The 41241-nt window shown below is 69.3% G+C and carries 42 protein-coding genes and 8 pseudogenes; 26 read left to right on the top strand and 24 right to left on the bottom strand.

Annotation, left to right across the window (positions count from 1 at the left end; genetic code table 11):
• Window positions 1–18: 18 nt before the first annotated feature.
• Window positions 19–774 (bottom strand): aminoglycoside phosphotransferase family protein, encoded by a 756-nt coding sequence (locus ABD346_RS37165; protein ID WP_344380737.1) that lies wholly within the window; start codon window positions 772–774, stop codon window positions 19–21.
• 54 nt (window positions 775–828) lie between these two features.
• Window positions 829–1491 (bottom strand): class I SAM-dependent methyltransferase, encoded by a 663-nt coding sequence (locus ABD346_RS37160; RefSeq protein ID WP_344380736.1) that lies wholly within the window; start codon window positions 1489–1491, stop codon window positions 829–831.
• Between the two features lie 237 nt (window positions 1492–1728).
• On the opposite strand from ABD346_RS37160, the gene ABD346_RS37155 reads away from it, so the two are divergent.
• On the top strand, window positions 1729–1977 hold the full coding sequence (locus tag ABD346_RS37155) for a hypothetical protein (protein WP_344380735.1): 249 nt from the start codon (window positions 1729–1731) through the stop codon (window positions 1975–1977).
• A gap of 150 nt (window positions 1978–2127) precedes the next feature.
• Here the strand turns inward: ABD346_RS37155 and ABD346_RS37150 are convergent, their stop codons facing one another.
• The 7 genes from ABD346_RS37150 to ABD346_RS37120 form a co-directional block, all read right to left on the bottom strand.
• Window positions 2128–3354 (bottom strand): beta-ketoacyl-[acyl-carrier-protein] synthase family protein, encoded by a 1227-nt coding sequence (locus ABD346_RS37150; protein WP_344380734.1) that lies wholly within the window; start codon window positions 3352–3354, stop codon window positions 2128–2130.
• Window positions 3354–3614 (bottom strand): acyl carrier protein, encoded by a 261-nt coding sequence (locus tag ABD346_RS37145; RefSeq protein WP_344380733.1) that lies wholly within the window; start codon window positions 3612–3614, stop codon window positions 3354–3356. The genes ABD346_RS37150 and ABD346_RS37145 overlap by 1 nt, the downstream gene beginning before the upstream one ends.
• 430 nt (window positions 3615–4044) lie before the next feature.
• Entirely contained in the window at window positions 4045–5106 is a 1062-nt protein-coding gene (locus ABD346_RS37140; RefSeq protein WP_344380732.1) for a beta-ketoacyl-ACP synthase III, read from the bottom strand.
• A 26-nt stretch (window positions 5107–5132) separates the two neighbouring features.
• A complete protein-coding gene (locus ABD346_RS37135) occupies window positions 5133–5981 on the bottom strand; it encodes an SDR family NAD(P)-dependent oxidoreductase (protein WP_344380731.1) in 849 nt (282 codons plus the stop codon).
• The gene (locus ABD346_RS37130; RefSeq protein ID WP_344380730.1) at window positions 5978–7057 is read right to left on the bottom strand and encodes a 3-oxoacyl-ACP synthase III family protein; all 1080 of its coding nucleotides are present in this window, start codon (window positions 7055–7057) and stop codon (window positions 5978–5980) included. The genes ABD346_RS37135 and ABD346_RS37130 overlap by 4 nt, the downstream gene beginning before the upstream one ends.
• A complete protein-coding gene (locus ABD346_RS37125) occupies window positions 7054–8907 on the bottom strand; it encodes an acyl-CoA dehydrogenase family protein (protein WP_344380729.1) in 1854 nt (617 codons plus the stop codon). Before ABD346_RS37125 ends, ABD346_RS37130 begins: the two co-directional genes overlap by 4 nt.
• A gap of 43 nt (window positions 8908–8950) precedes the next feature.
• Window positions 8951–9937 (bottom strand): acyltransferase domain-containing protein, encoded by a 987-nt coding sequence (locus ABD346_RS37120; RefSeq protein WP_344380728.1) that lies wholly within the window; start codon window positions 9935–9937, stop codon window positions 8951–8953.
• A 463-nt stretch (window positions 9938–10400) separates the two neighbouring features.
• On the opposite strand from ABD346_RS37120, the gene ABD346_RS37115 reads away from it, so the two are divergent.
• The 3 genes and pseudogenes from ABD346_RS37115 to ABD346_RS37105 all read left to right on the top strand — a co-directional run.
• Window positions 10401–11807 carry an NsdA family TPR-like regulatory protein gene (locus tag ABD346_RS37115; protein ID WP_344380727.1) on the top strand — a complete coding sequence of 469 codons (1407 nt, stop codon included), beginning with the start codon at window positions 10401–10403 and terminating at the stop codon, window positions 11805–11807.
• 71 nt (window positions 11808–11878) lie between these two features.
• Window positions 11879–12991: a 4-hydroxy-3-methylbut-2-enyl diphosphate reductase gene (locus ABD346_RS37110; RefSeq protein WP_344380726.1), complete on the top strand. Its 1113-nt coding sequence runs from the start codon at window positions 11879–11881 to the stop codon at window positions 12989–12991.
• A 112-nt stretch (window positions 12992–13103) separates the two neighbouring features.
• Window positions 13104–13549, top strand: a pseudogene (locus ABD346_RS37105) (transposase family protein); the annotation flags it as partial.
• On the opposite strand, the pseudogene ABD346_RS37100 reads toward ABD346_RS37105, so the two are convergent.
• Window positions 13529–13963: pseudogene (locus ABD346_RS37100) on the bottom strand (transposase family protein); the annotation flags it as partial. The pseudogenes ABD346_RS37105 and ABD346_RS37100 sit on opposite strands and share 21 nt — an antisense overlap.
• Window positions 13964–14499: 536 nt before the next feature.
• Window positions 14500–15759: an MFS transporter gene (locus ABD346_RS37095; RefSeq protein ID WP_344380725.1), complete on the bottom strand. Its 1260-nt coding sequence runs from the start codon at window positions 15757–15759 to the stop codon at window positions 14500–14502.
• Between the two features lie 109 nt (window positions 15760–15868).
• Between ABD346_RS37095 and ABD346_RS37090 the strand changes: the two genes are divergently transcribed.
• The gene (locus ABD346_RS37090; RefSeq protein ID WP_344380724.1) at window positions 15869–16342 is read left to right on the top strand and encodes a winged helix-turn-helix transcriptional regulator; all 474 of its coding nucleotides are present in this window, start codon (window positions 15869–15871) and stop codon (window positions 16340–16342) included.
• Between the two features lie 32 nt (window positions 16343–16374).
• Here ABD346_RS37090 and ABD346_RS37085 read toward each other — a convergent pair whose 3' ends face one another.
• Window positions 16375–16698, bottom strand: coding sequence for a hypothetical protein (locus tag ABD346_RS37085; RefSeq protein WP_344380723.1), 324 nt, complete (start codon window positions 16696–16698; stop codon window positions 16375–16377).
• Window positions 16699–16769: 71 nt separating this feature from the next.
• Window positions 16770–17616: pseudogene (locus tag ABD346_RS37080) on the bottom strand (transposase); the annotation flags it as partial.
• Window positions 17617–17724: 108 nt separating this feature from the next.
• Between ABD346_RS37080 and ABD346_RS37075 the strand changes: the two are divergent.
• Together ABD346_RS37075 and ABD346_RS37070 are read left to right on the top strand one after the other, a co-directional pair.
• On the top strand, window positions 17725–17898 hold the full coding sequence (locus ABD346_RS37075; RefSeq protein ID WP_344380722.1) for a hypothetical protein: 174 nt from the start codon (window positions 17725–17727) through the stop codon (window positions 17896–17898).
• A 134-nt stretch (window positions 17899–18032) separates the two neighbouring features.
• Window positions 18033–18635: a hypothetical protein gene (locus ABD346_RS37070; RefSeq protein ID WP_344380721.1), complete on the top strand. Its 603-nt coding sequence runs from the start codon at window positions 18033–18035 to the stop codon at window positions 18633–18635.
• 176 nt (window positions 18636–18811) lie between these two features.
• Here ABD346_RS37070 and ABD346_RS37065 read toward each other — a convergent pair whose 3' ends face one another.
• The 4 genes from ABD346_RS37065 to ABD346_RS37050 form a co-directional block, all read right to left on the bottom strand.
• Window positions 18812–19279 (bottom strand): hypothetical protein, encoded by a 468-nt coding sequence (locus tag ABD346_RS37065; protein ID WP_344380720.1) that lies wholly within the window; start codon window positions 19277–19279, stop codon window positions 18812–18814.
• 575 nt (window positions 19280–19854) lie between these two features.
• Window positions 19855–20196, bottom strand: coding sequence for a hypothetical protein (locus tag ABD346_RS37060; protein ID WP_344380719.1), 342 nt, complete (start codon window positions 20194–20196; stop codon window positions 19855–19857).
• A 91-nt stretch (window positions 20197–20287) separates the two neighbouring features.
• A complete protein-coding gene (locus tag ABD346_RS37055; RefSeq protein ID WP_344380718.1) occupies window positions 20288–20719 on the bottom strand; it encodes a hypothetical protein in 432 nt (143 codons plus the stop codon).
• A 450-nt stretch (window positions 20720–21169) separates the two neighbouring features.
• A complete protein-coding gene (locus tag ABD346_RS37050) occupies window positions 21170–21973 on the bottom strand; it encodes a radical SAM family protein (RefSeq protein WP_344380717.1) in 804 nt (267 codons plus the stop codon).
• A gap of 56 nt (window positions 21974–22029) precedes the next feature.
• Here ABD346_RS37050 and ABD346_RS37045 point away from each other — a divergent pair, with 56 nt between their 5' ends.
• A complete protein-coding gene (locus ABD346_RS37045; RefSeq protein WP_344380716.1) occupies window positions 22030–22209 on the top strand; it encodes a hypothetical protein in 180 nt (59 codons plus the stop codon).
• 162 nt (window positions 22210–22371) lie between these two features.
• The gene (locus tag ABD346_RS37040; RefSeq protein WP_344380715.1) at window positions 22372–23100 is read left to right on the top strand and encodes an SDR family oxidoreductase; all 729 of its coding nucleotides are present in this window, start codon (window positions 22372–22374) and stop codon (window positions 23098–23100) included.
• A 265-nt stretch (window positions 23101–23365) separates the two neighbouring features.
• Here the strand turns inward: ABD346_RS37040 and ABD346_RS37035 are convergent, their stop codons facing one another.
• Together ABD346_RS37035 and ABD346_RS37030 are read right to left on the bottom strand one after the other, a co-directional pair.
• The gene (locus ABD346_RS37035) at window positions 23366–24610 is read right to left on the bottom strand and encodes a HEAT repeat domain-containing protein (RefSeq protein ID WP_344380714.1); all 1245 of its coding nucleotides are present in this window, start codon (window positions 24608–24610) and stop codon (window positions 23366–23368) included.
• A 536-nt stretch (window positions 24611–25146) separates the two neighbouring features.
• Window positions 25147–25806 (bottom strand): hypothetical protein, encoded by a 660-nt coding sequence (locus tag ABD346_RS37030; RefSeq protein WP_344380713.1) that lies wholly within the window; start codon window positions 25804–25806, stop codon window positions 25147–25149.
• Between the two features lie 393 nt (window positions 25807–26199).
• On the opposite strand from ABD346_RS37030, the gene ABD346_RS37025 reads away from it, so the two are divergent.
• Together ABD346_RS37025 and ABD346_RS37020 are read left to right on the top strand one after the other, a co-directional pair.
• On the top strand, window positions 26200–26862 hold the full coding sequence (locus ABD346_RS37025; RefSeq protein WP_344380712.1) for an esterase/lipase family protein: 663 nt from the start codon (window positions 26200–26202) through the stop codon (window positions 26860–26862).
• A 17-nt stretch (window positions 26863–26879) separates the two neighbouring features.
• Window positions 26880–27035, top strand: coding sequence for a hypothetical protein (locus ABD346_RS37020; RefSeq protein WP_344380711.1), 156 nt, complete (start codon window positions 26880–26882; stop codon window positions 27033–27035).
• Between the two features lie 268 nt (window positions 27036–27303).
• On the opposite strand, the gene ABD346_RS37015 is transcribed toward ABD346_RS37020, so the two are convergent.
• A complete protein-coding gene (locus tag ABD346_RS37015) occupies window positions 27304–27489 on the bottom strand; it encodes a hypothetical protein (RefSeq protein ID WP_344380710.1) in 186 nt (61 codons plus the stop codon).
• Window positions 27490–28818: 1329 nt separating this feature from the next.
• Here ABD346_RS37015 and ABD346_RS37010 point away from each other — a divergent pair.
• Window positions 28819–30534, top strand: coding sequence for a peptidase S8 (locus ABD346_RS37010; RefSeq protein WP_344380709.1), 1716 nt, complete (start codon window positions 28819–28821; stop codon window positions 30532–30534).
• A gap of 217 nt (window positions 30535–30751) precedes the next feature.
• Window positions 30752–31000 carry a hypothetical protein gene (locus ABD346_RS37005; RefSeq protein WP_344380708.1) on the top strand — a complete coding sequence of 83 codons (249 nt, stop codon included), beginning with the start codon at window positions 30752–30754 and terminating at the stop codon, window positions 30998–31000.
• 127 nt (window positions 31001–31127) lie between these two features.
• On the opposite strand, the gene ABD346_RS37000 is transcribed toward ABD346_RS37005, so the two are convergent.
• The gene (locus ABD346_RS37000; RefSeq protein ID WP_344380707.1) at window positions 31128–31322 is read right to left on the bottom strand and encodes a hypothetical protein; all 195 of its coding nucleotides are present in this window, start codon (window positions 31320–31322) and stop codon (window positions 31128–31130) included.
• Here ABD346_RS37000 and ABD346_RS38740 point away from each other — a divergent pair.
• A pseudogene (locus ABD346_RS38740) lies at window positions 31261–31791 on the top strand (hypothetical protein); the annotation flags it as partial. The gene ABD346_RS37000 and the pseudogene ABD346_RS38740 overlap by 62 nt on opposite strands.
• Here the strand turns inward: ABD346_RS38740 and ABD346_RS36995 are convergent.
• Window positions 31764–31892 (bottom strand): hypothetical protein, encoded by a 129-nt coding sequence (locus tag ABD346_RS36995; protein ID WP_344380706.1) that lies wholly within the window; start codon window positions 31890–31892, stop codon window positions 31764–31766. The pseudogene ABD346_RS38740 and the gene ABD346_RS36995 overlap by 28 nt on opposite strands.
• Before the next feature lie 23 nt (window positions 31893–31915).
• Between ABD346_RS36995 and ABD346_RS36990 the strand changes: the two genes are divergently transcribed.
• The 4 genes and pseudogenes from ABD346_RS36990 to ABD346_RS36975 all read left to right on the top strand — a co-directional run.
• Window positions 31916–32071: a hypothetical protein gene (locus tag ABD346_RS36990; RefSeq protein WP_344380705.1), complete on the top strand. Its 156-nt coding sequence runs from the start codon at window positions 31916–31918 to the stop codon at window positions 32069–32071.
• Between the two features lie 49 nt (window positions 32072–32120).
• Complete coding sequence (locus ABD346_RS36985) at window positions 32121–32285, top strand: hypothetical protein (RefSeq protein WP_344380704.1); 165 nt, start codon at window positions 32121–32123, stop codon at window positions 32283–32285.
• A gap of 465 nt (window positions 32286–32750) precedes the next feature.
• Window positions 32751–33308 carry a hypothetical protein gene (locus ABD346_RS36980; protein ID WP_344380703.1) on the top strand — a complete coding sequence of 186 codons (558 nt, stop codon included), beginning with the start codon at window positions 32751–32753 and terminating at the stop codon, window positions 33306–33308.
• 325 nt (window positions 33309–33633) lie between these two features.
• Window positions 33634–34044: pseudogene (locus tag ABD346_RS36975) on the top strand (transposase family protein); the annotation flags it as partial.
• Window positions 34045–34118: 74 nt separating this feature from the next.
• Here ABD346_RS36975 and ABD346_RS36970 read toward each other — a convergent pair.
• Window positions 34119–34694 (bottom strand): TetR/AcrR family transcriptional regulator, encoded by a 576-nt coding sequence (locus ABD346_RS36970; RefSeq protein WP_344380702.1) that lies wholly within the window; start codon window positions 34692–34694, stop codon window positions 34119–34121.
• Window positions 34695–34935: 241 nt separating this feature from the next.
• Between ABD346_RS36970 and ABD346_RS36965 the strand changes: the two genes are divergently transcribed.
• The 8 genes and pseudogenes from ABD346_RS36965 (at window position 34936) to ABD346_RS36935 (ending at window position 41014) form a co-directional block, all read left to right on the top strand.
• Window positions 34936–35535 (top strand): (2Fe-2S)-binding protein, encoded by a 600-nt coding sequence (locus ABD346_RS36965; protein WP_344380701.1) that lies wholly within the window; start codon window positions 34936–34938, stop codon window positions 35533–35535.
• Complete coding sequence (locus ABD346_RS36960; RefSeq protein WP_344380700.1) at window positions 35532–36524, top strand: FAD binding domain-containing protein; 993 nt, start codon at window positions 35532–35534, stop codon at window positions 36522–36524. The genes ABD346_RS36965 and ABD346_RS36960 overlap by 4 nt, the downstream gene beginning before the upstream one ends.
• Window positions 36521–38659, top strand: coding sequence for a xanthine dehydrogenase family protein molybdopterin-binding subunit (locus ABD346_RS36955; protein ID WP_344380699.1), 2139 nt, complete (start codon window positions 36521–36523; stop codon window positions 38657–38659). Before ABD346_RS36960 ends, ABD346_RS36955 begins: the two co-directional genes overlap by 4 nt.
• Window positions 38652–39788, top strand: a complete 1137-nt coding sequence (locus ABD346_RS36950; protein ID WP_344380698.1) for an XdhC family protein — start codon at window positions 38652–38654, stop codon at window positions 39786–39788. Before ABD346_RS36955 ends, ABD346_RS36950 begins: the two co-directional genes overlap by 8 nt.
• Before the next feature lie 121 nt (window positions 39789–39909).
• A pseudogene (locus ABD346_RS36945) lies at window positions 39910–40089 on the top strand (FAD-dependent monooxygenase); the annotation flags it as partial.
• A pseudogene (locus ABD346_RS38735) lies at window positions 40055–40213 on the top strand (IS21 family transposase); the annotation flags it as partial. The pseudogenes ABD346_RS36945 and ABD346_RS38735, both read left to right, overlap by 35 nt.
• Window positions 40210–40563 (top strand): annotated as a pseudogene (locus ABD346_RS36940) (transposase family protein); the annotation flags it as partial. The pseudogenes ABD346_RS38735 and ABD346_RS36940, both read left to right, overlap by 4 nt.
• Window positions 40564–40669: 106 nt before the next feature.
• Window positions 40670–41014 carry a VOC family protein gene (locus ABD346_RS36935; protein ID WP_344380697.1) on the top strand — a complete coding sequence of 115 codons (345 nt, stop codon included), beginning with the start codon at window positions 40670–40672 and terminating at the stop codon, window positions 41012–41014.
• Here ABD346_RS36935 and ABD346_RS36930 read toward each other — a convergent pair.
• A partial coding sequence (locus ABD346_RS36930) for a hypothetical protein (RefSeq protein WP_344380696.1) occupies window positions 40933–41241 on the bottom strand: 309 nt, incomplete at its 5' end. The genes ABD346_RS36935 and ABD346_RS36930 overlap by 82 nt on opposite strands.

Raw genomic sequence — 41241 nt, 5'->3', positions numbered from 1 at the left:
CATAGCCTCAAAACGAGATCACCGAGTGGCCGTCGATACACCACTCCAGTGGACGTGACCGCGTGAGGCGGCGCCCGCGGGAAGGAGCACCCATGCGGCCGCGAGGTCCCACGCCGGGTCGCCGGCGAACAGGGCTCCGAAGTCGACGATGCCTGCAAGCGTTCCGTCCGAGACGATGACGTTCGCTGGATGGAGGTCGCCGTGCACCCACAGCGGCGCGCCCTCCCACTCGGGCGCCTTGACGGCGTCGTCCCAGACGGCTCGGACGTCGTCGGCGAGGTCGGCGGGGACGACGGCGTGGAAGAAGTGGTCGAAGCCGTCCGTGCAGTTCCTGGGATGGGCACCGAAGTCTGTAGCGATCGGCGCCTCGGCGGGTGCCTCCACGTGGAGGGCTCTGAGGAAGCCCGCCAGCGTGTCGGTCGCGTGGTCGGCGCGGCTGATGGAGGTGTGGTCCAGCGGCTCGCCGGGGACCCACGTCATGACGGTCCAGTGCTTGGGGAAGCGCTCGGACGGTTCGCCGAACCGCACCGGGGTCGGCACCGGGAGCGGCAGGCGCGGGGCCAGCACTGGCAGCCACCGCCGCTCCTTGAGCTGGAGCTCCGGGGTGGGGTCCATGCGCTGCATGCGCACAGCCAACTCGTCCCCGAGGCGCCACATTTGGTTGCCCCAGCCGCCCGCCACTTCGCGGATGGCCAGTCCTGCAAGGTCCGGATGCTGCTCCTGCAGAAGGTCACGGACCAGGTCTGCGGTGATCTCGATCTCGGAGTCGGTCATGCGAAGCCACCCTAGCGGCGCAGGGTTCTGGCTTCGCTCGTGATCCGCGACGGGCTAGCTGCCTGAGCCGGTGGCCGACGGGGGTACCTCGACGACGAAGAAGAGGAAGTTGGGGTTGGCCGACAGATGCTGGAAACCGTCCGGGAACAGTTCGCGGGCGGCCGGGTCGGGCTGCGGCTCGCTGAGAACGGAAAGTCGGAAGCCGGCGGTGGTGAAGGCGTCGGTCATCGCGTGCAACGGCCTACGCCACAACTCCATGGGGATCAAATGCCCGTTGAGAGTCCAGTCGAAGGTATAGCTGGTGGTGGCGTGGTAGTCGGGCCGGGGATCCCGGTGCGCATAGGCCGTGAAAGGGTGGCTCACCGACGCGATCAGCCGGCCGCCGGGCCGGAGCACCCGCCGCAACTCGGCCAGCGTCGGCCCCCAGTCCTCCAGGTAGTGCAGCACGAGTAACGCGGCCACGTCGTAGAACGGCAGGGGGTCGCGTAGGTCGACCACCTGGAGGGCCACATCGTTGCCGAGCCGCCGCCTCGCCAGCGCCAGCATCCCGACGCTGGCGTCGATGCCGGTGACGACGGCACCGCGGCCACGCAGTGCGGCGAGGGCCTGCGCGACGACCTGCAGTCGGTCCATGTGGGACTTCAGCAGAGCCTGGAGCGCCAGGATGGCCGCCGACAGCAAGACCGACGTGCTGCGGATCGGCATGATGCCGAACAACGCCCATGGCCTGAAGCCCCTGGGACGCCTTCCGCACCCGGCATCCGCAGTGGGGACTACGTATCCGGCATAGGCGTTCGCCGACCCCTTCGGCCCGCTGCGCGCCGCTGACATCGACGTCTGGTGTCCTGGACTCCCGTGGAGGAAGCCGAGCTGGTGGTCGGGCCCGCCCACCCTGTTCACAGAACACCGCGTGGCGCTCGCAGCTTCCGACCACGTCGTGGCCCTCAGAAGTCCGTGTCCGTCGAAGTCCTGGGCGACCACGGTGTCATCGGCTCGCCTACGCCACGACCCGACTACTGGGAGGACGCCTTCATGCCGTTGAGAACGCCCAGAGGTCGGACGACCGAGCGCAATCACATCGCGGGCAACCTGGACGAGCTGTACAGCATCGTGCCCCTCGCCGGTCAGTTGCAGTCCTTCGGAGCGGGCACGGTCGACCAGCATCGCGACCAACTGCTCGTCCGGCACCGCCTCTGTGGCTGACTCGACGATCGGGTCCTGGACGGCCTCGTGCTCCGTGATGTTCTCGCTCATCAGGCGTTTCCTTGATCATCGGATCCGCCGTCCATTGGACGCTCCCGGGTGATGGGGCAGCGCGCGGTCGGGGCGGCCTCGGTGCGTCTTCGCGGTCTCTTACGGGCGGGCGAAGGCCAGTACGGTGTTGTGTCCGCCGAAGCCGAGCGAGTGGCTGAGGGCGAGGTGGATGGCTTGGCGGCGGGGGCTTTTGGTGATGATGTCGAGGCCGGCGGTTGTCCGGTCCGGTTGACTGAAGTTGGCTGTGGGTGGTGCTGCGCCGCGATCGATGCTGGTGACGGTGAGAGCGGCTTCGATGGCGCCGGCGGCGCCCATGGTGTGGCCCAGGACGCCCTTGACGGAGGTGACGCTGGGTGTGGTGTGGCTGAACAAGTCTCGGATGGCACCGGCTTCGACCTGGTCGTTCAGGCGGGTGCTCGTGCCGTGGGCGTTGATGTGGTCGACGTCGCCCGTGCTTGCGCTGCTGCTGTTCAGGGCTTGAGTGAGGGCGCTGCGCAGGCCTCGTCCTTCGGGATGGGGTGCGGTCGGGTGGTGGGCGTCGCTGGTGGCACCGTGGCCTGCGAGAACGGCGAGGGGGCGGGCTCGGCGGGCTTGGGCGTGCGCGGCGCGTTCCAGGACGAGGAGGCCGGCGCCTTCGGCGAGGACGAAGCCGTCGCGGTCCTTGTCGAAGGGACGCGAGGCTGCTGACGGTTCGTCATGGTTCGTCGACAGGGCGCCCATTTTGGTGAAGGCGGCCGCGCACAGTGGAGTGATCATGGCGTCGGTGCCGCCGGCCAGGGCGATGTCGCACTGGCCGGCGTGCAGGAGAAGAACTGCGGTGATGATGGCGGTGGCTCCGGAGGCGCAGGCGCTGGAGGTGTGGAACGCCGGTCCGGTGACGCCGAGTTCGAGGGCGAGGTGGGCGGCGGCCATGTTCGGCAGGTAGGCGGTGAGGGTCAGCGGCGAGAGGGTGCCTGGTCCGGTGCTGAGGAGTTTGCGGTGCTGGGTTTCCAGGGTGGCGATGCCGCCGGCGGCGGTTCCGATGACCACGGCGACCCGGGAGGTGTCCCAGGTCCGGTGGTCGAGTCCGGCATGGTGGATGGCTTCGTAGGCGGCGGCGAACAGGAATTGGGTTGCGCGGTCGTATCGCCAGGGCTGTCGTGTCGGGAGGAGGGCTGCGGGATCGAAGCCGGGTACGCGGCAGGACAGGTGGACGGGGGGCCCGTCGAGTTCGAGGTCGCGACGTGCCGCGGACTGGCCGGCGCACACACTGTCCCAGGTGGTGTCGGTGTCAGTGCCGCCGGGGGTGACCAGGCCGGTGCCGGTGATGACGATGGCGGGGTTCACTACGCCGACTCGTGCGCGTCGCCGTGCTCGTCCTGGAGATTTTTGACCGCCTGAGTGACCTGGTGCAGGGTGAGTTCGGGCTTGGCGGTGCTGTCGTCGAGGGGGATTTTCCAGTGGTCCTGCAGGGTGACGTACAGCTCGACGAGGGCTAGTGAGTCGAGTTCGAGGTCGCCGAGGGTGGCCTGGGGTGACACGCGGTCGGGCGGCACTTCGAACTTGGTGGTCAGTGTGGTCACCAGGTGCTGGTAGACGGGATCCATGACAGACACTCCAATTCGCTGCGCGAGCCCCACAGGGGGCGGGAAAAGGTGGGTGGGTCGTTCGGCGAGCCCGGAAGCGGGCTGGTGCCGGGTGAGTCCGGATGACCGATGGGTGATGTGGGTCCAGTCCGGGATTGAGGTTTGTGTCTTTGAGGACTGAGGAAGCTGGGCGCACGCATGTGCTGGGTTCGTCCCGATTCCTGCCCCTCCGAGTGGCCGGTCCGTGCGCGTTCCGCCCGGGTACGGCTGGCAGGGCTGCCGCGACGAGGTGTCGTATCTGCGGGCCGTGAGGGTGGACTTGAGACGCTGGTTCCTGGTGGCCTGTGCGTGGCTGCCCGGCCGGTGGCGGGCGGGGATCTGGGTGCTCGGAGGCCGAACGGTTCGGCAGCACGACTCCGGCACCGGCTTCTTCCGGCCTCCCGGCAGCCCTTCATTCTCGGGTCGGGCTCTCTGCCGGTTCGCCGGACTGTTCGGGGTGAGTGAGAGGGGCGGCTGTGGGCCAGGTCAGGGCGATGGATGCCCAGGTCAGGCCGCCACCGAAGGCCGTGAGGAGTGTCCGGTCGCCGGGTGCGAGCGATGTATGAGGGGCGGCGGCGGCCATGACGAGGGGGATCGAAGCGGCTGCGGTGTTGCCGGTCTCGTGGATGGTGCCGAACCGGTTCTCGGGCGGAATGCCCAGACGTTGGGCGACGGAGTCGAGGATGCGCTGGTTGGCCTGGTGGCCGATGAAGGCGCCGAGGGACTCGACGGGCCAGTCGGCGTGGTCGAGGCAGGTGCGGGCGGACTGCGTCATGCGTCGTACGGCATGGGCGTACACCTCGCGGCCGTGCATGTGGAAGTAGTGGTCTGTGGTGGGTTGGGGCAGGGGATGGGGGTGGCGTGATCCTCCGCCGGGGATGGTGATGAGGGGGTGTTCGCTGCCGTCGGAACCGAGGTGGGCGGCGCGGATCGCGCCGGGAGTGTGTGCCGGCCCCGGTCGCAGGACGACCGCTCCCGCGCCGTCGCCGAACAGGGCGGCGGTGTCGCGGTCGTGGGGGTCGATGATGGTGGAGTAGGTGTCGGCGCCGATGACGAGGGCGCTGGGGGACAGGCCGCCGCGGAGCAGGGCGGTCGCGGTGGCCATGGCGTAGAGGAAGCCCGAGCAGACGGCGGCGAGGTCGTAGGCGCCGATGGTGCCGAGGCCCAGGCGGTGGGCGACGTCGGGGGCGGTGGCCGGGCACGGGTGGTCGGGGGTGCTGGTGGCGAGCAGGAGCAGGTCCGGTGGGCGGCCGCCGTCCGATTCCAGGGCGGCCCGGCCGGCTGCGACGGCCAGGTCCCCGGTGCTGGTGGCCGCGCCGGCGCGGTGCCGGCGGGCGATGCCGGTGCGGGTGCGCAGCCAGCCGTCGGTGGTGTCGAGGTGACCGTCGGCGATGACCTCGTCGTTGGTCACGGCGCGGTCGGGCAGACAGGAGCCGATGCCGGTGACGACGGCTGTGGTGTCGTCGAAACGCATGGGGACCCTCCGAAGGACTCGGTCGGTCAGGCGGCGAACGGAGAGGGCGGTTTGGGAATGCCGGCCAGGCCTCCGTCGGGCAGCGACAGACCGCCGTCGAGAACCAGTGCGTGTCCGGTCATGAAGGAGGAGGCGCTCGAGGCGAGGAAGAGAACGGCGTGCGCGACTTCCTCGGGCTCGCCCCAGCGGCCCATGGGCACATGGCTCATCAGCCAGTCGGACACGAGGGCGGTGGAGCTGGCGAATTCCGTCATGGCGGTACGGATCCAGCCCGGGCACAGGGCGTTGACGCGGATGTTCTGCCGGGCCCAGCCGACTGCGAGGCAGCGGGCCAGGGAGATCTGGGCGGATTTGGTGGCGGCGTAGGCCTCCATCATGGGGGTCCCGGCCAGGCCTGCTACTGATGACATGAGGATCACGCTGGCGTGCCGGGATTCGGCCAGGTGGGGATGGGCGGCCCGGCACAGCGCGGCGGTGGCGTTGAGGTTGAGGGACACCACGGTTTCCCAGTCGTCCTGGGAGGACTGGCTGAAGGGCACCATGACGGGTGTGTGGTCGTCGGCCAGGGGGAGGGTGCCCGCGTTGTGCGCGACGATGTCCAGGCCGCCGAGTGCGGCCGCGGCGTGGTCGACGAGGTCGGCTGAGGCGCCGGGGGTGGTGAGGTCGGCGGTGATCACGGTGGCCTTGCGGCCCCGGTTTTCTACGGCGTTGACGGTTTCGGCGAGAGCGGCGCTGGTGCGTGCGGAGACAACGAGATCGCATCCGGCACCGGCCAGTGCCTGCGCGGTGGCTTGTCCAATCCCGCGTGAGGCGCCGGTGACCAGGGCGCGTCGCCCGTCGAGGCGGAAGGGGTCGGTGGTGGGTGAGGCGGTCATGAGCGGGTCCTCTCGGTGGTCGGGAGGGCGGCCGGGCGGGCCGGCGCGGGGGCGAGGTGGATGGCCGGTGCGCCGTTCCAGGTGAGCAGGGCACTGCCCCAGGTCATCCCGGCGCCGAACACGGTGATCAGCACCCGGTTGCCGGGATGAATCCTGTGGCGTGAGGCCGCCGCCGCGAGTGCGTAGGGGGCGCTGGCAGCGCCGATGTTGCCGACCCTGTCGCCCACGATGACCAGGCGGTCGTCGTCGAGACCGAGGTCGTGGCCCAGGCGGCGCAGCAGGACGGGGTTGGGCTGGTGGGCGATGACGCAGTCGAGATCGTCGAGGGTCAGGTGGTTGCGGTTCAGGGCTTCGTGGACGAGGCGGGGAAAGGTGGTGCGGATGAAGTGGCTGACGGCTCGTCCATCCATGTGGATGAAGTGGTTGCCAGTGCGCAGGGTGGTGGGGGTGGCGGGGTTCCGGCTGCCGCCGGCGGGGATGAGGACCTGGTCGGCGAGCAGGCCGTCGGAGCCGAGGACGAAGTCGGTGAAGCCGCCCGGTTCGGGGACGGGGCCGAGGATCGCGGCCGCGGCGCCGTCGGCGAACAGGACGGATGTGCCGCGGTCCTGGGGGTCGAGGAACTTCGAGTAGGCCTCGACTCCGACGACGGCGGCGTACCGGGGGTGCCGGTCCTGGCTGAGCCAGTCGTGGGCGACCTTGACGGCGAAGAGCCAGCCGGAGCAGGCGGCGCTGACGTCGAGGGCGACGGCGAACCGTGCTCCGGTGCGTGCCTGGATGCGGCAGGCGGTGGCGGGCCCCAGTTCGTCGGGTGTGGAGGTGGCGCAGATCAGCAGACTGATGTCCTGGGCGTCGATGTTGGCGGCCGCCGCTGCCGCACGGACGGCGGCCGCTGCCAGGTCGGAGGCGGCTTCCTCGGGTGCGGACACGTGGCGGGTGCGGACGCCGGTGCGTTCATGGATCCAGTCGGCGCTCACCCCGACGGTGTCGGCGACCTCCTCGTTCGTACGGATCCGACGTGGCAGGTACGTGCCCATGCCGCAGATGCCGATGGGACGTGATGTGCGGGGTGCGTTCACGGGGTGCCTCCGCGCTGCCAGCCCAGTGAGCCGGCCAGCGCATCGTTGAAGTCGGGGGCGGCAAGGGGCGCGGAAACGACGGCCTGTGGGTAGCCGAAGGCGTCGTCGAGGAGCGGAAGGTGCGGCATGATCCGGTCGCACAGCTCATCAACCTGTGGAGAGAGCCGGTCCAGGTCCTCGGGGCGTATGGTCCGGGCCGCCAGCAGGGAGCCCGCCCAGCGACGCGTGGCGAGCAGCCCGTGCAGCGCGGCCAGCGGCTCCAGTACCGCTGTCAGGGCGGCATCGTGCAGGGACGCCAGGATGCGGGACACATCGTCCGCGGCCAGGACCGCGGCATGGATCTCGCCCAGTTCGCCGGCGGCTCCCAGCAGGGGATTCCAGACGGCGAAGCCGTCCGGATCGCTTCTGGCCCGCTCGTCGCGCCGTCGGCGCAACTGCCCGGCCAGGCGCTGTTCATGCCGCCGTGCCACGGCCGGCCACCAAGCCGGGTCCGAGGGGCTCGGGGCAGCGGGCGGGGGTGCCAGTGCCTCGGTGTGGTCTGCCTCGTCGACCAGGGCGCGGCCGAGGTCGTAGTAGATGAGCTGGCTGTCGCCGCCCGCGGTGTCGAAGGCGTGGTGGAAGCCGTGATAGGCGGCGAGTTTGTTGATGTCGAGGTGACCGGAGAAGCCGCAGTGGCGCTGGCACACGGCCGCGATCTCGGCCGCGGCCCGGACGGTGTGGGCCTTGTAGGCGGACAGGGGGCGGCTGACCGCGGCCCAGGGGGTGAACGTCATGTCCGCGCTGCCCGTGCCGTTGCCGGTAGTGGCCGACCACAGGGCGCGTGCTCCGTCGGCGGCGCAGGTCAGGGCGAAGGCGTTGGCGAAGGAGCCCAGGACCGCGTACTGCTGGGTGCGGTAGGCCAGCAGCGGCATGCCCGGTGCCAGCCTGCTCTGGGTGCGCCGCCGGCGTGCGTAGCGCAGGGCGAGGACCGCCGACTGCCTCGATGTCGCCGCGGCGACCGAAGGCAGGGCGCCCCAAAGGTCCTGCCCGACACACAGAGTGCGGGCCAGACGTGCGTCTGGCGAACCGAGCGGATCGTGGAACGTGCCGTCGGCGTCGAGGGTGGCGCTGTCGCTCAGCCAGTGCGCGAAGGGCAGCCGGACGTTCTCGAACCGGACTTGTGCGTAGTCCAGCGGAATCGCGTCCAGGGCCAGCGGGGTGGACATCACGACGCCCGGCAGCAGCCCGGCCTCGTCGGTGAGCTCGACGAGGAACGTGAACACGCCGCGGTCGGCTCCGGCGACGACGAGCCGGGCCAGCACAGCTGCGGTACGCGGTGCCCCGTGGGTGCTGACACCGGCGAACTTCGCCGCGGCCCAGTCCGGCGTGCTCAGGACGAACTCGCGTGTCGCGGGGTCGAACACGGCCTGGGTGCGCGGTGCCAGATGGCTGTTGGCCTGCCCGGCCTCGGTAATCAGATAGGAGCCTTTGACTCGTCCCGATTCGAGCGCGTCGAAGTGGGCTTTGAGCGCCTGGTGTTCGGGCGCCAGACGGTGCAGGGAACGCAGACAGAGCACGTGATGGGTGATGAGGGCCATGCAGAGGGCCGGTTCGGCCACCGCCGACCATGCCAGCAGGGCGGCGAGCTGCTCGGGCGCCTCGAGCATCTGCCGGGCGGGCGGGAGCGCACGGGCCAGCTGCTGCAGGCGTCCGGTGATGCGTTCCTCCCGGTGGCCGGGGCCGGTCGGAAGGGAGGGGTGATCGTCCGACAGCGCGTCCCGCAGGGCGTCCAAGAAGCGTGGTTCGCAGGGGCCGTGGAGGAGCCGGTGCAGTTCGGGGTGGGGGAGTGTGGAAGTGGCGGGGCCGGTCACGGGGGCCTCCGTTTCGCGGCAGGGGGACGGACGGGTTCGGTGGTCACCAGGGGAAGGCGGCGTCGGCCAGCGGGGCGTGGACCGAGACGTGCGGATGGCCGGCGAGGACGCGCTGGACGCTGTGGGACAGGGCGCTGCCGGTGCCGGCCTCGAAGAATGCGTTCGCCTGCCGGTGTGCGGTGAGGGTGTGCAGCAAGCGCGGCAGGTGGGCCGGGCGCACCAGACAGTCCGCCAGGCGGCGCGCCAGATCCTCGTTCTGGGTGTAGACCCGCCCGGCCACGGCGGAATACACGGGCATGCGGGCCGGGCGCACCGTCCGGGACCGCACGGCCGCGGCGAACTCTTCGGCCTGAGGGCCAAGCGCCGGGTGGTGCGAGGAGAAGGGAAGCCGTAGCCGGGCCGTTGCCACGTCCCGGCCCGCGGCGCACTTCTCGACGGCCTCCAGCTCCGCCTCGGGGCCGCTCACGATGGTCTCCTGCCCGTCGTTGACGACGGCCACGACCACTTGGGCGGTGCCCAGGCGGTGCAGGATCGCCGCCGCTGTCCGCTCCGAACAAGCCAGCAGCGTCAGGCCCCCTGGGCAGGTCGCGAGGATCCGGGCGAGGTCGTAGGCGATCCGGGCACCGTCTGCCACGGAGTACGCGCCCGCGGCAGCGAGTGCCGCGATCTCCCCGAAGCTGACCGCGACCAGAGCGGCGGGAGAGCCGTGCGCGGCACACAGTCCCTGATGAACCATCAGAGAGGCTGCGTACAGCGTAAGTTGCAGGGTGCCCGTGGGTGCCTCACTCAGTCGGCGAGTGCTGGGCGGCTTCGGCCCAAGAAGCCACGGGGTGAGCGGAGGCAGCCCGTGTTCCGTCCCGGCGCGGTCCACTTCCGGGAGTACGTCCTCGGCGGGCCGTCGCAACGGACCGCCCTGGCGGCAGGCCCGTACCAAGGCGCTCACGGTGAAGTCGCCCTGGCCGGGAAACAGGTGGATTACGGCCGGCCCGCGTTCAGTAGCCCAATCCTCGGGGGCGGTGGCCTCGTTCATGACGTCCCCGCTCCGGGGCGCGGGACGCCACTGCGTACCGAGAGGGCCGGTCCGCCCCGGTGCGGTGCCGCTCCGGGCGCCGCCGGGGATCGCGGGCCGGCTGGCGGGCCGCACCGAACCGGCGCCGCGAACTGGCTGGTCCGGGCGCTGCCGTCGGCCGTGAAGCATTCACGGGACCTCCGGGTCACGTGCCCGGTAGTGAGATTGCACGACATGAACTCCTCCCTCCTCCCGGGGCGCAGGGGCGTGAACCGGACGACCGGGCAGCGCGCGGCATTGGAAACGATCGCGATGTGTGTGCCGATGTACGCCCTGTTGATGACCAGGCCGAGCGCCTCAGTCTGAGAGTGCTCAGCTCGCCCCACCTGCAATACGACAGACATCGCCGCCGGTGTTGAATCAAAACGGACGTTGAACCTCCGCCAGCTGAGGTTCGCGAGCCCGCGCCGGAGAAAGGACCGCCATGCGACCCGCTCGCGTCCCCAACCAGGCCCTGCGCCGCCTACTGGCCGAAGCCGGCTGGAGCGGAGCGCGCCTGGCACGCGAGATCAACCGCGCCGCCACAGAGAACAGCCTCGAAACCCACTACGACCGCACCACGGTCGGACACTGGCTGGCCGGCACCCGGCCCCGCCGTCCCGCGGCCGAGCTCGCCGCGGAGGTTCTCTCCCGGCACCTGGGCAGAACCGTGACACCGGGGGAGACCGACCTGGTCGCCGCCGCTGCCGAGGGCCGGCCCGCGGCAGCACCATGGAGGGAGGATGCCGTGGAGCACCTCGAACGGCTCGGCGCCTTCCGGGAACGGCGCGACCTCACCCTGCTGGGCGCCTACTCCCTGGCCGCGCTCACCGTGCCGAACTGGTCCACCCGGACGGTACCTGCCCTGGGCACCGCTCAGCCGCGCCAGCGCAGCGCCGCGCACGACATCGACGACGCACGCACCATGCTCGCCCTCTTCTCCCGCCACGACGCGTCCTTCGGCGGCGGACAGGTCCTCCGGGCCCTGAGCGGATACCTCTCCACCACCCTCGCCCCCTGGCTCAGGCGCGACACCAGCCCCCGCGTGCGCCGTGACCTGGTGACCGTCGCCGGCCAGCTCGCCTATTTGTGCGCCTTCGCCCACTTCGACAGCAATCTCCACAACCAGGCGCAGCAGTACTACCTCGTCGGCCTCAGCCTCGCTCAGCACGCCGGCGACCGAGTGGGCTACGCACTGGGGCTGCGCGGACTGAGCGTGCAAGCACACGCCCTGGGTCACATCCGCCATGCCGACCGTCTCGCCGCACAGGCCGTGTCTGTGGGAACCCCGCATGCCCCGGACCACCAACGCGCTTTTCTGCTCGGGCAGTTGGCCGTCACCCAGGCCGGTCTCGGCGCGGCCGACGCCGCCGGCCGCTATCTCGTCCTGGCCGAGAAATCCCTGGAGAAGGCCCGCACCGGAGACACCCCCATCGGCGCCTTCAACCAAGCCTCCCTGGCCCTCCAGCGCGCCGCCGTCGCCGCCCAACTCGGCGACCGCAACCGCGCCGCCCAAGCCCTGGCCATCTCACTGCGACATCGGCCCCCAACGGAGAGCCGCTCACGGCTGATCAGCCTGGCCGACCTTGCCGAAGCCCAGCTCGGCCTGGGGCATCTCGACCGCGCCTGCCTGACCTGGAGCGCCTTCCTCGACCTCTACCCCACCGTCAGCAGCGCCCGTCTCCACCAGCGACTCCGCTCCCTGCATGCGCTGTTGCGCCCCCACCGGGCCTACCGGCCGGCCACGCTCCTCACCGAACGCGCCGAGTATGTACGCCGGAAAAGCGCCGCGGAATTGGCGGATTCGGCGGCGCTTCGCGCGCGGTCCGCACCGCCCTCGGGATATGCATAGCCAAACGCCGTATTCCGCCCGCGCACCAGACCTCAGCGCGCCCTGCGGCTCCACCCCCGGGAACAGAACTGATGAACCGCAGCGTGCTCCTAGAGACCTTCCCCCACCCGCTCCAGGCGCCCGGAGCGCTCACCGTCGCTCGCTCCTGGGTCCACCCCGAACGCGGCCCGGTGGACTGCCCGGCCCACCCGCTGCTGGCTGCCGTCGCCGAACGGGACGGCTTCCGCGTACGGACCACCTCCCTGACCGCCCCCGATCCGGACTGCCGTCCGCACGGCACCGTCTTCGCCGTCTCCTACCAGGACCCACACGGCCCCGTCCGCGGACTCGCCATCGGTGTCCAGCTGGGCGATCCGTGGGCCCTGGCGTATGCGCACCGGCAGATCACGGTCTGGAGCAGCACGCTGCGCACCCGCAGAATCCTTCTCCTGTCCCCGCCCGCCGCGGCGCCCGCTCCCGGAACCCAATCTGCCGCAGTCCCAGGCCCGTCCACCTCTGGAGGTGCTCCACCACGCTGGCGGGCCTGCGGCTGTGCACACCAGACTCTCTGCCCCGCCGTGGACCGTGCCGCCCATGCCATCCGCGCCTTCCAGGCCCAGTCCCTCCGCGTCGCCCTTGTCGGGCGCCCCGTGTGGCGGGCCCCGGAGGCCCCGCCCCTCACCCCGCCCGAACACAAGCTGCTGCTGCCGCTCACCAGCACCAGCGCGGTGGCCGGACTGGACTCGCTGGATCCGGACAGCATCGCTTTTGTCGTGGCCCCGGGCAGCAGCATCGACCAGGTGTCGGAGATCCTCACCAGCCTCCGTGTCCGCTTCCCCCGCGTCCGCGGCCAGCACCCGGACCAGTGGTGCTACACCATGACCGACCAGCTCAACGCCGCCCGCTCCGCCTTGGCGGAGAGCGACACCCTCCTCCTCTGCGACTCCGGCGCCACACCGACCACCATGGCCGCCGTTGAGGCCGCCACCGAGGCCCGCACCACCATCTCCACCCACCGGATCAGCACGCTCGGCCGACTACACCCGCGGGACATCGACGTACCAGCCATCACCGCCATCGACTCCACCGGCAGCACCACGCTCGTCGACGCCCTGTCCGGCCTCGGCCCCCTCAGTGTCGTGCGCAGAGGAGCACAGTCCACAACCGTCGCAAGCCACCAGCCCGTCGGTGCACCCGCACACTGAGAGTTCAGGGTGGCCCCCGGACGGGTGACGACGGGACCATAGGCAACGGACGAGGGTCCCGTGCCGTCGAGAGAGGTGTTCTAGGTATCAACTCTCCAGCCCAGGAGCCCTGTTGTCCCCACATCTCGCCGCACTCGACCTGCCGCACGCACTGGTGGAGTGGGTGACGATGCCGATCGTCATCCGTGAGGGCGACGGACGCTGCCAACTCCGGCCGTCCGAGCGTGCGGTGATCGCCCGCGCGCACCTGCGCCGGCACGACCCCTGGCTCATCTCGCCGCGGCTTTCCGTATCTCCGTCGGCACCGCCCCCGCCCATGCGTACGTCACCACCGCAGTCGAGCACTTGCCGACAAGGCGCCGGGCCTGCTGAAGGTCCTGCGCGAGACGGACCCCCGACCCTGTTCTCGTGGACGGCACACTCGCCGAGTGCGACCGGGTCGGCGACGGGCGCGCGGACTACCCGACGAAGCACCAACAGCACGGCGTGAACGTGCAGGTCATCACTGATCCGGCCAGTCGCACCCTGTGGTTCTCGCCCGCCCTGCCCGGCCGAACAACGTGCCGTGCGTAAGAGACGCCATGTCTTGAGTCGGGCGAAGGCACGCTCACCAGGTGCAAGCAGACGGGCGTGGTCACGGTTGTACTGCTGGTGGTGCTCCGGCTGTTCGCGGTAGTGGTGGTACGGGGTGCGGACGGTCGCGCCGGCCTCCTGGTAGGCCCGGTCCGCGAGGATCAGGACCTGCCGGGTGCGGCAGGCCTGGACGATGCGGTGGGCGCGGGCGGCGGTCAGGTCGTGGCTCCGGCCCGCAAGCGCGCGGGAGATCCACAGGGGTGTGCTGTCCGGCCGGGCGATGGCCTGCACATTCGTGCCGTGCTTCTTGTGCTTCTGCCAGTAGTACGGCTCATCTGCACGGATCTGGTCGGTGGGGATCAGGGTGCCGTCAACAACGACGAAGTCGCCTTCACCCAGGCTCAGCCTGCCGCCGAGCTGGACCGTGACCGGGCCTGGATGCATCTGCTGGAAAACCCGCGTGGGGTGCGTCGGCAGCGGCACGGCGGCGTCAGGCGCCTGTTGGAGATCGCCGGGACATACGACCGGATCTGCCAGCGTGCCGAGGGTTACCTTCAGCCGGACGTCTCGGCGACGGACATCCTCGCCGTGCTCCGAGTGATCCGTACGCTCCGCGACAAGCTGGACGACGATGAACGGATGCTGCTCGCCCTGGCCGCAGTAGGCGAATCACCTGGGCGCGGATCGCCACCGCGCTGGAGACGAGAGGCCGTCAGTTGGCCGAGCGGGCCGGTACCTGCAGCTGAGCAGGGCCTACCGCCGCCCGGATGGCACCTTGCCGCGCACTCAGAGCGAGCGGTTGAGCAAGCGCGGGAGCAGTGCAGCCGCCGCGCCGAACGGGAGTGGCACGGTGTCACGCGCGCAGGATCCGGTTGATCGCATCCGGCCGTTCGTATGGGGCCGGCGGTGTGCGGGCTCAGTACCGGGTGTTGCCGCTAAAGAGACCAGGGGGCCGTGTGTCCGGCGTGGTCCGTTTCCTGTGTTTCCTTCTGCGCCGGGAGTACGTCTGTGTTCTCGGGTCGGGGGCTGGCGCTTGTGTGGGGGAGTCGCCGGTCGGTTGCCCAGATGATCAGTGCGCAGGCGGCGAATCCGGCGCCGAGGAGGCTGGAGCCGGCCCAGCCGTGGGCGCTGAAGGTGGCCGTGGTTGCGGCTGCGCCGAGGGCGGAGCCGAGTGAGTAGAAGACCATGTAGCTGCCGATAACGCTGCTGATGCGTTCGGGGTGTGCGGTCGTGAGCAGGTGCTGGTTGCTGACATGCACGGCCTGGACCGCGAAGTCGAGGACCACGATTCCGACGATGAGGAGCCACAGGGACCACGGCAGTTGGGCGATCGCGGCCCACGAGAGGATGAGCAGGGTGAGTGCCAGACCGGTGACCGGGGTTGCCCGTCCTGCGTCGGCCCACCGTCCCGCGCGGGCTGCGCCCAGCGCGCCGGCGAGTCCGACGATGCCGAACAGTCCGATCTGGCTTTCGTTGAGATGCCAGGGTGTGCCGGCCAGCGGCAGGGACACTCCGCTCCACAGGGTTCCGAACGAGGCGAACAAGAAGAAGGCGATGAGTCCGCGTGTCAGGAAGAGGCGTTGCTTGAACAGTCCGCCGAGCGAGGCAACTGCGTTTCCGTATCGTGCCGAAGGCCGGTTGGGGTGAGCCTCGGGCGGCAGTACGGCGAGGACGAGGGCTGCCAGACCGAGGGACAGCACCGCGAGCACGGCATAGACGCTCCGCCAGCCCCAGACTTCGGCGAGTGCGCCGGTGACGACCCGTGCGCCCAGGATGCCGACCACAACGCCTGATGTCACGACGCCGATGTTGCGTCCGCGTTCGGCAGGCAGTGACAGGGACGCGGCGTACGCCACCGTGGTCTGCACCACGACCGCGAACACTCCGGCGGCCGCGAGTCCTGCGAACGCGATCCAGGCAGTCGACGCCGAGGCTGTCAGGATCATGCCGACTGCGGTGATGGCCAGGTGTACGGCGATGAGCCGGCGTCTGTCGGCCACCACGTCGCCGAGCGGCACCAGCAGCACCAAGCCCGCCAGGTAGCCGAACTGGCTGGTCGACACGATCCAGCCGGAGAGTTCTGGTGGCAGGCCGAGATCATGCCCCATCGGCTTCAGGACCGTTTGCGCGGCATAGATGCTGGCCACAGCTACACCGCAGACCACGGTGAGCAGTAATCGCCGCCACGTGTCCATGGCACTCCCCCAATCAGTAGTGAATTGCAACTGATTTGACGGTACGGCATAATGGTTTCGATTCGCAACTCATTGAATGGTTTTTATCCGCAACTCATTGGGAGCTGTCATGTCGCGCACCATCACGCGCGCCCCGAACCCCGACCCAGCCGCCCCCGACTGGACCGACGCCGACTGCCCCGTCGCCCGCACGCTCGACCTCGTCGGCGACAAGTGGAGCCTTCTCGTGATCCGCGACGCGATGGACGGGGCCCGGTCGTTCACCGAGTTCCAGCGACGCACCGGCATCGCCCGCAACATCCTCACCGACCGCCTCCGCAAGCTGATCGCCCACGGACTCCTCGCCCAGCGAACCGCCCCCTCGGGCCGCCGCCAGGAATACGTACTCACCGACGCCGGCCGCGACCTCTTCGCGGTCATCCTCACCCTGCGTCAGTGGGGAGAACGCCACGCCTTCGCCCCGGGCGAGACCCACTCCACCCTTGTCGACCAGCACGGCACCCTAGTGCCGGAGATCGCGCCGACCGGCGCCGACGGCACCCCCCTCGGCACCGACACCACTCATGTGCGCAGGACCAGATAGGGAGTAATTGTCAATAGTTGTGGATCAGCGGGTCAGAAGGCTTCGTGGGCCAGTGCTTCGAGCCCTTTGATGGAAGTCAGGGTGGCGTTGAGCGCGCTGTCCGGTGCTGGGGCGGTGACCAACACGAAGGTCTGGAATGCGGCGTGTACCGACGAGTAGAGATCGTCTTCTTCGTCGTCTCCAGGGATTGCGTTGGGCTGGATCTCGATGTCGGCGCCCCTTGCCTCGGCCTTGAGGTAGCCGCCTCGGTAGTAGCTGTCGTGATCGGCGAAGGTCAGGTTGAGGAGTGGGGCGAGCAGTCCGGCCAGTTCCTCGGCCGTGTGGGTTTTGGTTCCGTAGGTGTCATGGATGGTCATCGTGCGGTCACCCTAGGCCGTGAGGATCTGGGGGCGTTCGATGAGGTGGCCGCGTTCGAAGCGGGCTCCGGCCGGGAGCTGGCTGCCTTGGTGACCTTGGCTCGCAGCCGGACGGTGGCGAAGGTCGACTCGATGGGGTTCGTGGTCCGCAAGTGGATCCAGTGCTTAGAGGGGAAGTCGTAGAACGCCAGCAACTCGGCTCATCATCGGTGATCTTCTTCACCGCCTTGGGGCACTTCGTGCCGTACTGCTTGGTGAACGCCTCGACCGCGATGGCCGCGTGCTCGCGGTCCTCGGCGTTGTAGATGTCCTGGATGGTTTTCTTCGCCGCGGGCTGGGCCGACTTCGGGAGGTTGTCGAGGCAGTTGGCTGCCTTGTGAACCCAGCACCGTTGGTGACGGGTTTCGGGGAAGACCTCGTTCAGCGCGTTCCATATGCCGAGGGCGCTGTCGCCGACGGCGAGGACGGGAGCTCGCATGCCGCGCCGCTGGCAGTCCCGCAGCAGCAGCCGAGGAACTGCTCGAGCGCGGGTATGAAGTCGCCCGACGACAGGCCGTGCAGGGAGAGCAGCGGTAGTACCTCGCTGATCATCGGGGACTTGCGGCACCACGGCGGCAGGATCGCCGAGGAGAACCGCTTGCGCTCACCTGTGGCTGCGTCGACGCGCTTGTCGTTGACGCGCGGGGACTTGACCTCGACCGTTCTGGCCGCAGTGGTCACCGAGCGCGGCTGGTGACAGTCGTTGCGGACCACCGGGCGGCGACCGTTCACGTCCTGCTGGTCAGCCAACTCGGCTATACAGGCGTTGACTTCGGCCTCCAGGGCGGCGGCCAGCATCCGCCTCACGCCCGCGCAGACGAAGTCGTCGATCAGGGAGCCGGTCTCGGTCGTTCCATCGGCAATCACTACGCTCAGCACGGGCGTGCCTCCCGGCCGACGGTGCAACGTCGGCCTACTCGGTGACCAGAAGTCGATCACTCGGGAAGGTGCGCCCTTCGCGTCCAATCCGAGGTCGATCCACAGGTCATGAGCATTGCTCACTCACACCTGCACCGAGACCTCGCCGGGCAGAAGGTCCTGCCCGTCGACGACGTCTTCACCTCCGGAGCCCAGATACACACCGTCGCCCACCACCTCCTGCACACCGGGCACGCCGGGGAAGTCCGTGGCCTGGTTCTCGCCCGGGTTCCCTGGAGTTGAAGTGGGTCTGGGCAGAGGGGAGTTGGCCCCTCGATCCGAGCTGGGGTAATGATCGGTTAAAGAGATCTTGTGCGGGCTGCCGTCGGCTGGGACTCTTCCGAGGATCAATCATCACGCCACTCTTGGGGGGTCCCATGAAGGTTCGTCACAACCGCGTCAGAGCTGTCCTGTCGGCGTTCGTGGTCGTTGCATCGTCCCTGACCATCGCAACCGCCGGTCCGGCCGGCACGGCCAGTGCGCAGCCGCACCCTTGTCCGCTGGACGACGGAACGCGTATCCCGCTCGGCACCCCGGTCAACATCTGGGACCATCAGGACAACGGGGCACCGTGGAACGGTGTGGACACCTCGATCGGTGACCTGACCCTGGCCTACATCCCCAAGTGCCGTCAGGTGTACGCGCAGGCGCACCTCAACCAGAAGGGACTTACCGCCATCTCCAAAGCCACGGTGTACATCGCCGATGAGCGCAACAACACCGAGGACCGGGTCACGTTCTACAACAACAACTACGGCGTGATCGGCTCACCCAACGGGTTCCTGACGTCCGGCTTCGCCTCGATCGACATCCCGGAGTACAACGCCGGATCCGAGTACGCCGCACCGAAAGCCTTCCAGGCCGCACTGGACTACACCGAGTACCTCGGCTGCTCCACGATCGTGACGTCCGGGACGCACCAGTTCTCCGACGGCGCGAACCGCAACAACGGCAACGGCGCGACCTGCTCGCACGGCTGATCTGAGCAGCCGCGACAGGGGAAAGCCTGCAAAACCCGTTGGGCGCGCCCCTGTACCAGCCCGGCCGCTGCCTGGTGCTCGCTCGGTCTTCCCGAGCCGAGGGAAGGCTCAGGCAGCGGCGGCTCAGAGGATGAACGCCAGTTGGCACGGTGACGTCGTCGAATCTGCAATCAAGCCTAGATCGCGCCCCTGCTGAGCCGCGCCGCCGACCAGGCACTCCTCGGGTTCACCAGTGAACGGGGGTGCTCCCGAGGATGTTTGAGCGGCCGGTCCTCTCCCGCGCGTTGGCAACAGGCCGCAACCCTGATACAGGTGCGCACCGGGTGTGTGGGGCCGCCGGCCGGTCCGCAGTCGTTGGTGGACAGGGGCCGGTTCTGCGAGCGGGCCAGGGCGAAGCAGACCAGCATCGTGCGGTGGTCCTCGAACATGACGTGGTTGCGGATGGCCCGGTGGGTGAAGTCGAGGTGGTCGAAGACGACCGGGATGTCCTCGTCCCCGTACGGGGCGCTGTTCAGGGTGGGCAGCACGTCGAGGATCCGCTCACCGCGGCCGAGGATCCGAGCCTTCTCGTGCGAGGGGTCCCACGGCGGCGGGTCGGCGTCGGGATCCCGGAGTTCTTTCGGTATCTCTTCCGAGCGCAGCACACTGCCGACCGGCGCACTGTCCCAGCGCGCCTGCCTGCTGACGCTGCCTCAGTTGAGACTCACGTTGACACAGGGCTCGCCCTCGAGCCATGCCCAGGGCGTACGGATTACCCGCTCGCGCGCTAATCGACCACCAGGTGCCCGAAGTCGTCCCGGGACAACAGGAGCGGCGCGGCGGGCGGGACAAAAGCATCGGTCCAGATCCCCATGGCCCGGTTGCAGCAACCGGGATTCCGCCGCCGCCAGCCAATATCCGCCGCGCGCTTTGGATGCTGGGTGCGGAAAGTCGTCTGCTGTGGTGCCCGGGGTCAGGACCCCGGTGATGCCGGCCCACAGACGGCTGCCGGTGACGCCGCCTGGTCCCGGGCGGCGCGGGCGAAGAAAGGGGCGCGCTCGGTCGTGCGGCCCGGGACCGCTCCGGCTTGGACGTGCTCAGCACGCCGGGAAGGCCGGGGACCAAGGCGTGGCTGCGTATTGCCCACGCTTGGCCCCGGCTCTGCCCGGTACGTCGTCACCGGCTCTGCTTCATCCAGGCGAACTGATTGTGCAGAGCGAGAAGACGCGGGATCGGCAGTTCACGATTCATTGCCGTAGGGGCGGAATCGCGTAAAGAGGCCGATCGCCAGTCCGGCGGCCACTGCTCCCGCGACCAGGGTGAGAGGGCCGCCCTTGTTGTCGAGGAATCGAGGCAGGCTGACGCTGATGATGGCCGCGAGTACGACCGGCATCGTCAGCTTCGCAGGCAGGGTGGGGACACCCCGCCTGAGTGTATATATTCCGCCAGCTGCGGCGAGAATTGCCCCTGCTGCCGATACCGCTCCGCTCTGCATGTCACTGTGAAGGAAAGAAGTGACAGTGGCAACGGCAAGGAACGCGCCCATGGCGAATGCCGCAAGAGCAAACCAGGGTTTGCGCATATTCCCTCCTAAGGAGTGGTGGCGCACCGCTGAATTGCGGTGCGCCACACGTTGTCACCCATCAGGGTGCTCTACTGCCTGCCTGTTCTTGCTAGCAGGTGACGGCGCCGGCGACGGCTCCGCCGATGCCTCCGGCCACCCCGCCGGCGACAGCCCCGGGAGCGCAGCCCGTCACTGCGTCGCCGACGCAGCCAGCCACCGCCCCGGCCGTACCGCTGGCCGTGGTCGACTTGCTGACGCAGCTCAGCCAGTCCGAGAAGCCGAAGGTGGTGATGGCGCCCGCGGCGGCTATCTTGTGGCCGTCGACGCTCGCCAGGTTCAGCGTGGCCGTGTCACCGCTCACCGCCCACTTCCCGGAGAAGACGTGGCCGCCACCCTTGATCGTGGCCGGAGCCGCGTCCAGCTCCTTTCCCCTGGCGTCCTGTACAGCGAGCTCTCCATTGGACTTGACCGCAAGGTGGTCGCCCTTGGGCAGGGCGAACTCCATCTGCAGCGACGTCTGCGTCGCGTTGCTGACCTTCACATGGAAAGCCTCCGTCGGACCCGTCTGGTCTGCTGCATTGGCGGTACCGGTCACAGTACCCATAAGCAGACCGGACAGGGCAATAGCCGGGGCAACTGCCCGACCCATGCGCAACATTATTCAATTCCCCCTTCAATTATTTCATTACACGCCAGCGCCGATAACGGCATCACACCCCTGGGGTGTGTGGTCACATGCCGAAAGCAACGCCGAAGACATGCAAACACTCCGAAAGACCCATGGTCAAACTCGGTCACTAAACGCAGATCTCATGAGAGATCTCTTGAAGAGGTGTGCACTCCGCGGGCCGGGAATCTCCATCCCGTATTCACATTGAGGTGAAAGAGGAAGACATAGGGCGCGGATGTCCCATATGTCCTAGGCGCTCCCGAACCCTTGTCATGCGGCGGTCTCGTCTCGTGGTGTCGACGGGATGGTGCAGCTAGGACGCTAGTCGGCTCGGCTACGGCTCGTGCTGCGTTGCTTGATGTAGTCCTCCCAGCTGGGAATGCCGTGGTGGGCGGCGCGGGTGCGGATGTGGTCGGTGACCTGCTGGATGTAGGGCGGGGGCATGGCGGGGTGTTGGTGGTAGTCGGCGGCCAGTTGTTGGTGGAGGTGGGGTGGGAGGGTGTGGACGGTCTGGGTATGGAACCGGGTGCGGGTGCCGGGGCTGATGCGCAGGATGTCGGCGTAGACGGTGACGGCTCCGGCTTGGGCGCAGGCGTCGACGAGTGCGTTGAGGGCGTCGGGGTGGTCGCCGGCGTGGGGGATGTCGCGGCGCAGGAGGGCGGATTTGGTGGTTGTGGTGAAGGGGACGCGGTAGTCGGTCAGGGCGCGCAGGATGTCGGGCATCAGCTGGTAGCGGCCTTCGGCGCGTTGGTAGCAGTCGGTGGAGGTGCCGACCGTGACCCATTGGCCGCGGGTTTCGCCGGTGCGCAGTTCGCGGCGCAGTACCTGGGCGGCGTTGGTTTTGACGTAGAGGTGGGTCTGGAAGTCCTGGCCGGTGTTGTGGCCGAGGTGGTGGTGGCCGTCTCGGGCGAAGCAGTAGGTGCAGGCGTGGGTGCAGCCGCGGTAGGGGTTGAGGGTGAAGCCCATGCCGCCGGGGGCGGCTTCGGGTACGCGGTTGAGGAGGGTGCGGGCCCGGATTTCGTGGAAGGTGATGCCGTCGAAGTCGGGGGACGGGGGCGGTTCGGGGGTGACCTCGGACATGGGGAAGAGCGCGCTTTGGCCGGTCTCTCGGGCGGGCTCGGTCATGAGAGCGGCCCCTTGGTGTCGCGCGGTGCCTGCTTGCTACCTTCCGCCGTGAGGGAGTGGGTGGCGTTCAGGAGTTGCTGGCCCAACTCCCGCAAGGGTCCGGCGAGTTCGGGGGAGCCGTGCAGGGTGGTGTCGGGGCCGAGGTTCAGCAGGTGCTGGGCGATGTGCAGGGGGCGGTCGACGGTGCACGAGCCGTCGCCCGCTGGGGTGATGCGGTCGGGCAGGGCACCGGTTAGGGCACGGATGGATTCCGCGTCGGTGGTGACGGTTGCGCGGGCGTGGTGGCGGGCCGGGGCGCCGGCGATGTGGCCGAATATGTACGACCTGGTCTCACATTCAAGGCCTGCATAGGGATCATGTGCAATATTTCAGACAAACCTCCCGACGGAAGGCGTGTCATGAAGTTCGCGGTCATCGGCGGTACCGGGCTGATCGGGTCGCAGGTCGTCACGCATCTGAACGCCGCCGGGCACGAGGCGGTGCCGCACTCGCAGTCCACCGGAATTGACGTCATCAGCGGCCGGGGACTGGACGAGGCAATGTCGGGGGCCGACGTCATCGTCAACCTGACGAACTCCCCGACCTTCGACGAAGCCTCCCTGGCCTTCTTCCAGACCTCGATGGACAACCTTCTGGCCGCGAGCCAGGAAGGTGGCGTCCGTCACTTCGTCATTCTCTCGATCGTCGGCGCGGACCAGGTGCCGGAGCTGGACTACTACCGGGCCAAGGTGCTCCAGGAGGACATCCTGAAGGCCGGACCGATCCCCTACTCGATCGTCCGCGCGACGCAGTTCATGGAATTCATCGACGCGATCCTTTCCTGGACCGCCGACAGCGACACCGTCCGGCTGCCCGCCACGCCGATTCAGCCGATCGCCTCCAAGGACGTGGCCGACGCGGTGGCAGAAGTCGCTGCGGGCGCCCCGCTGGGAGGCATCCGCAGCATCGCCGGACCCGAGGTCTTCTCCCTGGACGAGCTGGGCCGGCTCACCCTGTCCCATAAGTCCGACAGCCGCACCGTTGTCACCGACCCAACCGCCGGCATGTTCGCCGTCGTCAAGGGTGACGTCCTCACCGACAAGGACGCCCACCTCGCCCCCACGCACTACGCCGACTGGCTCTCCTGAACCGTTTGCACCCTCCAGCTTCCAGCTCGGCCAGACAGAGACGATTGTGCCTGAGCGCCGTAGATGGCCGGAGTTTTCATGCTGCTTGGCCGCTCGCTGGGTCACCGACGGGTGTAGGCGGAGTGACGGAATGGATGAGCCGCCGTGAGGTGGTGGGGCTGGCCCGTAGTGTCCGGTGCTGTTCTCGCTGCCGTCGGTTCCCGGGTGGGGATCTGGTGGGTGTTTTACCGGGTGGGGAGTGGTCCGGTTGGTGAGGCTGGGCGGTTCAGTCGGCGGGGAGCAGTGCCCGGTGGTGGTACCAGACGGCGTGGAAGGCCGCGTAGTAGGGCGAGTCCTGGCCGATGGGGCCGAGGCTGCGCAGTACCCCGTCGCCGCGTGGGTCGTCGCGCAGGAACAGCTGGATCGCTGCCGTGACCCGTACGGCCTCGACCTCGTCGTGGAGACAGGCGGCGAGAGCATCCGAAGGGGCAGGAGAATCCGTGGAAGCCTGAGCGACTGCCCCGCATGCCGCCTCGCGTACCAGGGCATCCGTGTCCTGGGTGCACGCCACGACGGCGGTCAGCGCCTCGCGATTTCCCTGCGCGACCGGCCGGTGGAGGCCGGAGATCGCCCATCGCCGGACCTCCCGGTCGTGGTGGCGGGTGAGTGCCGGCAGCGGCTGCTCGGCCCGGGGGTCCATGGCCTCGGACAGGCCGGCGGTGAGTGCCCGCATCACCCGTGGATCCTCCTCGCGTGCTGCCCAGGGCAGGAAGAGGTCGACGAGCGGCACATCGAAAGGGCTGTCGTCGCTCTCGTCGAAGAGGTTGATGAGACGGATCACCTCGGCGCCGCAGTACCGCTCCAGAGGATTCGGGCGGCCGCGCAGGGCGGCGGCCTCCGCCCAGACGGCGGGGGCGCGGCGCCCCTGGAGTGTGAGCGTCGTCGCCGACCACACCGGCTGGTCGACGTCCGGCTCGGCCAGGGCGCGGCCCAGCAACTCCTCGAAGGCCGGTGCGATCCCGTACCGGGGCTCCAGCTCGGCGAGGATCGCGGTGTGCCCGTTGCGGACCGTCAGGCCACCGAGTGACAGTTCTTCGCAGACGTTCCCCCACCCGTCCACAACCGCTCTGCGCGCGACCGGCTCCGATGTGCCGCTCCTGCGGCGCAGCTCGGCCTCGGCGCCCGTGAGGTGCCAGTGCCGCGCCAGCTCCAGGGCGTTACGCCCCTCGGCGTCGGTGAGCCCGAGATCCGCTCCGCCGCTGACGAGCACGGACGCGATCTCGCAGGCGCCACGGTCGACGGCTCGCAGCAGAGGCGTACGGCCGTCGGCGGCGGCGCGGTTCAGCTGGACCGGCTGGTCCGCCATCCTCAGCTCTTCGATAACCGGAAGGTCGAAGGCGTCCACGGCCAGACACAGTGCCGGAGTGCCGTGCCCGTCAACCGTGTTGGGGTCGGCGCCCGCCGCCAGCAGAGCTGCCACCGCCTTGACGTCCCCGCTCCGCACTGCCGCTATGAGTGGATCCTCGCCCATGTCTCCGTACCAACCTCTCACCCCATGCAGGGACCGCCACAGCATCGAACCGCTGACGGCCCGCCGTATCAGCGCCCCTGACCCGGGTGCCGCACCTGGCGACACCTGCCAAGCGAGTGGGCTTCCACAACTCGTAGGGCAGGCGCCGAACGGGAATCCCCCACACCACCACGGGAACCCTATACGCTCCAAGCCGTGTTTCCCCTGGTCACGACGTTCCAGCGGTGATTCTCACTGGAACCGGACAGCCAAGGGCATCTCGCGGTCGCCGACGGCGACGCCGCATGGGCGCCCCTCCCGCCTGCCGCACGAGCCACGGTGGGCCCAAACGGCCTCGCGGCCTTGGCCAACCAGCCTGCACACCTCGGTCAAGTAGCGTGAAAACTTTGGCCATCAAGCCTGAAAAGTGGCTGTCTACGGTGCTCAGGCACAGCGATCCAGGTAGCCGACAGGCGCTCAGGCACAGTTGCCCTATTGGTTGCCCAACAGGTTGCTTTACGCGTTGCCTTACCGGTTGCCGTACACATTGCCTACCTTCACTGGTTCACCCAGGGAAGTCGCAGGCCATCGGCATCGGGTGAGCGGCCGGCTCCGCCGACACCAGGCAGAGCGACGTGGAACAGTGGGTGGCGTTCGTCGAGGGCCAAGGGCAGGGAGCAGGCCGCCCTCGCGCCTGCCACCAAAGTGGTGAGCCGTTGGTGATCGCTCTCGTCGATGGTCACGTGGCGGATCGTTCCGTTCGGCGTCTCCCAGACGAAGTCCACGGATTCGTCCTCGGGCAGCGCGTCAAGGACCGCATCGACATCAGGGGTGAGGTCGGGCCAGACGGTCAGGAGCGCGCGTGGGCCGAGCGCGGCGCGGACGGTGTCGAGGTTGTTCTCGGTGAGGCGGTGCCAGCGGGTGGCGTTGCGGAGGTAGGCCTCCTCCAGCAGGAGCGTCTGCGGTGCGGCCAGTTCTGCGCGTACTTGTTCCCAAAAGTCTTCGTCCGCAGCCGGTGTCACCTCTGGTGCCTCAAGGTCTGCGGCGTAGGGCGAGGCCGTGATCGGCTCCGCGAACAGGCCGAGCTCGCGAGTCCGGGCGACGGCTGCTTCGCAGGGCCGGTCGCTTCCGACGTACAGGTACTGATCCCACCCGACGTGCACGGTGAACGTGTCCTGCTGCTCCAGCCGGCACCAGGCGCCCTGGTCACGGAGCATGGCCCGGACCAGTTCCAGCCGCCCTGCCTACCCCTTTCGAGGTTCGTGTTTCCTCCCTTCAGAACCTCTTGCCTCGTGTGCATACTGGGGGCCCTGAAAGTTACTCGGGGTACGAGGCCGGCGGTCCGGGATTCTCCTCGGGCGGCACCAGAGCCGGCGTCTGACGGTACGTCATCTGGTGGGGACGGCGGAAGAGGTCACCCGCGGTTCACTCCTCGGCCGACACCCTGGGAAACATCGCGCGCGGCCCGAGTTCCACACTTCTCAGGAGCCGTCTTGCACATACCGAAATATGTCACCGCCGTCTGTGCCACTGCCGCGGCGACGGTCTTGGCTACCTCCACGTCCGCGGCCGCGGAGACCGGCCCCGAGCAGCACGATTTTCTTCCTGCCATGGTCCATTCCATCCTCCACCTCGACATCGATCCGCCGGGCGCCAACGACTGGAACTGCCGTCCCGGCGCCGCCCATCCGCGTCCGGTCGTCCTGGTGCACGGGACCTACGAGAACCGCTACAACAGCTGGGCCCGGATGTCCCCCGAGTTGAAGGCTCAGGGCTACTGCGTCTACACCCTCGACTACGGCGACACCGACGACGCCGGAGTGGCTCTCGCTCCCACCGTCAAGGGTCATGGAGACATCAAGCAGTCCTCCAAGGAGCTGGCCGCCTTCGTGGACAAGGTGCTCGCTGCCACCGGCACCGGCCAGGTGGACCTCGTCGGCCACTCCCAGGGCGGGACCCTGGCCCGCTGGTATCTCAAGGCCGACGGAGGCGCGAACCCGACCGACCCCTCGAAGAACAAGGTCAAGAAGGTCGTCCAGCTCGGCGCGACCAACCACGGCACCACCATGAGCGGCATCGAGACGCTCGCCGACATGCTCCACATGCTGGGCCCCGGGGAGAAGACCTTGGGGAAGGCGGGCGTCCAGCAGTACGAGAAATCCGACTTCGTCAAAGAGCTCAACGCCGACGGGGACACCGTTCCTGGGATCGACTACACCGTGATCGGCACGAAGTACGACGGATCACCACCCCATGGCAGAGCACGTTCATGACGGCGGGCCCCGGAGCAATGGTGCACAACATCACCTTGCAGGAGGGCTGCTTCGTCGACCTCTCCGCCCACCTGAGCATGTCGTACAGCCCGCGTGCGATCGGATGGGTCAAGCGGGCCCTGGACCCCTCGGCCCCGGCAGCTCCCTGTGTGCCGAGGGCGCCCGCCTTCTGATTCCGGCTCGAACGTCCGCCTTGGCCGATCTCGATCGTCAGTCGGCCGCCGGAGTATGCCGGAGAGCAAGGCGGCCGACGCCGCCCCCAGTCCAGTGAAGCTCTGGCGGCCGCCATTCCGGACGGTCTTCAACGCCCTGGTTCACCCCAGGAAACTCAACCGCACCTGGCGGTCCGGGTTGTCCTTGTTCGGCCATGGTGCTGGAGATGCCTGTAGCGCACCGGGCGGCCGGTCACCGCGCCGATCGTCTCCGCTCTCTGCTCGTGTGTCAGAGCCCGGAGCCCGTCAGGAAGTGCGAGGCCCCGTCATGGCCTTCGTCGAGGAGCGTACGGACGACGGTCTCGGCGGCGTCGCGGTCGTCGAGCAGTGGCTGGGCAGCCTTGCCATAGGGGCCGCGTACGACGCCTTCGGAGCGAGTCGCCTCGGCCCGGCGCAGCGTCATATGGGCTGGCATGCACGGGCCGCAGGATTGTCCAGGGCACCCCCGAGCCCCGCACCCGTCCTCCAGTGCGTGGTGGAAGTCCGCATGAGGGGCGTTGTGGGTGGTGGCGGGGGTGCCCTCGCGCAGACTGTGTGACGAGCTGAGCACAATCTGCCCGGAGTGCTCGGCGAGGGCCCTCCACGACGGCCAGCGCGTTCTGGGGAGCGGTGAAGTGGCCGGTCGCATGGTGGTAGGGGCAGAGCATGAACGCGGCCCGCACGCCGCCGAGTTCGTTCAGGCGGGCCGTCAGCCCGTCCGGGTCGGTCACCTTGCCGGTGACCGGCTCGACGGAGTCGGGAAGGGAGCCGAGGATGTGCTGTGCCAGCTCACTTTCGAGGGCGTCCGGGAATGGCGGTACGTAGCGTTGAGTAATGACCAGAACGCTGGGACTTCAACTTGAGTTGACGTCAACGCCGGGATGCCATCGTGGTATCCGGACCCGGATTCGTCTGGGATCTGCGAATCCGTGAGCACCGCCGGCGGACCATGAGCACGGTTTTCGTTCAGGAGCAGTCAGGTGGGCGGGATCTGCGGTCTTCTGCACCCGGGCGGAGTTTCATAGCGGTTCGGTCCCAGCCGTGATGGCAGCGCAGGCACAAGTCCCCCCGGTGATCACAGAGCGTTGCAGTTCCATGAGTGCGGAATCCGTGCCTGTCCCATCTGCTGGCTGGCCCCACCCGTCCCCCGTCCCCTCTGCCCGACCTCTTGGTTCGGGAGATCGAAACGGGCAAGTCCCCAACTACTCATATGGTGCACGGTGGTTGAGTGGGCCTCCCTGAGGCCGTGGTCAATGAGTGGTCAAGATATGCCCATGCATTTCCGTTTGCTGGTTCAGGTGCAGGCCAATTCCCGTCCAGCCGCGAGTAGCGACCCGACAGGTATTTACCTGCTCTGGCCCTGTTCTGTCCGTCCTGTTCACAGCCCCGTAACGAGTTGAGCGGACAAACCCCAGGCCCAGCCCGTTGACCGGTGCTCATCAAGTCTGCTTTGCTTCCGCCCGGCGAACGGTGCCACCACAGCCCGTGGTGACAGTTCGTTAGATAAATCGGGTTCGCGTTTCGGTATGGGGGCTTGCTTCCCTGTCTGCGGAGAGAGCAATTCCCCGCGGAACGGCCGTCGCTCGCCCAGGGAAATCCCCTGTGCGATCGCGATGTTGCTTTCCGCTGCTCTCTTCACGCGGATATTTCGGCGGGGTATCGAGTTTCTGTTCGGGGCGTGACCTGCCGTCCGCCGCCATCCAGCTGAGCGGTCACGGCCGTCGACCGACGCGCGGTGACCGGTACGAGAGAGGCACCCCCACCCATGGGTATCCCCCATATATCAAGAGCCGCGCAGCGGACCGCCCTGACCGGGCTCGTCTCGCTCGCCTTCGCCACCACCGGCCTGGTCGCGGCCGGTTCGGCCCAGGCCCAGACCGCCGCGAGCACCGGCGCGTCGGTCTCGGCCACCCCGCACGTGAAGCGGCTCTGCTCGCAGCCCACCAAGCACCGGGTGATGGCCTGCAAGGCGATCGCCCGCACCGACGTCGTCCAGCCGCGTGCGCTGACGGTCAACGCGGTCTCGCCGCTCGCCGTGCCGTCCGGCTACGGTCCGTCCGACCTGCTGAGCGCCTACAACCTGCCCGCGAACGGCGGTGCCGGCGCGACGATCGCCATCGTCGACGCCCAGGACGACCCCAACGCCGAGTCCGACCTGGCCGCCTACCGCAGCCAGTACGGCCTGCCTGCCTGCACCACGGCCAACGGCTGCTTCAGCAAGATCGACCAGAACGGCGGCACCAACTACCCGTCCGCAGACGCCGGTTGGGCGGGCGAGATCTCCCTGGACCTCGACATGGTCTCGGCGATCGCCCCCAACGCCCACATTCTGCTGGTCGAGTCCAGCACGGCCAACATGAGCGACCTGGGCACCGCGGTCAACACCGCCGTGGCTCAGGGAGCCAAGTATGTGTCCAACAGCTACGGCGGATCCGAGGACTCCTCGGACCTGACCGCGGACAACCAGTACTTCAAGCATCCCGGTGTCGCGATCACCGTCTCCGCGGGTGACTCCGCGTACGGCGCCGAGTACCCGGCGGCCTCCCAGTACGTGACCTCGGTCGGCGGCACCGCCCTGAAGCGGGACTCCAGCGCCCGTGGCTGGTCCGAGTCGGTGTGGCACACCAACAGCACCGAGGGCACCGGCTCCGGCTGCTCGGCGTATGACCCCAAGCCCAGCTGGCAGACCGACAGCGGCTGCTCGAAGCGTGCCATCTCCGACGTGTCGGCCGTCGCCGACCCGGCCACCGGTGTCGCGGTGTACGACAGTTACCAGGCCAGCGGCTGGAACGTGTACGGCGGCACCAGTGCCTCCGCGCCGATCATCGCCGGCGTCTACGCGCTGGCCGGCACGCCCGGCACCGGCGACTACCCGTCGAAGTACCCGTACGCGCACACCAGCGCGCTCAACGACGTCACCACGGGCAGCAACGGCACCTGCTCGCCCAGCTACCTGTGCACCGCAGGCCCCGGCTACGACGGCCCGACCGGCCTCGGCACCCCGAACGGCACCACGGCCTTCGCCACGGGTGGGAGCACCGGCGGCAGCGCGCTGACCAACGGCGCCTTCGAGGCGGGCACCCTGAGCGGCTGGACCTCCACCGGCTCCGCCGTCGCCAGCACCGCCGCCGCCCACACCGGCAGCTACGGCGCCCTGGTCGGCTCGTCCAGCCCGACCAACACCTCCTCCATCGCCCAGACCTTCACGGCGCCGACCGGCAGCTCCAAGGTCTCCTTCGCCTACGACGTAACCTGCCCCGACACCGTCACCTACGACTGGGCCACCGCCACGCTGACGGACAACACGAGCGGCACCACCACGACGGTCCTGCCCAAGACCTGCACCAACGGCGCCGGTTGGAAGACCGCCTCCGGCTCCCTGACCGCGGGCCACAGCTACACCCTCACACTCACCAGCAAGGACGACGACTACGTGGGTGACGAGACGTACACGTACTACGATGACGTGACCGTCTCCTGACACCCGACTGACGTGTGACGTCACCGGCACACATTCGGGCCCCTCTCCCACCCAACATGGGGGAGGGGCCCGTTCCGCGGCCCTCGCTCCGGCCCGACCGGGAACCGGGCGCGCCCGGCAGTCACACGAGCACACGACTGACCTGCTTCTTCCGCGAGGTCCCGGCAGTCACCACTTCCTGTCGGACAGCCGGGATCAGCCGGGGGAACACTCGTACATGAACAGGGAAGAGCAGTCGGTCTCGGGGATGGGTCTTTCCTGCCGACTGACGGCAGAGGACTTCAAGGAGGCCCTCCGCGCCCGCGCGAGAGCCTCGTCCGCCGCCCCTCGTCAGCGCACCATCATGCTCGTGTGCGGCTCGGTGGCCCTGGTGAGCGGGATCATGGCGCTGCTGACCGGCGGCAGCCTCCCCATGCCGATGATGGTGGGCATCGTCGTGTTCGGTGTGCTTCGAAGCTGCTTGTAATCCCGGTGCGTATGTCGGTGGCCAGGTGGATCACCCCGCCCACGGTCACTTGACGGAGAGTCAACTGACCGCGGAATTGGTCACTGTGGACGACTGGCGCTTGGCTCAGTGGTTCGTGCCGCACGCGTCATTCATCTGAGCCGACGCAGTTCGTGGCGCTACCGGCCAGTGCGATCAGCTGGGGACCGGCCAGCAGCACCACACGGTCGGCCGCGGGGTCGAACCCGAGCACCGGGTTCCCGTAGTCGCCTTCGCCGGTCATGACCACCGCCTTGCCCAGCCGGCGGCCGATCGCATCCAGGAAGCCGCACAGGGTGTCCACGCCGCCCTGGCTATACAGCTCGCAGGTCTACGTCGAAGTCGATCTCATCGGCGGACAGCGGACGCAAGATCGCCAGCACATCCGGGACCGGCCACCCACGCAGATCGGCGGTGCCCGCATCGGCGGGACGCGACAGCACCTCCGCGGCAGACGGCAGCGGCCAGGCCACGCCGCCCGGGCAGTCCCCGATGTGCTGCGGCGCAGCTTCACCGCATCCGGGCCCGACCGGGCCTGGGCCGGTGGCATCACCTATCTGCCCGTCGCCGACCGGGAATTCCTGTATCTGGCCACCGTCATCGACGCGTCTCCCGTATGTTCTCCCGCCCGCCTGCTGGGCTGCTCGATGGCCGATCACACGCGGGCCGAGCCCGTCACCGACGCGCCCGACGCGGCCGTCCACACTCGCGGCGCCCAGGTGGACGGCGTCATTTTCCACAGCGGTCACGGCGCCCCGTACGGGTCGAAGGCGTTCACCGACACCTGCCGCCAAGCCGCGACCCGGCGGTCCATGGAAGCAGTCGGCACCTGCGCGGACAACACCGCCGCAGAGTCGTTCTTCGCCTCGCTCAAGCGGGAGATCCTTCCCGACGGCCGTGGCCGGCCGTGGCCGGCCGAGCCAACGAGCCGCTCGGCTCGCCGTCTTCCGCCGGCTCGGCTTCTACAACCACCGGCGCCGGCACTCCACGACCGGCTATCTCACGCCGGTCCTCTACGAACACAGATCAACTCCCCTGGCCATCGCTGCATGACAACCGGTGTCCACGATCAAGGCGGAAGCCCCGCTGCCTGGACTTCGGGATGGGTGCACCCGGCTCGCACCAGACGACGATCGCCGCCGACGCCGTGATTTTCACACCCAGCGCCTTCGCGAAGCAGATCCTGCACCGCGCCGGACTCATCCAGCGCACCCGCAGCTCCCGACACGTCCTCTACCAGCGACTTCCGGCAGCCGACCCGGTGTGACCGACCGCCGCCGACCAGCAACACCACGCCCTGCAGGTGCCAAAAAATCGGCCGCTCCCGCACTGTTCAGCACGCAGCCGGAGGCGTGCGCGAATCCGCGCGGTTCCCCATGGGCGATGGAGCGAAGCCCTGGCGACAGCGGTGGTGTGAGGGGTGCGGCGGCGCAGAGGCATGGCAACTGCAGGGTTGGACGGCGGTGTTGGCGGTGATGTCGCGGCGTTCCTGTCCGCCTCGGTGGCATGTTGTCGTGCATGAGCCGAGTTGGCTCCGGTCGAAGGACACTGGGCTCTGTAGGCCACCAAGAAGCCGTGATGTTCCGGTCAGGGGATGTCTATGGGAAGGCAACGATTGGACACGTCGTCTGTTGTTCACCGTCAGGGTCTACTCGCATAGACCGTGGGGCTGGTGTCATTCCGTCAGCCGCCCGGCATCCCCAGCCGGGCCCGGACCCGACGGAGCCCCCACATGCCTTCGATACCCCGACTCGCCCCCGTCCTGGGCGTGTTCGCCCTCGCCGCCGGTGCACTGACCGTTGGTACGGCCGGCGCCCACGCCACCACGACCCCGGCCGCGACTGCGGTCTCGGTGTCGTGTTCGCAGTCGTATCTGCCGCTGCCCGACCCGGACTGCCAGCCCGGCGCCTACAACCCGGACGTCACGCAGGACACGATCGACTCGACGATCTGTGTGCCGGGCTGGACGTCCACCGTGCGCCCGCCCACCTCGTACACGAATCCGCTGAAGGTGCAGCAGATCGCGGCCTACGGCTACAGCGACACCAGCACGGCCGACTACGAGGAGGACCACCTCGTCCCCCTGGAACTCGGCGGCGCGCCCCGCGATCCGAAGAACTTGTGGCCTGAGCCGCGTTACAGCACGGGCGGCAAGACCGCGGGGAACAAGGACACCGTCGAGAACCGCCTCAAGACCGCCGTCTGCAACGGCCAGGTCCCCCTCGACAGTGCCCGCCAAGCGATCGCGGCCGACTGGACCACTGCGCTGGCAGCCGTCGGCTTGGGCTGATTGCAGCGCGCCAGGGCGTTGCCTGCGACGTGCTGGCCCCGGCGAGGAGGGACGCGACTTTGACCGACGGCGGGAGCTGTCGGGCTGGATACCGCCGGATCGTGGCAGCTCGGCGCAGCCGGGCTGGTGACACCTCAACGCCGGTGACACCTCAACGTAGATCGCGTGCGCGGTCCGTCCTAGTGGCTCGTGGTGCTGGCGCCAGTCGGCCGCAGGCAGACGTCCGGTCGTGCCGGGTGCCCATGCCTGTCCCGGGACCGTGTCCGGTCCCGGGAGCACGACGTACGGCTCATGGGGCGCCAACCAGAAGGACCCGCGCGGCCGGTTGAACGAGCCCCAGCCCGCCGAGCTCGGCCCGTTCGGCGGGCTGAGCCCGCGTTCCTTGAAGAAGCTGGTGACCGTGCTGCGCCGCGAGGGTGCGGATCCGGTCCGCATAGGTCGGCCGTGGTCCCTTCCGCTGGAGGACCGGGTACTGCTCGTGTCGGCCTACTGGCGCACGAACTTGACGATGCGTCAACTCGCGCCGCTCTTCAGTATCTTGAAGTCCGCAGCCGACCGGATCAGCGACCACCTCGATCCCGCGCCTGCCTCGCGGCCCCGCAGGCGGTTCGGCAAAGACGCCGTGCTCATCGTGGACGGCACCCTGGTGCCCACCCGCGACCACACCATCGCTGAACAGGCCAAGAACTACCGATACTCCACGAGGCAACAGGTCGTCATCGAAGCCGATGCCCGAGACACCGCCCGGCTCTGGGCCCGACGGCGTCATCGCTGATGACTTCCGGCCACGGCGCGGCCGCCGGGCGGTGCTCAGGCGCCGGCGGGCCCCGTGCGCAGTCCGGCCACGACCAGGTCGAGGAGGCGGGCGGCGCGGGGCTCCCAGTCGTCGTGCGGGTCGAGCTGCCACAGGCCCGCGATGGCGAGGAGGAAGTCGTCCACGGTGTAACCGGGGCGGATGGTGCCGGCGTCCTGGCCGGCGCGGAGCAGCAGGCCCGCCGCCCTCATCACCGGGGTGGGCGGCGGCTTCTCCGGCCCGCCGGGGGTGCAGGTGGCCTGGCGGATCGCGTCGGCCAGCCCGGCCTTGGCCATGGCGAACTCGGCGAGCCGGTCCATCCACGCGCGCAGGGCCTGGTCGGGCGGCCGGGTCTCCAGCAGCTGGGTGGCGCTGTCGGCGACCTGCTGCATCTCGTGGCGGTATATCTCCAGCACGAGCGATTCGCGGTTGGGGAAGTTGCGGTAGAAGGTGCCCTGCCCGACGCCCGCCTTCTTGGCGATCATGCTAAGCGGGGCGTCCGCGCACCGGGACAGTTCGACGAGGGCCACGTCGAGTATGCGCTCGCGGTTGCGCTGCGCGTCCGAGCGCCGGGGCGAGTCCTGCTGCGGCACGCGTCCTCCTCATGGGTCCGTGGCGGGAACCCATCCTTGCCAACCGGACAGCTGTCCGGTACGTTCTCAAGTAACGGACAGTTGTCCGGTTGTGTCCATCATAGCGGCGGACGCAATCCAGCGGCAGTCGCCGGCTGCCCCTGTCCGGGTCAGTGCCCAGCACCTTCGTTTCGCCCCGCGCCGTACGCACTCCGGCCGCCGGACCCTCCCGTCCGCACTGTCCATGCGAAAGAAGCAGCTCATGACCTCATCGACGTCCAGTGTCGTCTCGACGTCCAGTGTCATCACCTTGAAGATCAACGGCGAGAAGCACACACTGCCCGTCGACCACCGCACCACCCTGCTCGACGCACTCCGCGAGCGCCTCGACCTGACCGGCACCAAGAAGGGCTGCGACCAGGGACAGTGCGGGGCCTGTACCGTCCTGCTGGACGGGCGCCGGGCGGTCGCCTGTCTGCAACTGGCCGTCGCGGCCGAGAACCGCGAGATCACCACCATCGAGGGCGTGGCCGACGGCGACCGCCTGCACCCCGTGCAGCAGGCCTTCCTCGACCTGGACGGGTTCCAGTGCGGCTACTGCACCCCGGGCCAGATCTGCTCGGCGATCGGGGTGATCGAGGAACACGCGGCGGGCTGGCCGAGCGCCGCCACCTCCGACGTACGGCCTGAGGCGGGGCCGCCGCCGCTGAGCGCCGAGGAGATCCGGGAGCGGATGAGCGGCAACCTCTGCCGCTGCGGCGCGTACGTGTCGATCGTAGAGGCGGTGGCCCGCGCGGCCCAGGTCCAGGCCGACGGGCGCCGCGGCGAGGATGTTCCGGCGGGCAAGGGGGCGGCGGCATGAGGGAGTTCGACTACCAGCGGGCGTCCGACGTCGCGGGCGCCGTCGCGCTGCTCGGCGCCGATCCGGACACCCGCTTCCTCGGTGGCGGCACCAACCTCGTCGACCTGATGAAGTCCGGGGTCGAGCGCCCCGTCCGGCTCGTCGACATCCGTGAACTCCCGCTCGACGAGATCGAGTCGACGCCGGACGGCGGACTGCGCATCGGCGCCACGGTCACCAACGGCGACCTCGCCGCCCACCCCGAGATCCGGCGTCGCTACCCGGCCCTCGCGCAGGCGGTGCTGGCGGGCGCCTCGGGACAGCTGCGCAACATGGCCACGGTCGGCGGGAACCTGCTCCAGCGCACCCGCTGCGGCTACTTCACCGACGTCACCAAGCCCTGCAACAAGCGGGTGCCCGGCAGCGGTTGCCCAGCGATCGAAGGCGAACACCACAACCACGCGATCCTCGGCGCCTCCGGTCACTGCGTGGCCGTACACCCCTCGGACATGGCCGTGGCCCTGGCCGCCTTCGACGCCGTGGTCCACTTCCACACGGCCCACGGGCCGGGGGAGTTGCCACTCACCGACTTCTACCTGCCCGTCGGCGACACCCCGCACCGCGAGACGGCCCTGCTGCCGGGCACGCTGATCACCCACGTCACGCTCCCGCCCGCCCCGGTCGCCGCCCGCTCCCGCTACCGCAAGGTGCGCGAGCGCGCCTCGTACGCCTTCGCCATCGGCTCGCTCGCCGCGGCGCTCGACGTCCGCGACGGCGTCGTGCAGGACGCCCGTCTGGCCTTCGGCGCCGTCGCCTCCCGTCCGTGGCGGGCCGGCGCGGCCGAGCGGGTCCTCATCGGTGCGCCTGCCGACGCCGGGACCTACGCCGCCGCGGCGGACGCCGAGCTGGCGGCGGCCCGGCCGCTGCCGCACAACGGCTACAAGGTGGAGCTGATCCGCAACCTCGTGGTGGCCGTCCTGTCCGAACTCGCCGAGGAGGACGCCCGATGACCACCCTCACCACCGCCACCACCCTGCACACAGCAGCCGTCGGCACCGCGCACACCCGGGTCGAGGGACGGGACAAGGTCACCGGAGCCGCCCGCTACGCCGGGGAGGTTCCCTTCGCCGACCTCGCCCACGGCTGGCTGGTGCTGTCCACGGTCGCGCGTGGCCGCATCCGTGACCTCGACACCGAGTCCGTCCTCGCCATGCCCGGTGTCCTCGCCGTGCTGGAACACCGCAACGCCCCGCGCCTCACCACCGACTACACCGGCCTGCTGGGCATGCGGCCGGACCCCACCTGCGCCGTCTTCCAGCACGACCGGGTGCCCCATCTGGGCTGGCCCGTGGCGCTGGTCGTGGCCGAGACGTCCGAGCAGGCCAGAGAGGCCGCCGAAACGCTCGTGGTGCGCTACGAACAGGAGCCGCACGATGTCGGGTTCGGCGCCGGACACCCCGACGCCTACGCGGCGGACGGACACATTCCGGCGGTGACGGAGAAGGGTGACCTAGACGCCGGACTGGCCGCCGCGGCCGTCGTCGTGGACGCCGAGTACACCACTCCCGAAGAGCACCACCATCCGATGGAACCCCATGCCGCGACCGCCCGCTGGGACGGCGGCCGGCTGGAGGTGACCGACTCCAACCAGGGCGCCACCTGGGTCGTCGGCGAGCTGGCGAACCTCTTCTCGCTCGACCCGGCCGCGGTGCGCGTACGCTCCGAACACGTCGGCGGTGGCTTCGGCAGCAAAGGCGTGCGCGCCCACCAGGTCGCCGCCGTGATGGCCGCGACCGTCCTGCAGCGGCCGGTGCGCGTCGTCCTGACGCGCCGTCAGATGTTCTCGCTGGCCGGCTACCGCAGCCCCACCATTCAGCACGTCCGGCTCGGCGCCGACACAGACGGACACCTGCGTGCCCTGGCGCACCACTCCCTCAACCAGACCGCCACCGGCTACGAGTTCGTGGAAGCGAGCGCCGGGGTGGCCCGGGTGATGTACGACGCCGACGCCCACCACACCGCCAACCGCGTCGTACGGCTCGACATACCGTCCCCGACGTTCATGCGCGCCCCGGGCGAGGCGCCCGGATCGTTCGCGCTCGAGGCCGCCCTCGACGAACTCGCCGAGAAGTGCGGGATCGACCCGATCGAACTGCGTCTGCGCAACGAACCCGACCGGGGGCCGGTGTCCGGCCTGCCGTTCGCCGGCCGCAATCTGGCCGCCTGCTTCAGGGAGGGCGCCCGCAGGTTCGGCTGGGCCGAGCGGGACCCACGCCCCGGGCTGCGCCGCGAGGGCCGGCTGCTGCTCGGCACGGGTATGGCGGCCGCCTCCTTCCCGGCGGGCGCCATGCCGTCCACCGCGAGTGCGACCGCGCACCCGGACGGCACCTTCACCGTCCGGATCTCGGCGGCCGACATCGGCACGGGGGCCCGTACCGCACTCACCCTGGTGGCCGCCGACGCGCTGCGGACGTCTCCCGAACGCGTCCATGTGCGCATCGGCGACAGCGACTTCGGCCCGGCGATGATCGCCGGCGGCTCCATGGGCACCCGCTCCTGGGCCTGGGCGATCCGGGTGGCGGCCGCGGAGCTGTGCGAGCGGCTGGCCCTCGGCACCGGCATCCCGCCCGAGGGGATCACTGTACGGTCGGACACCACCGCGGCCATCGGCGCCCTCGCCGCGGCCGAACGGCACTCCTACGGCGCTCAGTTCGCGGAGGTCTCCGTGGACCCCGGCACCGGCGAGGTGCGGGTGCGGCGCATGCTCGGCATCTTCGCGGCGGGCCAGATCATCAACCCGCTCACCGCGCGCAACCAGTTGCGGGGCGGCATGATCTGGGGCATCTCCATGGCTCTGCACGAGGAGGCCGTCCGCGACCGCGCCTCGGGCGGACACGTCGGCGCCGACCTCGCGGGCTACCACGTCGCGACCCACGCCGACGTGCCCCGCATCGAGGCCGACTGGATCGAGGACACCGATCCCGACGACCCGGTCGGGATCAAGGGCATCGGTGAGATCGGCATCGTCGGCGCCGCGGCCGCCGTCGCCAACGCGGTCTGGCACGCGACCGGTGTGCGCCACCGCAGCCTGCCCATTCGCCCGGACCGGATCCTCGCGGCCGCCGCGGAGGCGCCGGATGCTTGACCTGGCCGAGGAACTGCACCAATGGGCCGAAGACGGCCGGGAATTCGCCGTCGCGACCGTCGTGGCGGTCGGCGGCAGCGCGCCACGCGGTCCGGGCGCCGCCCTGGCCGTCGACAGCGAGGGCACCGTCATCGGCTCGGTCTCCGGCGGCTGCGTGGAGGGCGCGGTGTACGACCTGTGCCGCGAGGCGCTGCGGTCCGGCGAGAGCGTGCTCGAACGGTTCGGCTACAGCGACGAGGACGCCTTCGCCGTGGGACTGACCTGCGGTGGGACCATCGAGGTGCTGGTCACCCCGGTCTCCGGCCGGACCGGGGCGCTGTCGGCCGCGGCGCTGGCGGCCGCCGTCCGCCGTGAACCCGTGGCCCTCGCCCGGGTCGCCCGCGGCCCGGCCGGACTGCGCGGACACGCCCTGCTGGTCCGGCCCGACGGCACCTGCGAGGGCGGACTCGGCGGCCACCCGGACCTGGACCGGGTGGCGGCGGCCGAGGCCCTGGCCCTGCTGGAGTCGGGCCGTACCGACACGGTGGAGCTCTCTGCGGACGGCTCGCACTGCCCTGGCGGTCTCACGCTGCTGGTCGAGTCGAACGTGCCGCCGCCGCGCATGATCGTGTTCGGCGCGATCGACTTCGCGGCGGCGCTCGCGAGGGTGGGAAAGTTCCTCGGCTATCACGTGACCGTCTGTGACGCCCGCCCGGTCTTCGCCACCCGGGCCCGCTTCCCCGAGGCCGACGAGGTCGTGGTGGACTGGCCGCACCGGTATCTGCGGCGCACCGGCACCGATGCCCGCACGGTGCTGTGCCTGCTCACCCACGACGCCAAGTTCGACGTGCCTCTGCTGACGGCAGCGCTGCGGATGCCGGCGGCGTTCATCGGGGCGCTGGGCTCGCGCCGTACGCACGAGGACCGCACCCGGCGGCTGCGCGCGGAAGGCGTGACCGCGGCGGAACTGGCCCGGCTGCGCTCGCCGATCGGCCTCGACCTCGGCGCCCGGACGCCCGAGGAGACCGCGCTGTCGATCGCGGCGGAGATCGTCGCCGTCCGGCGGGGCGGTACAGGTGTCCCGCTGACCGGTTCGACGACGCCGATCCACCACGACGACGAAAAACCGGGGAGGCGGGAGGCCGCCTGAAGGAGTCGAATATGCATCGGTCGATGAGTTAATACGGATGAATCAGCGCTCCCGAATCTGCTGCTGACTCACTGCTCTTCCGAAGGGCAGGACTGCCACGGAACAAGCCACGTGCTGCGTCGTGGGCAGCGGCACCGGGGGCATGGTGCTCGCCCTGCTGCCGGCCCGGTCCGGCATCGACGTGACGGTGCTGGAGAAGCACGGCGACTTCCTGCGCGACTTCCGCGGCGACACCGTCCGCCCCTCCACCCTGGCGCTGCTGGACGACCTCGTTCCTGCCAGGCCGCCTGTTCGCCTCCCCGGCGGACTTCAACCGGCAGCTTGAGGACTGGCTTACCAGGGCGAATGCGCGGACCGTCCGCGCGATCCAGGGGCGGCCGGTTGACCTGCTGGAGACCGACTGCCAGGCGATGGTCCCGCTGCCGCTCCCGCGCTTCCCGGAGCCGTCCACGACATCAAGGCCGCACGGGTCCACGGCATCATCGCCGCCCTGGAAGAAGCCGGTGTGCGGTGCTGGGCCGATAAGGGCTGCCGAGGAGCCGGCGGCACCGTGCGAGTGCCCTACTGGGGCCGCAGGGAGAAGCTGTCCGCAGGTCAGCAGGCCGTCAACCGCGCGTACACGAAGATTCGCGCATGCGTCGAACAGGCCATCGCCACCGTCAAGACCTGGCGGATTCTGCGCAAGCTGCGCTGCTCCACCGTCCGTATCACGAGCCTCATACAGGCCATCCCCACGCTGCACACCGCACAGGTCGGAAAGCCTCAATGTGGGTGAGCGGCGCCTGGCCTCACCGTCCTCGTGGAGAACCGGCCCCCTCCTCCGATGAGTTTCGGTCACGGGAGTGGTCCAACTTCCGAAACGACTATGAGGAGTGATCCGAGTGGACCTGTACAGCATCATGTGTGTGAGTGACCGGATCAAGGCAGTGGAGTGGTTCGAGGTGTTCTTCGGGCGCCCAGCGGACGAGATCATCGGCGAGGAATACCTGTGGCGGGTCGGTGAGAACGCGTGGGTCGTCGTTGACGATCGGGACGTGCGCGCTGAGCGAGTAGGCGGAGCCATGATCACGCTCGGCGTGAACAACCTCTCCGAGATCCTGGCCCGACTCGCCGCACACGGGATCGACCACGAAGCGGTCGAGACCTACAGCAACGGTGTACGCCACGTCGTCGTGCTGGACCCTGATGGGAACAGCCTCTCGCTCGCCGAAGCACCCACCCAGTGAGCCTCTTTCAACCTGCACGGCGTGAGCATCTGCATGTTGGCGTCGGCCTCGATCACCTGCTTAAGGGCCGCCACCGCCGGACCGAGTTCCTCCTGGCGTCCCGGGCCGGTTCCCGCGAAGCCCGCCAGCCAGGCGTTCACGGCCTGGCGGCTGGCCGGCAGGTAGTGTTTCACGGCGGCCTCCGGCAGGACGACGTTGAGGCCGTCGCTGACCGCGTTGAGCCCGAG

The sequence above is a fragment of the Streptomyces mauvecolor genome (genome assembly GCF_039532965.1).
GTDB classification, from domain to species: domain Bacteria; phylum Actinomycetota; class Actinomycetes; order Streptomycetales; family Streptomycetaceae; genus Streptomyces; species Streptomyces violascens.
The sequence above is the reverse complement of the archived record's forward strand: the minus strand, read 5'-3'. Positions and strand labels throughout refer to the sequence as shown.

Excerpts from the sequence above, each read along its gene's own strand:
- ABD346_RS37165 (WP_344380737.1), bottom strand. The coding sequence starts at position 774 with ATGACCGACTCCGAGATCGAGATCACCGCAGACCTGGTCCGTGACCTT.
- ABD346_RS37145 (WP_344380733.1), bottom strand. The coding sequence starts at position 3,614 with ATGGATCCCGTCTACCAGCACCTGGTGACCACACTGACCACCAAGTTC.
- ABD346_RS37140 (WP_344380732.1), bottom strand. The coding sequence starts at position 5,106 with ATGCGTTTCGACGACACCACAGCCGTCGTCACCGGCATCGGCTCCTGT.
- ABD346_RS37135 (WP_344380731.1), bottom strand. The coding sequence starts at position 5,981 with ATGACCGCCTCACCCACCACCGACCCCTTCCGCCTCGACGGGCGACGC.
- ABD346_RS37120 (WP_344380728.1), bottom strand. The coding sequence starts at position 9,937 with ATGAACGAGGCCACCGCCCCCGAGGATTGGGCTACTGAACGCGGGCCG.
- ABD346_RS37115 (WP_344380727.1), top strand. The coding sequence starts at position 10,401 with ATGCGACCCGCTCGCGTCCCCAACCAGGCCCTGCGCCGCCTACTGGCC.
- ABD346_RS37110 (WP_344380726.1), top strand. The coding sequence starts at position 11,879 with ATGAACCGCAGCGTGCTCCTAGAGACCTTCCCCCACCCGCTCCAGGCG.
- ABD346_RS37095 (WP_344380725.1), bottom strand. The coding sequence starts at position 15,759 with ATGGACACGTGGCGGCGATTACTGCTCACCGTGGTCTGCGGTGTAGCT.
- ABD346_RS37090 (WP_344380724.1), top strand. The coding sequence starts at position 15,869 with ATGTCGCGCACCATCACGCGCGCCCCGAACCCCGACCCAGCCGCCCCC.
- ABD346_RS37085 (WP_344380723.1), bottom strand. The coding sequence starts at position 16,698 with ATGACCATCCATGACACCTACGGAACCAAAACCCACACGGCCGAGGAA.
- ABD346_RS37075 (WP_344380722.1), top strand. The coding sequence starts at position 17,725 with ATGAGCATTGCTCACTCACACCTGCACCGAGACCTCGCCGGGCAGAAG.
- ABD346_RS37070 (WP_344380721.1), top strand. The coding sequence starts at position 18,033 with ATGAAGGTTCGTCACAACCGCGTCAGAGCTGTCCTGTCGGCGTTCGTG.
- ABD346_RS37060 (WP_344380719.1), bottom strand. The coding sequence starts at position 20,196 with ATGCGCAAACCCTGGTTTGCTCTTGCGGCATTCGCCATGGGCGCGTTC.
- ABD346_RS37050 (WP_344380717.1), bottom strand. The coding sequence starts at position 21,973 with ATGACCGAGCCCGCCCGAGAGACCGGCCAAAGCGCGCTCTTCCCCATG.
- ABD346_RS37040 (WP_344380715.1), top strand. The coding sequence starts at position 22,372 with ATGAAGTTCGCGGTCATCGGCGGTACCGGGCTGATCGGGTCGCAGGTC.
- ABD346_RS37035 (WP_344380714.1), bottom strand. The coding sequence starts at position 24,610 with ATGGGCGAGGATCCACTCATAGCGGCAGTGCGGAGCGGGGACGTCAAG.
- ABD346_RS37030 (WP_344380713.1), bottom strand. The coding sequence starts at position 25,806 with ATGCTCCGTGACCAGGGCGCCTGGTGCCGGCTGGAGCAGCAGGACACG.
- ABD346_RS37025 (WP_344380712.1), top strand. The coding sequence starts at position 26,200 with ATGGTCCATTCCATCCTCCACCTCGACATCGATCCGCCGGGCGCCAAC.
- ABD346_RS37020 (WP_344380711.1), top strand. The coding sequence starts at position 26,880 with ATGGTGCACAACATCACCTTGCAGGAGGGCTGCTTCGTCGACCTCTCC.
- ABD346_RS37015 (WP_344380710.1), bottom strand. The coding sequence starts at position 27,489 with ATGCCAGCCCATATGACGCTGCGCCGGGCCGAGGCGACTCGCTCCGAA.
- ABD346_RS37010 (WP_344380709.1), top strand. The coding sequence starts at position 28,819 with ATGGGTATCCCCCATATATCAAGAGCCGCGCAGCGGACCGCCCTGACC.
- ABD346_RS37005 (WP_344380708.1), top strand. The coding sequence starts at position 30,752 with ATGAACAGGGAAGAGCAGTCGGTCTCGGGGATGGGTCTTTCCTGCCGA.
- ABD346_RS36985 (WP_344380704.1), top strand. The coding sequence starts at position 32,121 with ATGGGTGCACCCGGCTCGCACCAGACGACGATCGCCGCCGACGCCGTG.
- ABD346_RS36980 (WP_344380703.1), top strand. The coding sequence starts at position 32,751 with ATGCCTTCGATACCCCGACTCGCCCCCGTCCTGGGCGTGTTCGCCCTC.
- ABD346_RS36965 (WP_344380701.1), top strand. The coding sequence starts at position 34,936 with ATGACCTCATCGACGTCCAGTGTCGTCTCGACGTCCAGTGTCATCACC.
- ABD346_RS36960 (WP_344380700.1), top strand. The coding sequence starts at position 35,532 with ATGAGGGAGTTCGACTACCAGCGGGCGTCCGACGTCGCGGGCGCCGTC.
- ABD346_RS36955 (WP_344380699.1), top strand. The coding sequence starts at position 36,521 with ATGACCACCCTCACCACCGCCACCACCCTGCACACAGCAGCCGTCGGC.
- ABD346_RS36950 (WP_344380698.1), top strand. The coding sequence starts at position 38,652 with ATGCTTGACCTGGCCGAGGAACTGCACCAATGGGCCGAAGACGGCCGG.